The sequence below is a fragment of the Bradyrhizobium sp. 160 genome (assembly GCF_023073735.1).
Classification (GTDB): domain Bacteria; phylum Pseudomonadota; class Alphaproteobacteria; order Rhizobiales; family Xanthobacteraceae; genus Bradyrhizobium.
Genome location: NZ_JADPKD010000047.1, coordinates 54,669 through 110,658 on the forward strand (window position 1 = coordinate 54,669; position 55,990 = coordinate 110,658).

57 protein-coding genes and 2 pseudogenes (2 of these 59 only partly in view) are annotated in these 55,990 nt (G+C 64.0%); 27 read left to right on the plus strand and 32 right to left on the minus strand.

The window, feature by feature from the left end; genetic code table 11:
* Together IVA98_RS18395 and alr are read left to right on the plus strand one after the other, a co-directional pair.
* A protein-coding gene (locus IVA98_RS18395; protein ID WP_247281630.1) for a replicative DNA helicase crosses the window boundary here: on the plus strand, window positions 1-824 show its 3' portion. Its footprint begins 682 nt before the window's first position; the window shows 824 of its 1,506 coding nt (coding positions 683-1,506); its start codon lies beyond the left edge, outside the window; its stop codon occupies window positions 822-824.
* Window positions 825-880: 56 nt separating this feature from the next.
* Complete coding sequence (gene alr / locus IVA98_RS18400; protein WP_247304610.1) at window positions 881-2,158, plus strand: alanine racemase; 1,278 nt, start codon at window positions 881-883, stop codon at window positions 2,156-2,158.
* 12 nt (window positions 2,159-2,170) lie between these two features.
* Here alr and IVA98_RS18405 read toward each other — a convergent pair whose 3' ends face one another.
* Window positions 2,171-2,389 (minus strand): cysteine rich repeat-containing protein, encoded by a 219-nt coding sequence (locus tag IVA98_RS18405; protein WP_212304524.1) that lies wholly within the window; start codon window positions 2,387-2,389, stop codon window positions 2,171-2,173.
* Window positions 2,390-2,428: 39 nt separating this feature from the next.
* Here IVA98_RS18405 and IVA98_RS18410 point away from each other — a divergent pair, with 39 nt between their 5' ends.
* Window positions 2,429-3,199 (plus strand): exodeoxyribonuclease III, encoded by a 771-nt coding sequence (locus IVA98_RS18410; protein WP_247304308.1) that lies wholly within the window; start codon window positions 2,429-2,431, stop codon window positions 3,197-3,199.
* A 4-nt stretch (window positions 3,200-3,203) separates the two neighbouring features.
* Here IVA98_RS18410 and IVA98_RS18415 read toward each other — a convergent pair.
* Window positions 3,204-3,573 (minus strand): annotated as a pseudogene (locus tag IVA98_RS18415) (GFA family protein).
* Window positions 3,574-3,845: 272 nt separating this feature from the next.
* On the opposite strand from IVA98_RS18415, the gene IVA98_RS18420 reads away from it, so the two are divergent.
* The 14 genes from IVA98_RS18420 (at window position 3,846) to IVA98_RS18485 (ending at window position 17,334) form a co-directional block, all read left to right on the plus strand.
* Window positions 3,846-4,586: a FadR/GntR family transcriptional regulator gene (locus IVA98_RS18420; protein WP_247304310.1), complete on the plus strand. Its 741-nt coding sequence runs from the start codon at window positions 3,846-3,848 to the stop codon at window positions 4,584-4,586.
* Between the two features lie 9 nt (window positions 4,587-4,595).
* Window positions 4,596-5,552, plus strand: a complete 957-nt coding sequence (locus tag IVA98_RS18425; RefSeq protein ID WP_346657728.1) for an NAD(P)-dependent oxidoreductase — start codon at window positions 4,596-4,598, stop codon at window positions 5,550-5,552.
* Window positions 5,553-5,562: 10 nt separating this feature from the next.
* The gene (locus IVA98_RS18430) at window positions 5,563-6,246 is read left to right on the plus strand and encodes an amino acid ABC transporter permease (RefSeq protein ID WP_247281635.1); all 684 of its coding nucleotides are present in this window, start codon (window positions 5,563-5,565) and stop codon (window positions 6,244-6,246) included.
* Between the two features lie 7 nt (window positions 6,247-6,253).
* A complete protein-coding gene (locus IVA98_RS18435) occupies window positions 6,254-6,922 on the plus strand; it encodes an amino acid ABC transporter permease (protein WP_247304314.1) in 669 nt (222 codons plus the stop codon).
* A 1-nt stretch (window position 6,923) separates the two neighbouring features.
* Complete coding sequence (locus IVA98_RS18440) at window positions 6,924-7,682, plus strand: amino acid ABC transporter ATP-binding protein (RefSeq protein ID WP_247304316.1); 759 nt, start codon at window positions 6,924-6,926, stop codon at window positions 7,680-7,682.
* Window positions 7,683-7,702: 20 nt separating this feature from the next.
* Window positions 7,703-8,494: a transporter substrate-binding domain-containing protein gene (locus tag IVA98_RS18445; protein ID WP_247355298.1), complete on the plus strand. Its 792-nt coding sequence runs from the start codon at window positions 7,703-7,705 to the stop codon at window positions 8,492-8,494.
* 68 nt (window positions 8,495-8,562) lie between these two features.
* Window positions 8,563-9,009 carry a ribose 5-phosphate isomerase B gene (rpiB, locus tag IVA98_RS18450; protein WP_247304320.1) on the plus strand — a complete coding sequence of 149 codons (447 nt, stop codon included), beginning with the start codon at window positions 8,563-8,565 and terminating at the stop codon, window positions 9,007-9,009.
* 262 nt (window positions 9,010-9,271) lie between these two features.
* Window positions 9,272-10,000, plus strand: a complete 729-nt coding sequence (locus IVA98_RS18455) for a sulfite exporter TauE/SafE family protein (protein ID WP_247336373.1) — start codon at window positions 9,272-9,274, stop codon at window positions 9,998-10,000.
* Between the two features lie 18 nt (window positions 10,001-10,018).
* The gene (radA, locus tag IVA98_RS18460) at window positions 10,019-11,464 is read left to right on the plus strand and encodes a DNA repair protein RadA (protein ID WP_247304324.1); all 1,446 of its coding nucleotides are present in this window, start codon (window positions 10,019-10,021) and stop codon (window positions 11,462-11,464) included.
* Between the two features lie 168 nt (window positions 11,465-11,632).
* Window positions 11,633-12,262 carry a CvpA family protein gene (locus IVA98_RS18465; RefSeq protein ID WP_018317599.1) on the plus strand — a complete coding sequence of 210 codons (630 nt, stop codon included), beginning with the start codon at window positions 11,633-11,635 and terminating at the stop codon, window positions 12,260-12,262.
* A gap of 27 nt (window positions 12,263-12,289) precedes the next feature.
* Window positions 12,290-13,813 (plus strand): amidophosphoribosyltransferase, encoded by a 1,524-nt coding sequence (purF, locus tag IVA98_RS18470; protein ID WP_247281643.1) that lies wholly within the window; start codon window positions 12,290-12,292, stop codon window positions 13,811-13,813.
* A 157-nt stretch (window positions 13,814-13,970) separates the two neighbouring features.
* On the plus strand, window positions 13,971-14,711 hold the full coding sequence (locus IVA98_RS18475; protein WP_247304327.1) for an SDR family NAD(P)-dependent oxidoreductase: 741 nt from the start codon (window positions 13,971-13,973) through the stop codon (window positions 14,709-14,711).
* 79 nt (window positions 14,712-14,790) lie between these two features.
* Entirely contained in the window at window positions 14,791-15,939 is a 1,149-nt protein-coding gene (locus IVA98_RS18480; protein ID WP_247304329.1) for an NHL repeat-containing protein, read from the plus strand.
* A 168-nt stretch (window positions 15,940-16,107) separates the two neighbouring features.
* The gene (locus IVA98_RS18485) at window positions 16,108-17,334 is read left to right on the plus strand and encodes an ABC transporter substrate-binding protein (protein WP_247304330.1); all 1,227 of its coding nucleotides are present in this window, start codon (window positions 16,108-16,110) and stop codon (window positions 17,332-17,334) included.
* Between the two features lie 200 nt (window positions 17,335-17,534).
* Here IVA98_RS18485 and IVA98_RS18490 read toward each other — a convergent pair whose 3' ends face one another.
* From IVA98_RS18490 to IVA98_RS18525, 8 genes are all read right to left on the minus strand, one after another.
* A complete protein-coding gene (locus tag IVA98_RS18490; protein ID WP_247304331.1) occupies window positions 17,535-18,791 on the minus strand; it encodes a TCR/Tet family MFS transporter in 1,257 nt (418 codons plus the stop codon).
* Window positions 18,788-20,170: a ribosome biogenesis GTPase Der gene (gene der / locus IVA98_RS18495; RefSeq protein WP_247304332.1), complete on the minus strand. Its 1,383-nt coding sequence runs from the start codon at window positions 20,168-20,170 to the stop codon at window positions 18,788-18,790. The genes IVA98_RS18490 and der overlap by 4 nt, the downstream gene beginning before the upstream one ends.
* A 104-nt stretch (window positions 20,171-20,274) precedes the next feature.
* Complete coding sequence (locus IVA98_RS18500; RefSeq protein ID WP_247304333.1) at window positions 20,275-20,817, minus strand: hypothetical protein; 543 nt, start codon at window positions 20,815-20,817, stop codon at window positions 20,275-20,277.
* Window positions 20,818-20,848: 31 nt separating this feature from the next.
* On the minus strand, window positions 20,849-21,502 hold the full coding sequence (locus IVA98_RS18505) for a tetratricopeptide repeat protein (protein WP_247355299.1): 654 nt from the start codon (window positions 21,500-21,502) through the stop codon (window positions 20,849-20,851).
* 165 nt (window positions 21,503-21,667) lie between these two features.
* Window positions 21,668-23,260: a class I adenylate-forming enzyme family protein gene (locus tag IVA98_RS18510; protein ID WP_247304335.1), complete on the minus strand. Its 1,593-nt coding sequence runs from the start codon at window positions 23,258-23,260 to the stop codon at window positions 21,668-21,670.
* A gap of 73 nt (window positions 23,261-23,333) precedes the next feature.
* Window positions 23,334-23,918 (minus strand): NnrU family protein, encoded by a 585-nt coding sequence (locus tag IVA98_RS18515; RefSeq protein ID WP_247304336.1) that lies wholly within the window; start codon window positions 23,916-23,918, stop codon window positions 23,334-23,336.
* Window positions 23,919-24,113: 195 nt separating this feature from the next.
* A complete protein-coding gene (locus IVA98_RS18520) occupies window positions 24,114-24,692 on the minus strand; it encodes a UCP034077 family protein (RefSeq protein WP_247304337.1) in 579 nt (192 codons plus the stop codon).
* 227 nt (window positions 24,693-24,919) lie between these two features.
* Entirely contained in the window at window positions 24,920-26,542 is a 1,623-nt protein-coding gene (locus IVA98_RS18525) for a peptide chain release factor 3 (protein ID WP_247304338.1), read from the minus strand.
* A 158-nt stretch (window positions 26,543-26,700) separates the two neighbouring features.
* On the opposite strand from IVA98_RS18525, the gene sugE reads away from it, so the two are divergent.
* Window positions 26,701-27,015, plus strand: a complete 315-nt coding sequence (gene sugE / locus IVA98_RS18530; protein ID WP_247304340.1) for a quaternary ammonium compound efflux SMR transporter SugE — start codon at window positions 26,701-26,703, stop codon at window positions 27,013-27,015.
* On the opposite strand, the gene IVA98_RS18535 is transcribed toward sugE, so the two are convergent.
* From IVA98_RS18535 to IVA98_RS18565, 7 genes are all read right to left on the minus strand, one after another.
* Window positions 27,008-28,015 (minus strand): inorganic phosphate transporter, encoded by a 1,008-nt coding sequence (locus IVA98_RS18535; RefSeq protein WP_247281655.1) that lies wholly within the window; start codon window positions 28,013-28,015, stop codon window positions 27,008-27,010. The two genes, sugE and IVA98_RS18535, sit on opposite strands and share 8 nt — an antisense overlap.
* Before the next feature lie 96 nt (window positions 28,016-28,111).
* Window positions 28,112-28,756 carry a DUF47 domain-containing protein gene (locus tag IVA98_RS18540; protein WP_247281656.1) on the minus strand — a complete coding sequence of 215 codons (645 nt, stop codon included), beginning with the start codon at window positions 28,754-28,756 and terminating at the stop codon, window positions 28,112-28,114.
* Between the two features lie 158 nt (window positions 28,757-28,914).
* Window positions 28,915-29,883 (minus strand): branched-chain amino acid ABC transporter permease, encoded by a 969-nt coding sequence (locus IVA98_RS18545; protein WP_247304342.1) that lies wholly within the window; start codon window positions 29,881-29,883, stop codon window positions 28,915-28,917.
* A gap of 1 nt (window position 29,884) precedes the next feature.
* Window positions 29,885-30,748, minus strand: coding sequence for a branched-chain amino acid ABC transporter permease (locus IVA98_RS18550; protein WP_247281658.1), 864 nt, complete (start codon window positions 30,746-30,748; stop codon window positions 29,885-29,887).
* Window positions 30,749-30,821: 73 nt separating this feature from the next.
* Complete coding sequence (locus IVA98_RS18555; protein WP_247304344.1) at window positions 30,822-32,045, minus strand: ABC transporter substrate-binding protein; 1,224 nt, start codon at window positions 32,043-32,045, stop codon at window positions 30,822-30,824.
* Between the two features lie 35 nt (window positions 32,046-32,080).
* A complete protein-coding gene (locus IVA98_RS18560; protein ID WP_247281660.1) occupies window positions 32,081-32,827 on the minus strand; it encodes an ABC transporter ATP-binding protein in 747 nt (248 codons plus the stop codon).
* Entirely contained in the window at window positions 32,820-33,575 is a 756-nt protein-coding gene (locus IVA98_RS18565) for an ABC transporter ATP-binding protein (protein ID WP_008551999.1), read from the minus strand. Before IVA98_RS18565 ends, IVA98_RS18560 begins: the two co-directional genes overlap by 8 nt.
* Before the next feature lie 350 nt (window positions 33,576-33,925).
* On the opposite strand from IVA98_RS18565, the gene IVA98_RS18570 reads away from it, so the two are divergent.
* Window positions 33,926-34,573: a hypothetical protein gene (locus tag IVA98_RS18570; protein ID WP_247304347.1), complete on the plus strand. Its 648-nt coding sequence runs from the start codon at window positions 33,926-33,928 to the stop codon at window positions 34,571-34,573.
* Here IVA98_RS18570 and IVA98_RS18575 read toward each other — a convergent pair.
* On the minus strand, window positions 34,570-34,944 hold the full coding sequence (locus IVA98_RS18575) for an ArsC family reductase (RefSeq protein ID WP_247304612.1): 375 nt from the start codon (window positions 34,942-34,944) through the stop codon (window positions 34,570-34,572). The two genes, IVA98_RS18570 and IVA98_RS18575, sit on opposite strands and share 4 nt — an antisense overlap.
* 101 nt (window positions 34,945-35,045) lie before the next feature.
* Here IVA98_RS18575 and IVA98_RS18580 point away from each other — a divergent pair, with 101 nt between their 5' ends.
* The 3 genes from IVA98_RS18580 to IVA98_RS18590 all read left to right on the plus strand — a co-directional run bounded on the left by IVA98_RS18580 (window position 35,046) and on the right by IVA98_RS18590 (window position 37,041).
* Window positions 35,046-35,417, plus strand: a complete 372-nt coding sequence (locus IVA98_RS18580; protein ID WP_247355300.1) for a tRNA-binding protein — start codon at window positions 35,046-35,048, stop codon at window positions 35,415-35,417.
* A 205-nt stretch (window positions 35,418-35,622) separates the two neighbouring features.
* Window positions 35,623-36,255, plus strand: coding sequence for a TetR/AcrR family transcriptional regulator (locus IVA98_RS18585; protein WP_247304351.1), 633 nt, complete (start codon window positions 35,623-35,625; stop codon window positions 36,253-36,255).
* Between the two features lie 3 nt (window positions 36,256-36,258).
* Entirely contained in the window at window positions 36,259-37,041 is a 783-nt protein-coding gene (locus IVA98_RS18590; protein ID WP_247304353.1) for a sulfite exporter TauE/SafE family protein, read from the plus strand.
* A gap of 2 nt (window positions 37,042-37,043) precedes the next feature.
* Here IVA98_RS18590 and IVA98_RS18595 read toward each other — a convergent pair whose 3' ends face one another.
* The 3 genes from IVA98_RS18595 to IVA98_RS18605 form a co-directional block, all read right to left on the minus strand.
* Entirely contained in the window at window positions 37,044-37,748 is a 705-nt protein-coding gene (locus IVA98_RS18595; protein ID WP_247304355.1) for a glutathione S-transferase family protein, read from the minus strand.
* A 313-nt stretch (window positions 37,749-38,061) separates the two neighbouring features.
* Window positions 38,062-38,301, minus strand: a complete 240-nt coding sequence (locus IVA98_RS18600) for a hypothetical protein (protein WP_247304359.1) — start codon at window positions 38,299-38,301, stop codon at window positions 38,062-38,064.
* A gap of 67 nt (window positions 38,302-38,368) precedes the next feature.
* Window positions 38,369-39,034, minus strand: a complete 666-nt coding sequence (locus tag IVA98_RS18605) for a DUF429 domain-containing protein (RefSeq protein ID WP_247355301.1) — start codon at window positions 39,032-39,034, stop codon at window positions 38,369-38,371.
* Between the two features lie 567 nt (window positions 39,035-39,601).
* Here IVA98_RS18605 and IVA98_RS18610 point away from each other — a divergent pair.
* Window positions 39,602-40,498: pseudogene (locus IVA98_RS18610) on the plus strand (RtcB family protein); the annotation flags it as partial.
* A gap of 260 nt (window positions 40,499-40,758) precedes the next feature.
* Here IVA98_RS18610 and IVA98_RS18615 read toward each other — a convergent pair.
* From IVA98_RS18615 to IVA98_RS18640, 6 genes are all read right to left on the minus strand, one after another.
* Window positions 40,759-41,280: an RNA polymerase sigma factor gene (locus tag IVA98_RS18615; RefSeq protein ID WP_247304365.1), complete on the minus strand. Its 522-nt coding sequence runs from the start codon at window positions 41,278-41,280 to the stop codon at window positions 40,759-40,761.
* The gene (locus IVA98_RS18620) at window positions 41,277-41,486 is read right to left on the minus strand and encodes a YgaP family membrane protein (RefSeq protein WP_247304366.1); all 210 of its coding nucleotides are present in this window, start codon (window positions 41,484-41,486) and stop codon (window positions 41,277-41,279) included. Before IVA98_RS18620 ends, IVA98_RS18615 begins: the two co-directional genes overlap by 4 nt.
* 95 nt (window positions 41,487-41,581) lie before the next feature.
* The gene (locus IVA98_RS18625; protein ID WP_247304368.1) at window positions 41,582-42,766 is read right to left on the minus strand and encodes a serine hydrolase domain-containing protein; all 1,185 of its coding nucleotides are present in this window, start codon (window positions 42,764-42,766) and stop codon (window positions 41,582-41,584) included.
* A gap of 69 nt (window positions 42,767-42,835) precedes the next feature.
* Window positions 42,836-43,528, minus strand: coding sequence for a GNAT family N-acetyltransferase (locus tag IVA98_RS18630; RefSeq protein WP_247304370.1), 693 nt, complete (start codon window positions 43,526-43,528; stop codon window positions 42,836-42,838).
* 4 nt (window positions 43,529-43,532) lie between these two features.
* Window positions 43,533-43,880: a Lin0512 family protein gene (locus IVA98_RS18635; RefSeq protein WP_247304372.1), complete on the minus strand. Its 348-nt coding sequence runs from the start codon at window positions 43,878-43,880 to the stop codon at window positions 43,533-43,535.
* A 214-nt stretch (window positions 43,881-44,094) separates the two neighbouring features.
* Complete coding sequence (locus IVA98_RS18640) at window positions 44,095-45,759, minus strand: acetolactate synthase large subunit (protein ID WP_247304374.1); 1,665 nt, start codon at window positions 45,757-45,759, stop codon at window positions 44,095-44,097.
* A gap of 380 nt (window positions 45,760-46,139) precedes the next feature.
* Between IVA98_RS18640 and IVA98_RS18645 the strand changes: the two genes are divergently transcribed.
* Both IVA98_RS18645 and IVA98_RS18650 read left to right on the plus strand, forming a co-directional pair.
* Window positions 46,140-47,012 (plus strand): bifunctional helix-turn-helix transcriptional regulator/GNAT family N-acetyltransferase, encoded by an 873-nt coding sequence (locus IVA98_RS18645; RefSeq protein ID WP_247304376.1) that lies wholly within the window; start codon window positions 46,140-46,142, stop codon window positions 47,010-47,012.
* 57 nt (window positions 47,013-47,069) lie between these two features.
* Complete coding sequence (locus IVA98_RS18650; protein ID WP_247304378.1) at window positions 47,070-47,456, plus strand: ester cyclase; 387 nt, start codon at window positions 47,070-47,072, stop codon at window positions 47,454-47,456.
* Window positions 47,457-47,477: 21 nt separating this feature from the next.
* Here the strand turns inward: IVA98_RS18650 and IVA98_RS18655 are convergent, their stop codons facing one another.
* Both IVA98_RS18655 and IVA98_RS18660 read right to left on the minus strand, forming a co-directional pair.
* Window positions 47,478-48,695 (minus strand): MFS transporter, encoded by a 1,218-nt coding sequence (locus IVA98_RS18655; protein ID WP_247304380.1) that lies wholly within the window; start codon window positions 48,693-48,695, stop codon window positions 47,478-47,480.
* Window positions 48,696-48,965: 270 nt separating this feature from the next.
* The gene (locus tag IVA98_RS18660; protein WP_346657729.1) at window positions 48,966-52,124 is read right to left on the minus strand and encodes a DEAD/DEAH box helicase; all 3,159 of its coding nucleotides are present in this window, start codon (window positions 52,122-52,124) and stop codon (window positions 48,966-48,968) included.
* On the opposite strand from IVA98_RS18660, the gene IVA98_RS18665 reads away from it, so the two are divergent.
* Both IVA98_RS18665 and IVA98_RS18670 read left to right on the plus strand, forming a co-directional pair.
* Window positions 52,008-52,289, plus strand: coding sequence for a hypothetical protein (locus IVA98_RS18665; protein ID WP_247355321.1), 282 nt, complete (start codon window positions 52,008-52,010; stop codon window positions 52,287-52,289). The genes IVA98_RS18660 and IVA98_RS18665 overlap by 117 nt on opposite strands.
* 143 nt (window positions 52,290-52,432) lie before the next feature.
* Entirely contained in the window at window positions 52,433-52,933 is a 501-nt protein-coding gene (locus tag IVA98_RS18670; RefSeq protein ID WP_247304386.1) for a peptide deformylase, read from the plus strand.
* An 85-nt stretch (window positions 52,934-53,018) separates the two neighbouring features.
* Here the strand turns inward: IVA98_RS18670 and IVA98_RS18675 are convergent, their stop codons facing one another.
* The 3 genes from IVA98_RS18675 to IVA98_RS18685 form a co-directional block, all read right to left on the minus strand.
* On the minus strand, window positions 53,019-54,272 hold the full coding sequence (locus IVA98_RS18675) for a serine hydrolase domain-containing protein (RefSeq protein ID WP_247304388.1): 1,254 nt from the start codon (window positions 54,270-54,272) through the stop codon (window positions 53,019-53,021).
* 261 nt (window positions 54,273-54,533) lie between these two features.
* A complete protein-coding gene (locus IVA98_RS18680; protein WP_247355302.1) occupies window positions 54,534-55,574 on the minus strand; it encodes a hypothetical protein in 1,041 nt (346 codons plus the stop codon).
* A 7-nt stretch (window positions 55,575-55,581) separates the two neighbouring features.
* A protein-coding gene (locus IVA98_RS18685) for a UvrD-helicase domain-containing protein (RefSeq protein WP_247355303.1) crosses the window boundary here: on the minus strand, window positions 55,582-55,990 show its 3' portion. It continues 368 nt past the right edge of the window; 409 of the gene's 777 nt are visible here — the last part of the coding sequence; its start codon lies off the right edge, out of view; the stop codon is at window positions 55,582-55,584.

Genomic DNA, 55,990 nt, shown 5'->3' on the forward strand with positions numbered 1-55,990 from the left:
CCGGCATGGGCAAGACCTCGCTGGCGACCAACATCGCCTACAACGTCGCGCAAGCCTATGTTCCGGAACTCCAGGCCGATGGCACCATGAAGGCCGCCAATGGCGGCGTGATCGGCTTCTTCTCCTGCGAAATGTCGGCCGACCAGCTCGCCACGCGTATCGTGGCCGAGCGCACCGGCATCCCCTCCTCGCACATCCGCCGCGGCGGCATCACGGAAGCCGATTTCGAGAAGATCCGCCAGGTCTCGATCGAGCTGCAATCGCTGCCGTTCTATGTCGACGCCACCGGCGGCCTGTCGATCGCGCAGCTGATGGCGCGCGCCCGGCGGCTCAAGCGCCAGAAGGGCCTCGATCTCCTGGTGATCGACTACATCCAGCTGTTGTCCGGCTCGGGCAAGCGCGCCAGCGACAGCCGCGTGCAGGAAATCACGGAGATTACGACCAGCCTGAAGGCGCTGGCGAAGGAGCTCAACGTCCCCGTGATCGCGCTGTCTCAGCTCTCGCGTCAGGTGGAATCGCGTGACGACAAGCGGCCGCAGCTCTCGGACCTGCGCGAATCCGGCTCGATCGAGCAGGACGCCGACGTCGTGCTGTTCGTGTTCCGCGAGGAATATTACCTCGCCATGAAGGAGCCGCGTCCCGGCACTGAGGAGCACGCCAAATGGCAGGCCGACATGGAACGCACGGTCGGCCGGGCCGAAGTCATCATCGGCAAGCAGCGCCATGGCCCGACCGGCACGGTCGAGCTGCACTTCGACGCCTCGGTCACCCGCTTCGGCGACCTCGCCCATGACGGCCAATTGCCGGATCGCAGCGACTATTAGAAACTGTTCCCCGGGTTGAACCCCTCGGGTCTCTTGCGTAAAACGGCGCCATGACAATGGCGTCCGACCCGAAAACGATCCCCCAATCCGGTCTTCTCTCCGCGGAGGCCAGTCAGGCTGCCGCGCTCGCCGCCTATGGCGGCGTACTCACCGTCGATCTCGACGCCATCATCGCCAATTGGCGCAAGCTCGAGAAGACGGCGGTGCCGGCCGAGTGCTCGGCGGTTATCAAGGCCGACGCCTATGGCTGCGGCGCCGCCGAAGTCGCGCGTGCCCTGAGCAAGGCCGGCTGCAAGACCTTCTTCGTCGCCACCATAGAGGAAGCGCGCAAGGTGCGCGCGGCCGTGCCGGAGCCCACGATCTACGTGCTCAGCGGCTATTTCCAGAACACCGGCGAGCACTATGCGAAGATCAATTGCCGGCCGGTGATCGGCGACCTCAACGAGCTCGCCGAATGGGACGTGTTCTGCCGCCGCACCGGCTGGACCGGAGGCGCCGCTGTTCACATCGACACCGGCATGAACCGGCTCGGCCTGACGCTTGCGGAAGCGCAGGCCATCATCCCCCGAATCAATGCCGGCGATCACGGCATCACGCTGGTGATGAGCCATCTGGTCTCGGCCGAGCAGCTCAACAGCCCGGTGAATGCAAGACAACTCGCAGCCTTCCGCGGCATCGCCAGCGAGTTCTCAGGCGTGCCGGCGGCGCTCGCCAATTCCTCCGGTATCTTCCTCGGCGCGCCCTTCCAGTTCGACATGGTGCGGCCGGGGGCCGCACTCTACGGCGTCAATCCGACGCCGGAGGCCGACAATCCGATGCAGCAAGTCGTGGATCTCAAGGCGCGCATCGTGCAGATCCGCACGATCGAGCGCGGCGAGACCGTCGGCTATGGCGGCACCTGGACCGCACGGCGGCCGACCAAGCTCGCGATCATTGCGGTCGGCTATGCCGACGGCTATTTCCGCGCCGCCAGCTCCAATGACGGCACCCGCGGCGCCGAAGTCATCGTGGCCGGAAAACGTTGCCCGGTCGCGGGCCGCATCTCGATGGACCTGATCGCAATCGATATCACCGACCTGCCGCCGAACGCGGCGCGGCGCGGCCACATGGTGACGCTGCTCGGCGAGGGCATTACCGTCGACGAGCTCGCGCATCATTTCGGCACGATCGGCTATGAGGTGCTGACCAGCCTCGGCCGCCGCTATGCCCGCCTCTACAAGGGCGGCAATATCGTGGAGCCGCTGACAAAGCCAGCTGCCGCACAGGCGGGTGAGCAGCCGCCCTCCCCGCCGCCGGTGGAGCAGCCGGCAAGCCCGCCGCCGCTGCGGAGCTGAACAGCTCGTCGCTTACTTCTTTTTCCGGTTGTCCAGCGCCGCCTTGCAGGTCGCGCTGAGCTGATCGCGCTTGCCGTTGAGACAGGCGACGATGCCGCCGCCGGGCGCGATGCCGGCGCAGAATTTGTCATAGTCCGCCTTGCACGCACCGCGCGGATCGGACGATTGTGCCGATGCGCCTCCGGAGAACGCGATGACGAGTGCGATGGCAACAAAGCTCAACTTGGACATTGTGTCTCCGGAATCGGAAGGCAGAAGCGTCAGCCCTACATGAAGATTGCGACATTCAACATCAACAACGTCAATCGCCGCTTGCCCAATCTCTTGGCATGGCTGCGGATCGCGAAGCCCGATGTCGTCGCGCTTCAGGAGTTGAAGGCAAGTGATGGCGAATTTCCGGCGGCGACCATCGAAAAAGCCGGCTATGGCGCAGTCTGGCGTGGACAAAAGACCTGGAATGGCGTCGCCATCCTCGCCCGCAGCGCCGAGCCGGTGCTCACCCGCGATCGCTTGCCGGGGACGACCGACGATCACGAAGCCCGCTATATCGAAGCCGCCGTACGCGGCGTCATCGTCACCAGCATCTATCTGCCGAACGGCAACCCGCAGCCGGGGCCGAAATTCGATTACAAGCTGGACTGGTTCGCGCGGCTGAGGCGCCACGCCAAGAGCTTCATCAAGCAGGAGCTACCGGTGGTGCTCGCCGGCGACTACAACGTCGCGCCGACCGCGATCGACATCTATCCGACGCGCTCATGGGACAAGGATGCGCTGATCCAGCCGAAGAGCCGTGCGGCGTTTGCCTCACTGGTCGAACAAGGCTGGTGCGACGCGATCCGCGAACTGCATCCCCAAGAGCGCATCTACACGTTCTGGGACTACAAGCGAAACCGCTGGCCGCGCGATGCGGGCCTGCGGCTCGATCATCTGCTGCTCAGCCCTGCCCTCGCCCCGCGCCTGGTCAAAGCCGGCGTCGACAAGAAGATCCGCGGCGAGGATGGCGCGAGCGATCACGCGCCGGCGTGGATCGTGTTGCGGTGACTCCTCACCACAGATTCCTGCCGTCGATCACGTTCACGGGTAAGGCGTCCAGATCGAAATCGTCGAACAGGCGCGCATTCACGGCGACCTTGGGATTTTCGAAATCGGGCTTGCCCGTCGACCAGTCCGGCGATTCCGAATAGGTGCCGCAGCCGCAATTCGCGCAGAAGTGATGTTTGACAGAGCGGCTGCCCCAGAGATTAGGTCGCGACGTTGTCGGGGGGCGACAGCAGGCGGAACTGGGCCGGCGTGTAATAGGCCCATAGCGCGCCGCGCTTGGTGCAGAGCGTGCAGGTGCAGCGCGTCACGCTCGACGGCGCTTCCGTCACCTCGAACACCGTCTCACCGCAATGACAGCTTGCCTCGATCGGCATGACCTCTCTCCGTTTTGTCAGGACATGGTCGTAGCCGGCCGCTGCTGCCAACATGCTGTCAGCAGCCTCGCCAATGGATTTCAAACCCACACGGATGGCGGTCTTCCGGTCGCTCCAACACAAACATGGAAAACAACCCCATGCACAGTAGCCGACCCCTGTCCGCTCAATAGGTTACGCGCATTCCGAATTCGATTTGGTTCAAGAGCCTCTTGACCTCAGCGGTGCTGGTTATCATACTGGTCTGACCAAGATCAGACCAAGAGACCGGGATGGAGCTCAAGCGGGCGGCTGAAGGCGAAAAAGGGTTCGAGAAGGTGTTCGCCTTCTTGCGCGAGCGCCTGCTGGCGGGCTCGCTCAAGCCCGGCGACCGGCTGATTTCCGAACGCGAGCTGGCGACCCTGCTCGGGGTCAGCCGGCCGATTGTCCGCGAAGCGCTGCGGGCCCTGACCGTCCTCGGCATCGTCGAGATCCGCCACCGCATCGGCACCGTGGTGACGCGGCCGGACGTCTCCGTGTTGAATGATTTCTTCACCTTTGCGCTGGCCCAACAGGCGGACATGCTCGATGACGTCATGCAGGCCCGCGTAGCGATCGAATGCCAGGCGATCAGGCTGGCCTGCGAACGCGCCAACATAGCCGATTTCGAACGTCTCCAACGCGCGCTGGCAAAAATCGGAGAAACAATCGACGAGGCGGATGCCGGCGGCATGGCCGACTTCGACTTCCATCGCGCCATTGTCGTCGCCTCGCATTCGGAGACGTTGTCGGTTCTACACAGTTCGATGGGGGGCCTGCTGACGCATTCGCACCGCAGCCGCCGCGAGTTGGTCCAGGCCTTCCCGTCGATGAAGACGTATCTGATCGATGATCACCGGCGCATCTTCGAAGCGGTCATTGCACGTGATCCGGAGCGCGCAGATGCGACGCTGCGCAAGCATTTTGCCATCGGCGACGAATACCGGCGGCGCGCCGTTGCCGGCGACATCGACAAGGCCAGCGCCTCAGGCTGATCGCGGCCAATCGATCAAGAAGCCAATCAAGCAAGAAACCAATCAAGCAAGAAACGGACTGACACCATGGGACGGAACGACAAGGGCAATGTCGGCTTCATCGGCATCGGCACGATGGGACGCGAGATGGTGCGCAACCTGCTGGCGGCCGGCCACGCGGTTCGCGTCTTCGATCTGAACGAAGCCGCGCTGGCGGAAAGCCTCAAGGAAGGTGCGACCCGCACCGACAGCCCCGCCGAGGCCGCGCAAGGCGCCGACATCGTCATCACCATGCTGCCCGACACGCCCCATGTCGAGGCGACGATTTACGGCGACCACGGCCTCCTGGAGTCCCCTCCTCCCGGCAAGCTGATCGTCGACATGAGCACGATCTCGCCGGTCGCCGTCCGTCGTATCCATGCCGAGCTGCAAAAAGCCGGCGTCGGCTTCATCGACGCGCCGGTCTCGGGCGGGCCTGTGGGCGCCAAGAACGCTGCGCTCTCGATCATGGCCGGTGGCGATGCTGAAGCCTTTGCCAAAGCCGAGCCGTTCTTCCGTGCGATGGGCACGACCATCACGCATGTCGGAGCCTCCGGCGCTGGCCAGACCGTCAAACTCTGCAACCAGCTGATCTGCGGCATCAACATCCAGGCCATTTGCGAGGCGCTTGCGCTCGGGCGCGCCTCCGGGGTCGATCTCAACCTGCTGCGTCGGGTGCTGCTCGGCGGCTCGGCGGCCTCGTGGATGCTCGACAAGCTCGGCCCGTCCATGATCGAGGGCGACGTCGGCGCCGGCTTCCGCATCGACCTGATGCTGAAAGACCTGCGCCTGGTGCAGGAGCACGCGCAGGCGCTGAACGTGCCGCTGCCCGGCACTGCGCTCGTCACCAGTCAATATGTCGATGCGCGCGCGCATGGCGAAGGCAGCTACGGCAACCAGGCGCTGTTCCGTGTCTATGACCGCATGACCAACCAGGTGACGGGCTGAACTCGATACGATGACCCTCCAACTCGACTTTCCCGCAGTGCTGGAGCGCTGGCCAAGTTTTCTGGCCGGCGCCGCGCTCACGTTGGAGTTGGCATTCTTCGCGACCGTGCTCGGCGCCCTGCTCGGAACGCTTGCGGCGGTCGGGCGCGGCACGCACAACGCGCTGATCGCGGGCGCCTGCAAGGTCTATGTCGAGACCATCCGCAACACCCCACTGCTCGTGCAGATCTTCCTGGTTTATTTCGGCCTCGCCAGCCTTGGCCTAAAATACTCCGCCTTCACCGTGGCGGTGGCCGCGCTGACCATCAATGTCGGCGCCTATACCGCCGAGATCATGCGGGCCGGCTTTGAGGCGATCCCGCGCGGACAGATCGAGGCCGCCGAAGGGCTGGCACTGTCGCGCCTCCAGATCTACTGGCACATCATCCTGCTGCCCGCGATCGAGAAGGTCTATCCGGCGCTGACCAGCCAATTCGTGCTGCTGATGCTGGCCTCCTCGGTCTGCTCGCAGATCTCGGCCGAGGAGCTCACCGCAGTCGCGAACTACATCCAGTCGGACACCTATCGCGCCTTCGAGACCTACATCATCGTGGCCGTGCTCTACGTCATCCTGTCGTTGGTGATGCGCGCGGGCTTCTGGGGCCTCGGCCTCGTGCTGTTTCCGCGCCGGCGCCGGCTCGGCACGCCGTTGTGAGATGACCATGGGCGGACATCTCAACATCAATCATCTGATGTTCCTCGGCCAGGGCGCGCTGTGGACGATCGGATTGTCCATGATCGCGCTGATCGGCGGCGGCATCGTCGGCTTCGTGATTGCGCTGGCGCGGATCTCGCCGCTCAAATCGGTGCGGATCGCCAGTGCCGTCTATGTCCAGCTCGTCCAGGGCACGCCGCTGCTCGTCATTCTGTTCCTCGGCTATTTCGGCTTGGCCGCCATCGGCCTGAAGGTCTCGCCGCTCGCCGCGGCCGGCGCCTCGCTGACGCTCTATGTTGCCGCCTATCTCGGCGAGATCTGGCGCGGCTGCATCGAGTCCGTGCCGAAGCCGCAATGGGAAGCTGCCGAAGGCCTGGCGCTGAGCCGGACCCAGCGCATGATCAAGGTGATCCTGCCGCAGGCGATCCGCATCGCGACGCCTCCGACCGTCGGCTTCATGGTGCAGATCATCAAGAACACCTCGCTCGCCTCCGTCGTTGGCTTCGTCGAGCTGATGCGCTCGGGCCAGATCGTCAACAACTCGCTGTTCGAGCCGTTCGCCATCTACGCCATCATCGCCGCCACCTACTTCGCCATGTGCTATCCCCTGTCGCTGTTCAGCCAGAGGCTGGAACGGCGGATGGGGTATGGCAGGTCCAACCTCGCGCCGGCCTGACATGCAACAAAACGCCCTCTCCTCCGAGCCCATCGTGTCGCTCCGCGACGTCCAGAAAAGCTTTGGCCCGCTGCGGGTGCTCGACGGCGTCTCCTTTGCCGTCGAACGCGGCGAGGTGCTGGCGCTGATCGGGCGCTCCGGCTCTGGCAAGAGCACGGCGCTGCGCTGCATCGACCGCTTCGAGAAGGTGGACGGCGGCGAGATCGTCGTCTGCGGACACAGGGTCGACCGGCCGGACGTCGATCTGCGTGCGCTGCGCCAGGACGTCGGCATCGTGTTCCAGAGCTACAATCTGTTTCCGCACCTCACGATCGAGCAGAACATCACGCTCGCGCCGTGCGCCGTGAAGGGCCTGACCGCTTCGCAAGCCAAGGACCTCGCGCGAAAAGTGCTCGCACAGGTCGGGCTCGAGGAGAAACTGCATGCCTATCCCGAACAGCTCTCCGGCGGCCAGCAGCAGCGCGCCGCGATCGCCCGTTCGCTCGCGATGCAGCCGAAGGTGATGCTGTTCGACGAGGTCACCTCCGCGCTCGATCCGGAGCTCACCGGCGAAGTGCTGAAAGTGATCGAGCAGCTCGCGGCTGATGGCATGACCATGGTGATGGTCACCCACGAGATGGGCTTTGCCAAAGGCATCGCCGACCGGATCGTCTTCATGCATCGCGGCAAGGTCCACGAGACCGGGCCGGCCTCGATCCTGACGTCGCCGGCAACGCCCGAGCTCATGCAATTCGTGGGCACTGGAAACCTGAAATCATAACAGGAGAGGAGAACCAAAGGATGACAAACAGGACATTGCTGGGGGCGGCCGCGCTGTGCTGCCTCGTCATGATATCGGCCGCGCCGGCATCTGCCGATCTGCTCTACGACATCACGAAGGCGAAGAAAATCCGCATCTCGACGGACCTTGCCATCCCGCCGTCGGGCATGATGGATTCCACGATGAAGCCAACCGGCTCCGACGTCGAAGTCGCCCAGCTGCTCGCCAAGGATTGGGGGCTCGAGCTGGAATTCATCCAGACCACCGGCGCGACCCGCATCCCCAACGTCCTGACCGGCAAGGCCGACATCATCATCTCGACCCTGTCGGTGACGCCGGACCGCGCCAAGGTGATCGACTTCACCAAGCGCTATGCGACGCTGCAATCCGATATCGGCTGCCTGAAATCGTCGGCCGTCAAGGACTGGCCCGACCTGAAGGACAAGCCGATCGGCGTCTCGCGCGGCACCACGCAGGACACGACGCTGTCCAACATGAAGGACAAGGACCTCAAGATCGCCCGCTACGACGACGATGCCACGATGGTGACGGCGGCCGTCTCCGGCCAGGTCGACTGCGTCGCCTCGTCCGCGACGATCATCAACCAGATCGGGGTGAAGAACCCCTCGCGGGTGTTCGAGTCCAGGATTCCGCTGGCGACCTTCGACCTCGCCATCGGCCTGAAGAAGGGCGAGCAGCGCCTGATGGACAAGCTCAACGCCTGGATCACCGAGAACGTCAAGAACGGCAAGCTCAACGCGATCTACAAGAAATTCCACGGCGTCGAACTGCCGCCCGACATGCGCAGCTGAATCAAACGGACAATCGTGACAGCCGCATACGGCTGTCACGATCAATGCAAGATCAAGAAGGATATTACATGCGTCTCGTCATCGGATCCGACCACGCCGGCTGGCCGCTCAAGCGGACCGTCATCGATCACATCCGCAAGCTCGGCCACGACGTTATCGACGTCGGCTCCTATGACGACAAGCCGGTGGACTTCCCCGACATCGCGCGCGCCGTGGCGCAGAAGGTGACTTCGGGCGAAGCCGCGCGCGGCATCATGGTGTGCGGCACCGGCGTCGGCGCCTCGATCGCGGCCAACAAGATGAAGGGCATCCGCGCCGCGGTGTGCCATGACGTCCATTCCGCCCATCAGAGCGTCGAGCACGACGACGTCAACGTCATGTGCATCGGCGCGCAGATCGTCGGCGCCTGGCTCGCCGTGGATCTCGTGTCCTCCTACCTCTCGGCCGAATTCTCGACCGACGAGGATTTCCGCCGCCGCGTGGAGAAGCTGCGCGTCATGGACGAGCAAGGCTGACCGCCTCTCCATGACCCTGGTGTTCGGTCGCCGGCCGATACGAAGCGGTCGGCGATACCTTTGTCGGCGCATTCGCAGCCATGCTCAGGGAAAGCGTGTCGCTGCAGCGCGCTCGTGGTAAGCTGCGAAGCCGCGGCATTGAAATGTCTCAAAGCCGGCGGCCAGACCGGCATGTCGATGCGTAGCGCGATCGGTTCCCTCGCCTCACGGATCGCCCATATCGCTGGGCGCGGCTAAACTCTCCCGATTCGGGGAGCCCATTTTGGCCTTTCTCTTCGTCCTCAGCGTCGGCCTCATCGCCGGCACCATCTCCGGCATCGTCGGCACCGGCTCGTCGATCATGCTGATGCCGGTGCTGGTCTATGCCTATGGGCCGAAGGAAGCCGTGCCGATCATGGCGGTGGCCTCCGTGATGGCGAACTTTGCGCGGATTTTGGCGTGGTGGCGCGAGGTCGACTGGCGGGCTTGCGCGGCCTATTCGGTGACGGGCATTCCGGCGGCAGCGCTCGGCGCACGGACGCTGCTGGCGCTGCCCGCGCACGCGGTCGATCTCACCATCGGCATCTTCCTGATCGCGATGGTTCCGGTGCGGCACTGGTTGGCGCGGCACGACCTGAAGGCCAATCTGTGGCATCTCGCGATCGGCGGTGCCGTCATCGGCTATCTCACCGGCATCGTGGTCTCGACTGGCCCGCTCAGCGTGCCCTTGTTTCTGTTTTACGGGCTCAGCAAGGGCGCGTTCCTCGCGACTGAAGCCGCCTCGTCGCTTGGCCTCTATTTCGCGAAATCCGTGACGTTCGAGCGCTTCGGCGCCCTGACCGGCGAGGTCTTTGTCAAGGGCCTGATCGCGGGCGCCTCGCTGATGTCGGGCGCCTTCGTCGCGAAGCGTTTCGTGCTGCACCTGAAGCCGGAGATGTTTCGCCTGCTGATGGACGCGATCATGGTCGCGGCCGGGCTCTCCATGCTATGGAACGCGACTCAATCTCCTTGAGCACGAATCGCTATCTCCATGGCCAAGACCACCCTCTCTTTCGTCTGCCAGAACTGCGGCGCGGCCTATAATCGCTGGCAGGGCAAGTGCGAGTCCTGCGGCGAGTGGAACACGCTGGCCGAGGAGGACACCAGCGGCAGCGTGCCGGTGTCGATCCGCTCCAAACGCAAGGGACGGACGTTTGCGCTGGAGAGCCTTGCCGGAAGAAGCCCGGATGCGCCGCGTCTGTCGTCAGGGATGACCGAGCTCGACCGCGTCACCGGCGGCGGGTTCGTCCGCGGCTCGGTGCTGCTGGTCGGCGGCGATCCCGGCATCGGCAAATCCACCCTGCTGACGCAGGCGACCAGCCTGCTGGCGCGCGCCGGCCACCGCGTCGTCTACATCTCCGGCGAAGAGGCGGTCGCGCAGGTGCGCCTGCGCGCAGAGCGGCTTGGGCTGTCGGATGCGCCGGTGCAGCTCGCCGCCGAGACTTCGGTGGAGGACATCGTCTCGACGCTGTCGGAGGGCGCGGTGCCCCGGCTGATCGTGATCGACTCGATCCAGACGATGTGGACCGATACGGTGGAATCCGCGCCCGGCACCGTGACCCAGGTCCGTGCCTCGGCGCAGGCGCTGATCCGCTTTGCCAAGAAGACCGGTGCCGCCATCATCCTGGTCGGCCACGTCACCAAGGACGGCCAGATCGCCGGCCCCCGTGTGGTCGAGCACATGGTCGATGGCGTGATGTCGTTCGAGGGCGAAGGCTCGCAGCAGTTCCGCATCCTGCGGGCGGTGAAGAACCGGTTCGGGCCGACCGACGAGATCGGCGTATTCGAGATGACAGGCCTCGGCCTGCGCGAGGTCACCAACCCCTCCGAGCTGTTCCTGTCCGAGCGCGATCTCGGCACGCCCGGCACCGCCGTGTTCGCAGGAATCGAGGGCACAAGGCCCGTCCTGGTCGAATTGCAGGCACTCGTGGCCCCGACCTCGCTCGGCACCCCGCGCCGGGCCGTCGTCGGCTGGGACCCGAGCCGGCTCTCGATGGTGCTGGCGGTGCTGGAAGCCCATTGCGGGGTCAAGCTGTCCGGCCATGACGTCTATCTCAACGTCGCCGGCGGCTTGCGCATCAACGAGCCGGCGGCGGATCTGGCGGCTGCGGCAGCACTGGTGTCGTCGCTGGTTAATGCGCAGTTACCGACCGATGCCGTCTATTTCGGTGAGATCTCGCTGTCCGGCGTCGTCCGCCCCGTCGCGCAGACCCCAGCCCGGCTGAAGGAAGCGGCAAAACTCGGCTTCCAGCGCGCCGTGCTGCCCGAATCGGCCCGGGGTGAGACCAGCGGCGATGCCGGGTTGTCGCTGAACGCGGTCAACAGCCTGACGACATTGGTGGCCGAAATCGCCGCCCGCGGCTCGCGCCGGGGCGAATCGAACGGGCCGGCCGAGAAAAATGCCACACCGGCAAGATTCCGCCGTGGAGATGGTTAGCCGGAGGTGACGTCGGAGGCCCCCGCCGCTATACAGCCGTCACAAAAGCAGCATGGGATTGCGTGGTTGCGGCCTTGCCGGGAACGCCGTCTGCCCGTCTTTTAGGGCGGCGGCCAAACACCGATTCGCTAGAGCACCTTTGAGAGTACGAGCGGACCAGACCAGCCGATGCCAGTAACACTCCTCGACCTGATCCTGCTCGGTGTGATGCTGATTTCGGGCCTGCTCGCCATGGTCCGCGGCTTCATGCGCGAAATCCTGTCGATCGCAGCCTGGGGCGCTGCCGCGATCGTCACGCTGTACTCCTTCTCGAAGCTGCTGCCGACCGCCAAGACCTATTTCAACAACGATACTGTGGCGAGCGTGGTCGTGGTCGCCGGCGTATTCGTGGGCACCCTGGTCGTGGTCTCCGTGATCACGGTCCGAATCTCGGACATGATCCTGGATTCGCGCATCGGCGCGCTGGACCGCACGCTCGGCTTCCTGTTCGGCCTGGCTCGCGGGCTTTTGATCGTCGTGGTCGCCTTCCTGTTCTTCACCTGGCTGGTTCCAGACAAGCAGCGTCCGGACTGGGTTACAGGGGCGAAATCCCGCGTGGTGCTCCAGGGAACCGGGGATTGGCTGATGGCCCTCTTGCCCGACGACCCCGAGAACACCATCTTGAAGAGATTCAAGAAAAACAAACCAGATGATGATCAAGCTGAATCCGAGCAGCAGCCTTCGGGCAGTGGCGACGGATACAGTAAACCGGCTCGTGACAGCCTGAAAAAGCTGATCGAGAAACCTGCGGCGCGTTGATTGGCCCTAAAGAAAGGCGCGGACGAGATGCGACACCCTGACCAGGACGCCCAGCTTGATCTCGATCCAAGGGCCGGTTTGGGCCCGGCCGCTCTGGAGGTCCAGGACGATCTGGAGGGGGATACGCTGCGAGAGGAATGCGGCGTGTTCGGCATCTACGGCCACCCCGATGCCGCCGCCATCACCGCGCTCGGTCTCCACGCTCTTCAGCACCGCGGCCAGGAAGCCGCCGGCATCGTCTCCTACGACGGCAGCCGCTTTCACTCAGAACGCCGCCTCGGCCTGGTCGGCGACACCTTCTCCCGTCGCGAGGTGATCGACCGCCTGCCCGGCAATGTCGCGGTCGGCCATGTCCGCTATTCCACCACCGGCGCCACCATCCTGCGCAACGTGCAGCCGCTGTTCGCCGAGCTCAACGCCGGCGGCCTTGCGGTCGCGCATAACGGCAACCTCACCAACGGCCTGACACTGCGCCGCGAGCTCGTGAAGAACGGTGCGATGATGCAATCGACCACCGACACCGAGGTGATCCTGCATTTGGTTGCGCGCTCCAAGCGCAGCCGTTTCATCGAGCGCTATGTCGACGCGCTGCGCGAGATCGAAGGTGCCTATGCGCTGGTCTCGCTGACCAACAAGAAGCTGGTCGGCGCGCGCGATCCGCGCGGCATTCGTCCGCTCGTGCTCGGCGAGCTCGACGGCTGTCCGATCCTGACCTCGGAGACCTGCGCCCTCGACATCATCGGCGCGCGCTTCGTGCGCGACATCGAGCCCGGCGAAGTCATCGTGTTCGACGAGAACGGCCAGGACATCCACAAGCCGTTCCCGCCGATGGCACCGCGCCCCTGCATCTTCGAGTATATCTACTTCTCCCGTCCGGATTCCATCGTCCACGGCCGTTCGGTCTACGAGGTGCGCAAGAACTTCGGTGCGCAGCTCGCGCGCGAGAGCCACGTCCCGGTCGACGTCGTGGTGCCGGTGCCGGATTCCGGCGTGCCCGCGGCGGTCGGCTACAGCCAGTTCTCCGGCGTGCCGTTCGAGCTCGGCATCATCCGCAACCATTATGTCGGCCGTACCTTCATCCAGCCGACGCAGGCGATCCGCGAATCCGGCGTGCGCATGAAGCACTCGGCCAACCGCGCTGCGATCGAAGGCAAGCGCATCATCCTGATCGACGACTCGCTGGTGCGCGGCACCACCTCGAAGAAGATCGTGCGCATGATGCGCGATGCGGGTGCGACCGAAGTGCACTTCCGCCTCGCTTCGCCGCCGATCCTCTATCCCGATTATTACGGCATCGACCTGCCCGACCGCGGCGGCCTGCTCGCGGCGACGCATTCGCTGGAGGAAATGCGCGAGATCATCGGCGCCGACTCGCTCGCCTTCCTGTCGATCGACGGCATGTACCGCGCCATGGGCGAGCCGGGCCGCGACCCCGCCAATCCGAAATTCTCGGACCACTGCTTCACCGGGGCGTATCCGACCCATCTCACCGACCAGACCCAGACCGAGCCGCAGCCGCGGCAGCTCTCGCTGCTTGCCGAGGCGAGCTGACCTCCTGCTGTCATTCCGGGGCGCGCGCAGCGCGAACTATGGTGCGCAATTGCGCACCTGAGAATCTCGAGATTCCGGGTTCGATGCTTCGCATCGCCCCGGAATGACGACCATGCGGGGGGCTTGTCCCGGCCATCCACGCCTGTAAAACCCCGCCATGACCAAACCCCTCACCGACCGCATCGCTCTCGTCACCGGCGCCTCGCGCGGCATCGGCTATGCCACGGCACGCGCGCTGGCCAGGGCCGGCGCGCATATCGTGGCGGTGGCGCGCACGCAGGGCGGGCTGGAGGAGCTCGACGACGAGATCCGGAAAGACGGCGGCAGCGCCACCTTGGTGCCGCTCAACCTCACCGATTCCGACGGCATCGCGCGGCTGGGCGCCGGTCTGCACGAGCGCTACGGCAAGCTCGACATCCTGGTGGGCAATGCCGGCGTGCTCGGCCCGTCCTCGCCGGTCGGCCATATCGAGCTGAAGGCCTTCAACGACGTGATGGCGGTGAACGTCTCCGCGAACTTCCAGCTGATCCGCTGCATGGAGCCGCTGCTGAAGCAGTCCGATGCCGGCCGCGCCGTGTTCATCACCTCGGGTGCGGCCAACAAGGCTACCGCCTATGTGAGCCCCTACGCGGCGTCCAAGGCCGCACTGGAAACGCTGGCCCGCGCCTGGGCGCAGGAGACCGCGAACACGAAACTGCGCGTCAACCTGTTCAACCCCGGCCCGGTCCGCACCCGCATGCGCGCCACCCTGATGCCGGGTGAGGATCCGGCGACGCTCGACACGCCCGAGCAGGTGGCCGAATTGATCGTGCCGATGTGCACGCCCGACTGGACCGAGACCGGCAAGTTTTACGATTACAAGACGCGCAGACTGATGAGCTTCCGCGCGCCGGCCTGATTGACTCGGATGCCTCCCCGCGATTGACTGCCGCCGCTCAAACGGCAGCAAGCCGCAAAGCCAAAAAAGGGAGGTTGCCATGGCGCCATGGCATGATCGCGCAGGCTCTGCGCGTGCGCTCGCAAATGTCTCTCGAGCTTTCTTCGTTCTGATCGCAGCAAGCGCACTCGCGCTTCCCGTTGCCGCAACCGCCGGCGACGTCCCGACCTTCGCGGTCGATGCCTCCTGGCCAAAGCAGTTGCCGAACAATTGGATCCTCGGCCAGGTCGGCGGCATCACCGTCGACTGGCAGGGCCACATCTGGGTAATCCATCGCCCGCGCTCGCTGACCGACGACGAGAAAGGCGCGAGCCTCAATCCGCCGCGCTCGAAATGCTGCGTGTCGGCACCGCCCGTGCTCGAATTCGACAGCGATGGCAATCTGCTGCGGTCCTGGGGCGGTCCGGGCCAGGATTATGAATGGGTCGGCCGCGAGCACGGGATCGAGGTCGACGAGCGCGGCTTCGTCTGGGTCGGCGGCAATGCCGACAACGACAACGCGATCCTGAAGTTCACGCTCGATGGCAAGTTCGTCGCCCAGATCGGCAAATTCGCGCCGAGCCTCGGCAGCAACGACACCACGCAGCTTGGCAAACCCGCCGAGACTGCGATCGACAAGGAGGCAAACGAGATCTACGTCGCCGACGGCTACGGCAACCGCCGCGTCATCGTGTTCGACGCGACGACGCTCGCCTATAAGCGGCACTGGGGCGCCTATGGCAACAAGCCTGATGACGCCAAGCAGGCGCCCTACGATCCCAAGGCGCCGGTGGCCCAGCAATTCGGCAACCCGGTCCATTGCGTGAAGCTCGCCAATGACGGACTGGTTTACGTCTGCGACCGCATCAACAACCGTATCCAGGTGTTCCGGAAGGACGGCAGCTTCGTGAAGGAGTTCTTCTACGAGAAGAACACGCTCGGCAACGGCGCCGTCTGGGACATCGCGATCTGGCCTGATCCGAAGCAGAGCTATTTGCTCACTGCCGATGGCGAGAACAACGAGATCAGGGTGATCAAGCGCGAGGACGGCAGCGTGGTCGGCAGCTTCGGCCATAACGGCCGCAATGCCGGCCAATTCCACTGGGTGCACGCCATGGCGATCGACGCCAAGGGTAACGTGTATACCGCCGAGGTTGATACCGGAAAGCGCATTCAGAAATTCAGGCTGACATCGGACGCGCTCAAATAGCGTCTTGACGCATTTTTCCCAAAAGTTAACCGATGGATGACGCTACGACGCAGCGTCATCCGGCTTTAGGCGCATTGCCGCCGGCCATCGGACAGGCTAGAGCCAACAGCCGGAAACAAGGCTCCGCAAGAGGGCCGTCCGCATATTTGACAATGGAGGGAACCTTTCATGACCACGACATTCGCACGCCACTCGGCGGCGCTTCTGGCCTGTGCCGCTTTCGGTTTTGCCACATCCGCCTACGCCCAGGACAAGACCGTCAAGATCGGCGTGCTCAACGACATGTCGAGCCTCTATGCCGACATCGGCGGCCCGAACTCCGTGGTCGCAATCAAGATGGCGGTTGAGGATTCCGGCCTGCTCAAGAAGGGCTGGAAGATCGACGTCGTCAGCGGCGATCATCAGAACAAGCCTGACGTCGGGGTCAACATCGCCCGGCAATGGATCGATACCGAGAAGGTCGACGCCATCGCCGACACCCCGAATTCCGGTGTGGCGCTCGCGGTCAGCAATGTCGTCAAGGAGAAGAACGCGGTGCTGCTCAATTCGGGCGCGGCCACTGCTGACCTGACGGGCAAGGCTTGCACGCCGAACACGATCTCGTTCACTTACGACACCTACATGCTCGCCAACGGCACCGGCAAGGCGCTCACGAAAGCGGGCGGCGACACCTGGTTCTTCCTGACCGCCGATTATGCATTTGGTCATGCGCTCGAGCGCGACACCAGCGCGGTCGTGACCGCCAACGGGGGCAAGGTGCTCGGTGGGGTCAAGCATCCGCTGAACACGGCCGACTTTTCGTCCTTCCTGTTGCAGGCGCAATCCTCCAAGGCCAAGGTGATTGGGCTCGCCAATGCCGGCGGCGACACCACCAACGCGATCAAGCAGGCCGCCGAGTTCGGTATCGTTCAGGGTGGCCAGAAGCTCGCCGCGCTGCTGCTCTTCATCAACGACGTGCACTCGCTCGGTCTGAAGACGGCGCAGGGACTGACTTTCACCGAGTCCTTCTACTGGGACCTGAACGATCAGACCCGCGCCTGGTCGAAGCGCTTCTCGGCGCAGGCCAACAAGAACGCGATGCCTTCGATGACCCAGGCCGGCAATTACGCCATGGTGCTGCACTATCTCAAGGCGATGGAAGCGCTCGGCGGCAATCCGCATGACGGCGCCAAGGTCGTCGCCAAGATGAAGGAGCTGCCGACCGACGACCCGCTGTTCGGCAAGGGCCCGCTGCGCGAGGACGGACGCCGCCTGATCCCCGCCTACCTGTTCGAGGTGAAGAAGCCCGAGGAATCGAAGGGTCCGTGGGACTATTACAAGCAGATCGCCACGATCGCGGCGGAAGACGCGGCCAAGCCGCTCAAGGACAGCGATTGCCCGCTGGTGAAGAAGTGACCGCATAGCGGTCATCCCGGGGCGATGCGCTCGCATCGAACCCGGGATCTCGCGCGGCCACCCGGGCTGGGCCATTCCTCACGGAACGGCTCAACATAACCGATCAGGCTAATACAAGGGTGGGCAAAGCGAAGCGTGCCTACGAGTTCTTGCTTATAATGAACAGACGGTGGGCACGGCGCTTGCGCGCCTTTGCCATCCTACGAGACTGTCTTGGTCGCACCCAGCGACTGCACGGCGATCGCCACGCAGACCACCATCAGCACCGCCGCAAGCAGGAATGGCGCGCCGGGCAGATGCAGCGGCGCGCTGGCCCCGATGAAATAGGAAAATGTCAGCGTGAACAGGAACGGGCCGACGAGTTGCGACACGCTCTGCACGCTCGCGGTCGCGCCCTGCAACTGGCCCTGCTGATCGGGTGCAACCAGCCGCGTCATCAGCGATTGCGAGGCGGCGCCGGAGATCCCCCACAGCGCCAAAACGGGTATGCCGAGCCAGGATAGCGGTCCGGTCGGCGCAGCGCCCAAGACCACAAAGCCGATCGCGCCACAGCACAGGCCCAGCAGCAGCGCGTTCCGCTCGCCGAGCGCGCGCACAATCGGGCCGATGGCGAGTCCCTGCACCACCATGGCACAGATGCCGACCATGGCGAGCGTCAACCCCACGGTCTTGGAATCCCAGCCGTAGCGATATGTCGCATAGAGCACGAAGGTCGAGGGCAACACGACATGCGCGACCTGCGCAATGAAATTGACGACCGACAAGGCGGCCAGCACCGCGTTGGACCGCAGAAGGTGCAGCGCGCCGATCGGATTGGCACTCCTCCAGCGGAACGGCGCGCGCCTATCGGGCGAAAGCGATTCCGGCAGGACGAAGAGCCCGTAGAGCGCATTGGCGAAGCTCAAGGCCGCCGAGGCCCAGAACGGCAGGCGTGGATCGATGTCGCCAAGCAGGCCGCCGAGCGCCGGGCCCAGGATGAAGCCGGCACCGAAGGCCGCGCCGATCCTGCCGAAGACCGCCGCGCGCCGCTCCGGCGGCGTGATGTCCGAGATGTAGGCGAAGGCAGTCGAGATGCTTGCCGAGGTGATGCCAGAGATCACGCGGCCGATGAACAGCCAGACCAGCGAGGGCGCCAGCGCCATCAGCACGTAGTCGGCCGCGAGCCCGAAATTCGACAGCAGCACCACCGGCCGCCGCCCGAAGCGATCCGACAGCGCGCCCAGCAGTGGCGAGAACACGAACTGCATCAGCGCCCAGGCGGTACCGAACACGCCGAAGATGCGGGCCGCGTGCGCAGTGTCGTTGGCGACGAAGCTCTCGATCAGCTTCGGCAGGATCGGCATGATCACGCCGAGTGCTAGCATGTCGAGCAGGATGGTGACGAAGATGAAGGCGACGGCACCACGCCGGACCGGCGCGGCGCTCTGCGCCATCGCCTCGCCCCTCTCCCCGCTCACGACGGCCGCTTGCGCTTATGCGCGAAGGGATTCGCCTTCTCGCGCAAGGTGATGCGCACCGGAGTACCCGGCAACTCGAAAGTCTCGCGCATGGAATTGGTGAGGTAGCGCAAGTAGGACTGCGGCACCGCATCGGCACGCGAGCAGAACAGCACGAAGCTTGGCGGGCGCGCTTTCGTCTGGGTGATGTAGTTCAGCTTCAGCCTGCGGCCGGACACCGCCGGCGGCGGATTGGCCTGGATCGCCTGCTCGAACCAGCGATTGAGCGCGGCCGTCGATACGCGACGATTCCAGATCGCGTAGGCGTCCTGGATCGCCTGCATCAGGCGGTCGATGCCCTCGCCCATCAGGCCTGATACGGCGACGATTGGCACGCCCTTGAGCTGTGGCAGCCAATGGTCGGCATCACGGCGCAGGCCCGAGATCGCGCCGCCGCCCTTGGTCTCCATCAGATCCCATTTGTTGACGGCGAGCACGACCGCCCTTCCCTCGCGTTCGATCAGATCGGCGATGCGCAGATCCTGCTCCTCGAAGCGGTTCTGCGTGTCCATCATCAGCACGACGACTTCGGCAAAGCGCACCGCACGCAGCGCGTCGGCCACCGAGAGCTTTTCCAGCTTCTCCTCGATGCGCGAGCGACGGCGCAGCCCCGCGGTGTCGAACACGCGGAAATCGCGGCCCTTCCAGTTGATCTCCACTGCAATAGAATCGCGTGTGGTGCCGGCTTCCGGGCTGGTCAGCAGGCGCTCCTCGCCGAGCAGATGGTTGATCAGCGTCGACTTGCCGGCATTGGGCCGGCCGACGATAGCGACCCGGATCGGGCGCGTCGCCGCCTCTTCTTCGGAAAGCTGTTCGTCGTCCTCGTCTTCATCGTCGTTAACGGGCTCGGGCATCAGCTTAGCTAAGGCATCGTAAAGCTCGCCCATGCCCTCGCCATGCTCTGCCGAGATCTGGATGGGGTCGCCGAGGCCAAGGGCAAAGGCCTCCATTGCCCCTGCATCGCCATGCTTGCCTTCGCTCTTGTTGGCGACCAGCAGCACCGGCTTATTGGCCTTGCGGGCGAAATCGGCGAAAGCGCGATCGGTGGGCGTGAGGCCGATGCGGGCATCGATCACGAAGAACAGCGCGTCGGCCTGCGCGATCGCGGTCTCGGTCTGCTCCTGCATGCGCGCCGTCAGCGAGCCCTTGGCGCCCTCGTCGAGACCGGCGGTATCGATGATGGTGAATTCGAGATCGCCGAGCCTCGCCTCGCCCTCGCGGCGGTCGCGGGTGACGCCCGGGAGGTCATCGACGAGCGCCAGCTTCTGTCCGACCAGGCGGTTGAACAGCGTCGATTTGCCGACATTGGGCCGGCCGATGATGGCGATCGTGAAGGGCATCAGTCATTCGTGCGCTGCCGGAGCCGCGTCTGTCAATGCAGTGAAAGTAATTGTTTGAGCATGATCTTTTCGGAAAACCGCTTCACACTTTTCCGGATCATGCTCTAGCGCGAGAAGCTGCCACTCGGCAGCGGCGCCGGGAAAGCACCCTGCGATTGCTGCTGCGTGGTCTGGGTCGGTTGCGCCTGCTGGGCAGGCTGATCCGGCGGCGGCGCGGTGGTGCGCTTGCGGACGATCTTATGCTTGGGCGACGGAGCGGCGGTAGTCGGCGCAGCCTCTGGCTGGGCCTCGCCATCGACCTCGGCGCCAGCGGGCGCGGCGGCCGTTGCGGCTGGCTGCCTGGACTTCGTCGCCTTGGCCCCCTTCGCAGGCTTGGCCGGCTCGGGCGGCGGCTCCGCCGGCAGAGCCGCGACGGCAGGCGCGTTTGGATCGGGTTGCTGCTGCGCACCCTTGTACATCTCCTTCGGCACGCCCTGCTCGAGGCCCGGCACCCCCTCCGGGAAGACCGGCTTGCGGTCGCCTGGCAGCTTCTTCTTGGTGTCGAGGAAGTCGAGCATGTCGCTTGGATCGAAACTGGAGCAGCCGCCCAGGACGCCCGTGAAGGCGATCAGGACGGCGGCTGCGATCAAACGTAGCGTGCGGCGCATCTTGTGTCTCGTTTGCGTCAGAGGGCCGTCGTCAGCTCTTGGCGGCGGGCGGCAGCACAGCCTGGAGCGCCTCGGCGCGCGAGCGCAGGCCGGGCGGTGTTTCGCCGTCCTCGGCAATCGCGTCGAGCCATTTGCGGGCCGCGGTCATGTCGTTGTTGCGCCAGGCCGACAAGGCCAGCATCTCGCGGGCGCTGTGGCGGAAGGTCGATTTGGGCGCGGCGGAGGCTTCCAGCCGTTGCTGCATGTCCGCGTAGCTGGCGCTGTCGAGGAGCAAGCCGGCACCGCGGATCTTGGCCAGATCCTGCCACTCGCCGCCGACGCCGCGGTCGGCGGCAATGTCGTCATACATCTTCGCGGCGGCCTTGGGATCGCGGGCAGCGGCCTCTGCCGCAGCGCGCAGCCGCGCCAGGGTGCGATAGCCGGACGGGGCCTTGGCGGCGAGCTCGGTGAAGGCCTTCTCGGCGTCGGCATGCTTGTCCTGCTCGGACAGCTCGACGGCCTTCTCGAAGGCGGCGCCAGCCTCGGCGGCCTTCTTGGCCTCCAGATATTGGTAGCCACGCCAGCCAGCGACGGCGGCCACGATCAGCACCATCAGGGCGATGAAGTAGATCGAATACTTGTCCCACAGCTTCTTGAGCTGTTCGCGACGTACTTCCTCATCGACTTCGTCAAATAATTCAGACACTTATGCTAATCCCATGCCCGTCCGGGTGCGCGCGCCAAAGCATTCGCGTCAGGAATCCCGTCCCCGTGTGGCGGCGAGGTACCCTAACGATATGGCGGTGGCAAGGCAAAGCCAGCCCGATCAAGGCGTTAACCACTCCGGGACAGCCCGGAGCGGCCTGTCTGCTCAGCTTCCGAGCAGCTCCCGCAACCGACGCTTCAGCACCTTGCCATTGGCATTCCGCGGCAATGGCTCGGCGCTGATCGCCACGGTCTCGGGGACCTTGTAGTCGGACAGCCGCTCCGCGCACCAGGCCCGCAGGGCCTCGCTGGCAACCGGGCTGCGCGTCACCACCACTGCATGGACGCGTTCGCCCAGCACCGGGCAGGCCCTGGCGATGATCGCGCTCTCGACCACCGCGGGATGGCCGGCGAGCACGGATTCGACCTCGGCCGAATAGATCTTCATGCCGCCGCGATTGATCATGTCCTTCTGCCGGTCGAACACGCGGACAAACCCTTCCGCGTCGACCGAGCCGAGATCGCCGGAGTGCCAGAAGCCGCCTGTGAAGCTTTCGGCCGTGGCCTTCGGGTTGTTCCAATAGCCCTTGATGACGGAGGCACTCTGGATCCAGAGCTCGCCGATCTCCCCGGGCGGCAGTTCGCGCCCGCCGGTGTCCATCGCGACGATGCGCGCGCCCGGGCACGGCAGGCCGACGCTGTCGATATGGCTCTGCGTCAGCTCGCCCGGCATGATCGTCGAGGGCGAGGTCGTCTCGGTCGCGCCGTAGCAATTCATCAGCTTCAGCCCGGGGATCTTCGCCTTGAGCTTCTCGATGGTCGCGACCGGCATCGGTGCGCCGCCAAAGCCGCCGATGCGCCAGCTCAACAGGTCGTAGTTGTCGAAATCTGGTTGCAGCAGGCAAAGATTGTACATCGCCGGCACCATCACGGTGTAGGTGACGCGCTCGCACGCAGCGAGCTTGAGATAGTCGGCCGCCTTGAACTCCGGCATGATGATCAGCGCGCCTGCGCAGCGGATCATCGTCGTGACGTTGGCAACAACGCCGGTGACGTGGCCGAGCGGCACCGCGGCGATCGAGCGATCCGCCGCCGTCAATTGCAGGCAGGACACGAACACCATCGAGGAATGGGTGATGTTGCAATGGGCCAGCATCGCGCCCTTCGGCTTGCCCGTCGTACCCGAGGTGTAGAGGATCATCGCGGTGTCCTCCTCATTCACCTCGACCGGCGCAGGCGCCGGTGCATTGTCAGCGAGAGCGGAGAAGCGCGACCGGGCCGGATCGTCGTCAATGGCGATGCGGTGGATCACATCGGGCACATCCTGCGCATCGGGCAGCCGCTCGGCGAGGGCCGCCTCGTGGATCAGGACCTTCGCGCCGCAATCCGTGAGCACATAGGCGATCTCCGGCTTCTGCTGGCGCGTGCTGAGCAGCACCGTGACCAGCCCCTCATGCGCGGCGGCGAACAGCAGCAGCGGAAATTCGATGCGGTTGCCAAGCAGGATGGCAACGCGGTCGCCGCGTTGCAGGCCGAGCTCGCGAAAGCCGGCCGCGATCCGCGCGGACTGCTCGACGGCTTGTCGCCAGCTCAGGCGGACGTCGCCGCAAATCAGCGCCTCGCCATCACCATTGCGCGCGCGGGCTTCCGCGATCATGGCCCACAGGCTCGACGGCCGATCGCAAAATGCCGGCACCACCCGATCGCCAAAGCGCGACTCGAACCGCATCGGCGGAATCTGAGATTGCGACCAATCCATCGAAGGGCCCTCGGCTTATTGCTCTTGCCAGCTATCGCCCATGGACGTCCAGGCTTCGTCTTGTGCTAACCGGCTAGACGCCGATGACGGGAACACCGATCACGACTGGATGGAACGCGAAGGCCAGCGCGAGATACGCGACAATTCCGACCGCGACCGCGATCAAATCGTTGGTGACACCGCCCACCGGGATCGGCGGACCGCCGGCATCGGTGCGGTGCTTGAGCGTGATACGATCATACACAGCCCAGCCCAGGAACGAGCCGAACAGGATGATGGAGCCGAGATCGCCATTGGCGAGCAGATGCGCGGCCGCCCACAGCTTGATGCCGGTCAGCATCGGATGCTTCAGTGTCGCATAGATGCGGCCGCGCAGGTACGAGGCCACCACCAGGATAACGGCCGGCAGCATCAAGGCGAGCGTGATGTGCTTCAGCACCTTCGGCGGGTACCAGACGTCGATCCAGCCGGAGCTGCGATAATGGGCAAAGCCCCAGATGATCAGCGCGAGCCCCGCGAGCGAGACGAGCGAATAGAGAATCTTGTAGGTCCCCTCGCCCAGCCTCGCGATCGCCTCTGCGCGCGCCTTTCGTTTCGTCGTGAAAACATGGGCCGCGAAAAACAGCACCAGCCCCAGGATCATGACCAGCAGACCCACGACATCCTCCCCCTCAAGCAGCCCCCACATCTGAGGTATCATCGATTGGCCGCCGCTCGCAACTCCCTCCCCTCATGGTGAGGAGGCGCGAAAGCGCCGTCTCGAACAACAGAGGCCCCCTCTGTCACAGCCTGGCCTTCATCCTTCGAGACGCGCGTGAAGAACGTGCTCCTCAGGATGAGGAGATAGCCTGCGCTATTTGGCAAGCTCGCGATTGTCGACATAGCGGATCGCGATCGGCCTGCCCGCCAGCGCGCCGCCAAGGCCGCTGGTGAATTTCAGCGGCAGGCATGCATTCAGCGATGCGTTGATGGCATTGAGATAGGTGGTGCGGGTGCCGGCCGGCACGCCCGCGGTCGCATATGTGAGGCGCGGCGGGCCGATCAGGCCACCCGCCCTGTTGAAGCTGAAGCGCACCGACATCTGCATGCCGGCGCGCGAATTGTCCGACGGCGGCGACCAGCAGCTGCGCAGCGCGGCGAAGAGGTCGCCGATCGTGTCGAGATCGTGATCCGGCCTCTGATATTTGGCACGATCGGCCTCGGACGGCACGCTCTCGATCGTAAGCTGGAGGTTCTGCCCGTAAGGATAGTCGATCTCGGGAATGCAGGGGCCCTCATCGAGCACGCTGCAATAGGACGGCGTGCAGGGCCCGCCGTCCAGCACGCTGCACGGCTCGTGCGAGAACGGGATCGGATTGATCTGCCGGGGCCGCGCTGCGGCGGCACTTACCGCCAAGAAGGTCAGCAGCAGAACCAGGAATGCGCGCAGCATTGAGAAGCACCGCGATGAGCGACCATCCACCATCATGTTGGGGAGATCTTGCCGCGGCTTCAAGCCCACCTCGTGTTCACATGCGCGCGTTCAAACGCGGTTTCGTCGCCGGGCCGAACCCGCTCACTATTCCAGGGGGATCATTGTTGAGCCGAGAGGCGTGCTGGATGCTCCGCCTTCGCGGGCACGACAGCGGAGGGGTGGCTGCACAGCGGGGGATAGCCGCCCTACCCCTTCTTCTTGACGTCTTTGACGTTGGTGAACTCGATGCCCTCGGCGCGCTCGCGGGTGTAGCCGAGATAGAACTCGTTCCGCGCCAGATACACGGGATCGCCATCGACATCGTCGGCGATGCTCGAGGTGTTGGCGGCAATGAAGGTGTCGAGCTTCTTGCGGTCCTCCGAGGAGACCCAGCGTGCCAGCTGGAACTCGCTGACCTCGAACTCGACCGGCAGTGAATATTCCGCCTCCAGCCGCGCTTTGAGCACATCGAGCTGGAGCGCGCCGACGACGCCGACCAGCGCGGGCGCGCCGTCGCGAGGGCGGAACACCTGCACCACGCCCTCCTCCGACATCTGCTGTAGAGCTTCCTTCAGCTTCTTCGCCTTCATCGCATCGGTGAGACGGACGCGGCGGACGATTTCCGGCGCAAAGCTCGGCACGCCGACGAAGTTGAAATCCTCGCCCTCCGTCAGCGTATCGCCGATGCGCAGCGTGCCGTGGTTGGGAATGCCGACGACATCGCCGGCAAAGGCCTCATCCGCAACCGAACGATCCTGCGCGAAGAAGAATTGCGGGCTCGACAGCGGCATGCTCTTGCCGGTGCGCACCAGCTTGGCCTTCATGCCGCGGCTGAGCTTGCCCGAGCAGAGCCGCGCAAACGCGATGCGGTCACGATGGTTCGGATCCATGTTGGCCTGGATCTTGAACACAAAGGCGCTCATGCGCGGATCGGTGGCCTCGACCTTGCGCTGGTCGCTGTCCTGCGCGCGCGGCTCGGGCGCGAACTTGCCGAGACCTTCCAGGAGGTCGCCGACGCCGAAATTGCGCAGCGCGCTGCCGAAATAAACCGGCGTCAGATGTCCCTCGCGGAACGCTTCGAGCTCGAACGGTTTTGACGCTTCGGTGACGAGATCGAGCTCGTCCTTCACCGCGGACACGTCCAGATTGGCATTGAGCTTGGCGAGCTCTTCGATCTCGATCTGCTGCGCCGCACCGGTCTTGGCACCGCCGCCTTCGAGCAGGCGCACGCCGCCATTGACGACGTCATAAGTGCCGAGGAAGTCACGGCCGCGGCCGACCGGCCAGGTCATCGGCGTGGTGTCGAGCGCCAGCGTCTTCTCGATCTCGTCCAGCAGCTCGAAGACGTCGCGGCTCTCGCGGTCCATCTTGTTGATGAAGGTGATGATCGGGATATCCCGGAGACGACATACCTCGAACAGCTTTCGGGTGCGCGCTTCGATGCCTTTGGCGGCGTCGATCACCATCACGGCGGAATCGACCGCCGTGAGCGTCCGGTAGGTGTCTTCCGAAAAGTCCTCGTGGCCCGGAGTATCCAGCAGGTTGAAGACGAGGCCTTCGAACTCGAAGGTCATCACCGAGGTCACGACCGAAATGCCGCGCTCGCGCTCGATCTTCATCCAGTCGGAACGCGTGTTGCGCCGCTCGCCCTTGGCCTTGACCTGACCGGCGAGGTTGATGGCGCCACCGAACAGCAGCAGCTTCTCGGTCAGCGTGGTCTTGCCGGCGTCGGGGTGGGAGATGATCGCAAAGGTCCGCCGCCGTGCCACTTCAGCGGCAAGCGGAGAACGGGCCGGCGATTCGGCTGCGGTGGTGACGATGTCGGACATGGCGGGAGCGTTTGGCAGGGAAACTGGGCCTGATCAAGCCTCATTTGGTGATTGCGTGGCCCTCCGGCCAGCCCCATATCGGCATTTCGGGAAGGACGGCCTTCCCGTTCTCAGCACCTCAGCCGCGGGGACGACCCTGCCTAGAATGGAGGGTCGTCATGGCCTGGAGCATCCTGTTGATCGCTGGGCTTCTCGAGATCACCTGGGCGATCGGCCTGAAATACACCGAGGGCTTTACCAGGCCTGTTCCGTCCGTCGTCACGCTCGCGGCCATGGCCGGCAGCGTCATCTTGCTCGGACTTGCTCTCAAATCACTGCCCGTCGGAACCGCCTACGCTGTCTGGACCGGAATCGGCGCGGTCGGCACCGCGACGCTCGGCATCATCCTGTTCGGCGAGCCGGCCACGGCGTTCCGCCTCGCCAGCATCGGGCTCATCGTCGCCGGAATTGCCGGCCTAAAGTTCGTTACTTGACGAAGATCTTGACCACCCACCAGGTCAGCGCGGCGACGATGGCCGAGGCCGGGATCGTGATCACCCAGGCATAAACGATCGAGCTAGCGACGTTCCAGCGCACCGCCGAGACGCGGCGGGCGGCGCCGACGCCGACGATGGCGCCGGTGATGGTGTGGGTGGTCGAGACGGGAACGCCGAGGAAGGTCGCCATGAACAGGGTCGCAGCGCCCCCGGTCTCCGCGCAAAAGCCCTGCATGGGCGTCAATTTGGTGATGCGCAGGCCCATAGTGCGGACGATGCGCCAGCCGCCCATCAGCGTGCCCAGCGCCATCGCAGCCTGGCAGGACAGCACGACCCAGAACGGCACCGAGAATTCGCTGCCGAGATGACCCTGCGAATACAGCAGCACCGCGATGATGCCCATGGTCTTCTGGGCGTCGTTGCCGCCATGGCCGAGCGAATAGAGCGAGGCGGAGGCGAATTGCAGGATGCGGAAGGCGCGATCGACCGCAAAGGGCGTCGAGCGCACCGAGGCCCAGGACACGATCGCCACCAGCATCATTGCGAGCAGGAAGCCGACCAGGGGCGACAGCACGATCGCCAGCACCGTCTTCGACAATCCGCTCCACACTGCCGCCGAAATGCCCGCTTTGGCCATGCCGCCGCCGACGAGTCCGCCGATCAGCGCATGCGAGGACGATGACGGGATGCCGAGCGCCCAGGTCACGAGGTTCCAGACGATGGCCCCGACCAAGGCCGCAAAGATCACTTGGGCGTCGACGATGGAGGGATCGATGATGCCGGTACCGATGGTCTGGGCGACGTGCAACCCGAACACCATGAAGGCGACGAAATTGAAGAACGCGGCCCAGAATACCGCAAATTGCGGCCGCAGCACGCGGGTCGAGACGATGGTCGCGATCGAATTGGCGGCGTCATGGAGTCCGTTCAAGAAATCGAACAGCAGCGCGACGGCGATCAAGCCGACCAGGACGGGAAGAGCCAACGCAGCATCCACAGCGGCCCTGCCTCAATTTTTTCGCATGATCTCCGCGCAAACGCGTTCAGCGTTTGTCGCGAAGGAAAACCGCGGCACATTTTTCCGGATCATGCGTTACACTTGCTCGATGACGATGCTGTTGATCTCGTTGGCGACGTCGTCGAAACGGTCGGCCACCTTCTCGAGATGGTCGTAGATCTCTGCGCCGACGATGAAATCCATCGCGTTGCCCGCGCGATGCTTGAGGAACAGCTCCTTCAGCCCGATGTCATGGAGGTCGTCGACGCGGCCTTCCAGCTTGCCCAGCTCTTCGGTGATCGCGGTCAGCATGGCGACGTTCGGGCCGATCGACTGCATCAGCGGCAGCGCGCGCCCGACCAGATTGGCGCATTCGATCAGAAGCCCGCCGATCTCGCGCATCGGCGGCTCGAAGGCGCGGACTTCGAACAGCATCACGGCCTTCGCCGTCTGCTGCATCTGGTCGATGGCGTCGTCCATCGAGGTAATCAGGTTCTTGATGTCGCCGCGGTCGAACGGAGTGATAAAGGTGCGGCGCACCGCCGTCAGCACTTCGCGGGTGATGTTGTCGGCGTCGTTCTCGAACTGGTTGACGCGCTGGCAATAGACCGGCGTTTCCTCGCCGCCGTTGAGCATGCTCTGGAGCGCGATCGAGCCCTGGATCACGGTCTGGGCATGACGGTCGAACAGGTCGAAGAACCGTTCCTCCTTGGGCAGGAAAGCACGAAACCATCGCATCATGGGGATAGGCTACCGGTTGGAAAAATGGCCTGGCCCGAAGGGGCCGTCATGAAACTGTCATAGACCATTTTCGATCCACGCGCGTGTCATCTCACGCCCGCGGTGCAGGGTCATCCACCGCTTTCGAGCGACCGGTAAACCGATTTTATATCAGCTACTTAGAGCGATCGCCGGAAGTAATGCGCGATTTCGCCGATGACCCCGCGGCGGAAGGTGAGCACGCAGATCACGAAGATCGCGCCTTGGATCACCGTCACCCATTGGCCGAAGCCCGCCAGATATTGCTGCATGGCGATGATCACGAAGGCGCCGATCACGGGACCGAAGATGGTTCCGAGACCGCCGACCAGCGTCATCAGGACGACCTCGCCCGACATCGACCAGTGCACGTCGGTGAGCGAGGCGTTCTGCGCCACGAAGACTTTCAGCGCACCGGCAAAGCCGGCCAGCGTGCCCGACAGGATGAAGGCCAGGAACTTGTACTGGTCTGTACGGTAGCCGAGCGAGATCGCCCGCGGCTCATTCTCGCGGATCGCCTTCAGGACCTCGCCGAACGGCGAGTTGATGATGCGGAAGATCAAGAGGAAGCCGGCGAGGAAGCCGATCAGCACGACATAGTAGAGCACGGTCGGCTTGGACAGATCGAGCACGCCGAACATGTACCCTTGTGGAATGCCCTGGATGCCATCCTCGCCATGGGTGAACGGCGCCTGCAGGTAGATGAAATAAAGAAGCTGCGACAGCGCCAGCGTGATCATCGAGAAATAGATGCCCTGGCGACGGATCGAGATGTAGCCGGTCACGATCGACAGCACGAACGCGGCGGCGACGCCGACGAGGATGCCGAGCTCGGGCGGAAGCGCCCACACCTTCAGCGCATGTGCGCTGCAATAGCCGGCAGTCCCCAGGAACATTGCGTGCCCGAACGACAGCAGGCCGCCATAGCCGACCAGCAGATTGAAGGCGCAGGCGAGCAGCGCAAAGCACAGCGCCTGCATCACGAAGAACGGATAGACTCCCGTGAATGGCACCGACGCCAAGAGCAGCGCCATCACCACGAACACGATCATCTCGTCGCGCACCGTGCGCGGGGTCACCGGCAGCGTGTCGTCCGTCAAGGCTGTCATATCAGGCCGCCCTTCCCGTCAATCCCGTTGGCTTCACCAAGAGCACCAGCACCATCAGCACGAACACGACGGTGTTGGAGGCCTCGGGGTAGAAATATTTGGTCAGGCCCTCGATCACACCGAGCGCAAAGCCGGTGATGATCGAGCCCATGATCGATCCCATGCCGCCGATCACGACCACCGCGAACACGACGATGATGAGGTCGGCGCCCATCAGCGGCCGCACCTGATTGATCGGCGCGGAGAGCACGCCGGCGAGCGCGGCAAGGCCGACGCCGAGACCATAGGTCAGCGTGATCATGCGCGGCACGTTGACGCCGAAGGCGCGCACCAGCGTCGGGTTCTCGGTGGCGGCACGCAGGTAAGCACCGAGCCGCGTCTTCTCGATCAGGAACCAGGTCGCAAGGCACACCACCAGCGAGAACACGACTACCCAGCCGCGATAGACGGGCAGGAACATGAAGCCGAGGTTCATGCCGCCCTTGAGCTGGTCCGGAATGGCGTAAGGCAGACCGGAGGAGCCGAAATAATTCTGGAACACGCCCTGCACGATCAGCGCGATGCCGAAGGTCAGGAGCAGGCCGTAGAGGTGATCGAGCCCGGTCAGCCATTGCAGCATGGTCCGCTCGAGGATCATGCCGAAAATGCCGACGATGATGGGCGCCAGCAGCAACGCCCACCAATAATTGATGCCGCCGAGGTTGAGCAGGAAATAGGCGACGAAGGCGCCCATCATGTAGAGCGCGCCGTGGGCGAAATTGATGATGTTGAGCATGCCGAAGATCACGGCAAGCCCGAGACTGAGCAGCGCGTAGAACGAGCCGTTGATCAGTCCCACCAGTAGCTGAGCGTAAAGAGCCTGCATCGATCCCGCACCCGGTCCCTTCGGCGTTCCCTTAAAAGTCGCCCGCAAGCCTGATGGCCTGCCGGCCGTCATCTTACTTCTTCAAGAGCGCGCACTTGCTCTCGGACAGCGGCGTGAAGGCCTGATCGCCCGGCACCGTGCCGACCAGCTTGTAGAAGTCCCACGGTCCCTTGGATTCCGAGGGCTTCTTCACCTCGAAGAGATAGGCGTTGTGAATGGTGCGGCCGTTGGGCTGGATCTCGCCCTTGCCGAACAGATCGTCCTCGGTCGGCATCGACTTCATCTTCTCGACGATCTTGATGCCGTCATGCGGATTGCCGCCGAGCGCTTCGAGGGCCTTGAGATAGTGCCGTACGCCCGCATAGACGCCGGCCTGCACCATGGTCGGCGGCGCATTGTTCTTCATCTTCTCGGCGAAGCGCTTGGAGAACGCCCGGGTCTGGTCGTTCATGTCCCAGTAGAACGTCTCGGTGAAGTTGAGGCCCTGCGCCGTCTCGAGGCCGATCGCCTTGACGTCGGTGAGGAAGAGCAGCAGCGCCGCCAGCTTCTGACCGCCCTTGACGATGCCGAACTCGGCCGCCTGCTTGATGGTGTTGGTGGTATCGCCGCCGGCATTGGCAAGGCCGATGATCTTGGCCTTGGAGGCCTGCGCCTGAAGCAGGAACGAGGAGAAGTCCGGCGTGTTCAGCGGATGCTTGACGCCGCCGACCACCTTGCCGCCGTTGGCGGTGATGACCGCCGTGGTGTCGCGCTCGAGCGCCGCGCCGAAGGCGTAATCCGCGGTCAGGAAGAACCAGGTGTCGCCGCCGGCCTTGACTAGCGCCTGGCCGGTGGTGTGGGCCAGCATGTAAGTGTCGTAGGTCCAGTGCACGGTATTGGGCGAGCACTGCGCATTGGAGAGGTCCGAGGTCGCCGCACCGGAATTGATGTAGACGCCGTTCTTTTCCTTGATGACGTTGTTGACGGCGAGCGCGACGCCCGAGTTCGGCACGTCGACAATGACGTCGACCTTGTCCACGTCGAACCATTGCCGCGCGATGGCGGTGCCGATGTCGGGCTTGTTCTGGTGATCGCCCGAGATGATGTCGATCTTCCAGCCCTTCGCCGCAAGGCCAGAATCCTCAACGGCCATCTGCGCGGCAAGCGTCGAACCCGGCCCGCCGAGGTCGGCGTAGAGGCCGGACTGATCGGACAGCGCGCCGATCTTGACGATCTTGTCCTGCGCGGACGCGACGCCTGCTGCGGCGAAGGTGAGCGCGGTGGTCAGCAGCAATGACGCAATCGACCTGGTCTTCATGCAACTTTCCTTTTTGAATTTTTTCGTTGGCAGTTCTAGACACCCAAATAGGTGTGGAGCTTGTCCATGTTGGCGGCAAGCTCCGCATTGGAAAATCCGTCGATGATCTTGCCGTGCTCGACCACGTAGTAGCGGTCCGCGACAGTGGATGCGAAACGGAAGTTCTGCTCGACGAGAAGGATGGTGAAGCCTTCCTTCTTGAGCCGCGCAATGGTGTGGCCGATCTGCTGGATGATGACGGGCGCAAGGCCCTCGGTCGGCTCGTCCAGCATGAGGAAGCTCGCGCCCGTGCGCAGGATGCGCGCGATCGCCAGCATCTGCTGCTCACCGCCCGAAAGCTTGGTGCCCTGGCTGTTGAGCCGCTCCTTCAGGTTCGGGAACAGGTCGAAGATCTGATCGAGCGGCAGCCCGCCTTCACGGACCACCGGGGGCAGCAGCAAATTCTCCCGCACGTCGAGACTGGAGAATATCCCCCGCTCCTCGGGGCAGAAGGCGATACCCATGCGCGCGATCTTGTCGGAGGTCGCGCGGATGATGTCCTGATTGTTGAACTTCACCGAGCCGGTTCGTTTGCCGATGATGCCCATGATGGATTTCAACGTGGTCGTTTTGCCGGCGCCGTTGCGCCCGAGCAGGGTGACGACCTCGCCCGCATTCACGTCGAAGTTGATCCCGTGCAGGATGTGGGACTCGCCGTACCAGGCTTCCAGGTTGCGGACTTGAAGGATGTTTCCGCCGGTCGCGGCCTTTGCCGGAGCCTCGGCGATCGCAGTGTCAGGCATGACCGGCTCCCAGATAGGCTTCCTTGACGCGCTCGTCCTTGGTGAGCTCGGAGTAATGGCCCTGCGCGAGCACCTGCCCGCGCGTCAGCACGGTGATGATGTCGGAGAGATTGGCCACGACGCTCAAATTATGCTCGACCATCAGGATGGTATATTTCGCGGAGATGCGCTTGATCAGCGCCGCGATCTTGTCGATGTCCTCGTGACCCATGCCGGCCATGGGCTCGTCCAGCAGCATCATCTCAGGGTCGAGCGCGAGCGTGGTTGCGATCTCCAGTGCGCGCTTGCGTCCGTAGGGCATCTCGACCGCCGGCGTATTGGCAAACTCGCTGAGGCCAACATCGTTCAACAGCTCGCGCGCGCGATCGTTGAAGCGGTTGAGCACGGATTTGGAGCGCCAAAAGTCGAACGAAGAGCCGTGCTGGCGCTGAAGCGCGACACGGACGTTCTCCAGCGCGGTGAGATGCGGAAAAACCGCCGAAATCTGGAACGAGCGAACCAGGCCCATGCGCGCCACGTCGGCCGGCGCCATCGCAGTGATGTCCTGTCCCTTGTACAGGATCTTTCCGGCAGACGGTTTGAGGAACTTGGTCAAAAGATTGAAGCACGTCGTCTTGCCGGCCCCGTTCGGACCGATCAACGCATGAATGCTCCCACGGCGAACCTTGAGCGCAACGTCGCGGACGGCGAAGAAGCCCGCGAACTCCTTGGTCAAGCCTTCCGTTTCGAGAATGAACTCATCGGCCAAACAGATTTCCCCCTGCCCGCGCGACGCGCTGGCCGCGCGTGGCTGTCCTTGTTGCTTCGGCTTTCCGGAGGCCTTGGAGCCCTCCGGAACGCCGCCTCCGGGCGCGGAATATGCCGGAGGTGACGGGGGTTAGGCAAGGCGGAAAGCTGAGCAGATCAGGCCTCCGGCCGGGATACAAATGCTCCCTTAGTCGGAGATGTTTTGATCTCGTGCCTGCCCGGCCTCCCGGTTCGCAAGGCACCGGTCGTCAAGCCGTCGTTAACGGTCTTTCGTCTCCCGCGCCAGCCTTCATAGAAAATTTTCCCGCGGCATGGATCATGTGCGGGTTTTGACATGCCGGGAATATTGTTTTGGATTTCGCAAGCGCCGCGCCCTCCATCGTCAAGTCGATCAGGCAGCGTGATCTCCTGAACACGTGGCTGCGACTTTATGCGCGCCAGCAGGTCGCACCGGCGATCTGGGAATACCAGCCCGCGCGACTCGAGGAAGAGCTGTCCGATCTCATCTATTACACGGTGGACAATTCGACGCCGACGCCGCACCTGATCATCCAAAGCGAAGGCACGCGCATCTCGCGCGCCTATGGCCACAGCGGCAAGGGCATCCTGCTGCACGACTATGTCGGACCGCGGCTCGCGCCCTTCGTGATGCCCATCTATCACGAATGCGTTGCGCGCGGGCTTCCGATCTACAGCGTTGCCGACATTGACGACATCTACGGTCGCATCGTCGCCTATGAACGGCTGTTGCTGCCGTTCTTGACCGAGGACAAGGTCAGCCACATCATCGCGTCGGTGAAGACCTTCTGCGAGGACGGCAGCTTCGAGATCAAGAATCTGATGCGCGGAAATCACGCGTCGCCGCGTCCGAGACTGCGCGTCGTGATCGACCGCGACCTCTTTCATCGCGCGCCTGGTCGCATCGCAGCAGCCGACGTGGTCGAGATCGCCGACCAGTCCGGCCCAAGCGTCACCGCCGAGACCATCGAACTGAACTAGCGCGCCTTGGCTTCAGCGTTCTTGGCGCCGACTTCCTTGGCATAGACATCGGGCTTGAATCCGACCAGCAGCTTGCCGCCGATTTCCAGCACCGGCCGCTTGATCATCGATGGTTGCGCTAGCATCAACGCCAGCGCCTTCTTCTCGCCGAGGCCTTCCTTGTCGGAATCGGGGAGCTTTTTGAAAGTCGTGCCGGCGCGATTGAGTAACGCCTCCCAGCCGACCTTGTCGCTCCATTGCTTGAGCTTGTCCTTCTCGACTCCCGCCGTCTTGTAGTCGTGAAACTCGTAAGGCACGCCATGGCTGTCGAGCCAGGTGCGCGCCTTTTTCATGGTGTCGCAGTTCTTGATGCCGTAGATGATGTTGGGCAAGTCGTCCTCGCGCATGCGTCGCATGGTACGCGCAGCGTTGTACGAAACTCCGGTTCGCGCGACAATATTGCGAACGACGCCACTTTCCGAACGGATGGACCATGCACGTCACTCACGACCCCGTGGCCGCCGCCGCGCCGGCCATCGACTTCAACAGCTTCCTCGCGGTCGATATCCGCGTCGGCACCATCGTCGACGCCAAGCCGTTTCCGGAGGCGCGCAAGCCGGCTTTTCGGCTATGGATCGACTTCGGCCCTGCGATCGGCGTCCGCAGGAGCTCGGCGCAGATCACCGAAAATCATCCGCTCGAGACGCTGGTGGGGCTGCAGGTCGCGGCCGTCGTCAATTTCCCGCCGCGCCAGATCGGCCCGGTCGTATCCGAGGTGTTGACCCTCGGTTTCCCCGATGCTGCCGGCAAGGTCGTGCTGGTGCAGCCGAGCAAGCCCGTGCCCAACGGCGGACGGCTGTTCTAGCGGCACACGAGCCAAGAGCCGCCCCGCCGCTGGCAGGGCGCGTCAGCCACTTGTCTCCGGTCCGGCGCCGGCAGGTCTTGACCTCGCTGCCGCTCCCCCTTAAAAATGACTGATCGATCGTTTTTTATGTACATCGCCGGGAATTTGTCCGCGGCTGACAAACTTCCAAAGCGATCAATCTGTCAGTTATTTATGGACTGAGCCGATGCCCAAGATCAGCGACAAGAAGCGCGAAGGCCGGCGGCAGCAGATCCTCGAAGCGGCCCTCGCCTGCTTTGCCGAGAACGGTTTTCACCAGACCGGCATGGCCGATATCGTCAAGCGATCGGGCTTGAGCCACGGCGCGGTCTATCTCTATTTCCAGAGCAAGGACGATCTGATCGAAGCGCTCGCGGAGGACCGGCATCGCCGTGAGGCCGTGCTCAACTCGGTCGCTCAAGGATCGGGCGATCCGATCGAAAGGTTGCACGCGCTGGTCCGCGTCTACGCGCAATGGCTTACCGATCCCGCCGGCGAGCCCCGCCGCCGTGTCGGCATCCATGGCTGGGCCGAAGCGCTGCGCAACCGCCGCGTCCGCAGCAGCGTCGTCGAAGGCATCGACGTGCCGCGCGCGCTGATCGTGGCGCTGGTCGAGCGCGGCCAGCATGACGGACTCATCAAGCGCGACCTCGGCGCCGAAGCGATCGCGCGCGTGCTGATCGCGATTTTCCAGGGTTTTGTACTGCAACAATGCTGGGGCGAGGATTTTGACCTCGACGCCTGCATGATGGCCGTTGACAGCGTGGTCGACGGCCTGCGCACGACCAAGGCGGACGTCAAGCGACGAACCAGGACATGAACGATGACCTGGATATATGAACTCCTCGCCGGCGCCGGCGTCGGTCTGGTCGCGGGATTGGCATCGGGCTTCTCGGGTACGAGCCCCGGCGGAGGCCTCGTCATCTTCTCCGTGCTGTTGCTCGGCGCCGAGCAGCACGTCGCCCAGGGCACATCTTTGATCGCACAAGTGCCGCCGACGGGCCTTGCGGGCGTACGCCGCTACTGGCAGAGCGGCAACCGCAGCCCGCTGCAATGGATCGTCTGGATCGGCATCGGATTTCTCATCGGCGGCGCCAGCGGTAGTTGTGTTGCGGCCGCCACGCCCGACACAGTGCTGCAATGGACCTACGTCATCTATCTTGTCGCGCTGATCGCGGCGCTGGCGCTACGCCGCGACCGCAAGGACGGCGAGAGCAAGGCCGGCGATCCTGCCGAATTGCCGTGGCTCCCTCTGCTGCTTATCGGCGTGCTCGCGGGCTTTTCGTCCGGCTTCATGGGCATCGGCGGCGGCCTCGCGATCACCGTCGGCCTCGCCGCGGGCCTGCGCGTACCGCAGCATCAGGCACAACTCGTCAGCCTCATCTTCTCGGTGATCCCGACCAACAGTCTGGCGGCCTGGATTTACTGGAGCAAGGGACTGATGGTCAGCTGGCCGGCCATTATCGGCATTCTGGCCGGCCTCTGGATCGGCACCGATCTCGGCGCACGCATGGCCAATGGCGTCAGCAAATCGGTGCTGCGCCGGACCATGATCGCCCTCGTCGCGCTGATGGCGCTCTACATGACGTACAAGGCGCTGGGCTAGCCTCACGGCCGTTTCGGAATGTTCAGCCCGCGCTGCACCGCCGGACGCGCGAGGCCTCGTTCAAGCCAAGCGCCGACCGATTTCAACTGGCTGAACTCGACGAGATCGCCTGCGCCGTAAAAGCCGATGAGATTGCGCACCCAGCCGAGCATCGAGATGTCGGCGATGGTGTAATCGTCATTCATGAACCAGTGCCGGCCGGCGAGATGAGTCTCCATCACGCCGAGCAAGCGCTTGGACTCGCTCACGTAGCGCTCGAGTGGCCGCTTGTCCTCGAAGTCCTTGCCGGCGAATTTGTGGAAGAAGCCGACCTGGCCGAACATCGGCCCGATGCCGCCCATCTGGAAATGCACCCATTGGATGGTCTGATAGCGGCGTGCGGCGTCCTCCGGCAGAAGCTTGCCGGTCTTCTCGGCGAGGTATTGCAGGATCGCCGCGGATTCGAACAGCGGCAGCGGCCTGCCGCCGGGGCCGTTCGGATCGAGGATCGCCGGGATCTTGCCATTCGGATTGAGCGAGAGGAATTCGGTCGTCTTCTGGTCGTCCTTGCCGAAATCGACGAGGTGAACTTCGTAAGGCAATCCAATCTCCTCCAGCATGATCGAGACCTTGACGCCGTTCGGCGTCGGCAAGGAATAGAGCTGAAGCAGTTCGGGATGTTTCGCCGGCCAACGCTTGGTGATGGGAAAGGCGGATAGATCGGACATCGAGACCTGCGGTGCATGGACTGAGGCGTGCACAATCTAAGCAGGACGCTGTCCGGCGCAAGTCACGATTCGTCCCGGCGAACCCGCGCTTATCGCGGCAGCGTTGCGATCGCCACGATCGGAATCATTGCTTCATGTTGCAATCGGTACTCGATGAACCGTTGGCCCGTGATCAACAGCAGGGCCGTAAAGGCAACCGCGAGCATCGCGGTCGCCAATTGGCAGGCATCATACATGGTTACCTTGTCCCTCAGCAGCCTTTGGCCTCAACGTCGGCTCCGGAACCATGTTCCTAGCCCGCTTGAAAATATTGCTACTTTTTCCCGATCATCGAGGCAGCTCTTGCGCTGTTCCAACCGCCTGCGCAGGGACCATTGAGCCTTCCAAGCGTTATCGCCAGATGAGCATCGAGAAGCGCGCCTTGCTCGACCATGCTGAGCGGTGCCGCCGCGTCGCCGGCGATCTCGCGCATAGCGAAGCCGCGCAGCGGCTGCAGTCCATGGCCGAGGAGTACGAACAGAGAGCAGCAAGGCTGGACGACGATGGCTTTCATCTGAAGCAGAGTTATCCTCGCCGCAGCTACACGGGAGACGGAAGCGATCGCGAGGGCTAAGGAGGGCTCAATAGTTGATCTCCATTCTCAGGCCTCGCGGATCGATCTCGTCGTCGCCGACACGTTGCGTGCTGTCGCGCGCCGCGACCGCGCAGGCGCAGGCATCGATGAGATCGTCACGGCCGATGGCGGTGCGATAGCGAAGCGTCAGCCATGTCTCGATCTTGGTGAAGCCCCGGTCTATCAGCAGAGCAATACGCTGCGCTTGACCACGCGACGACGTCTTCGGCTCAAGCCGAACTCGTCCGGCCAGATTCCAGAAGATCAATTCAGGATGGGCCTCGCCGATCGTCGGTTGCCGCGCCGGCGCCATGGCATCGTCGACCTCCTTGAGCTTGCCTCTGATGTTCCAGAGCTGCGCCGATACGCCCCTGCCCTTGCCCTCCTGCTCCCAGTAATAGCGATTGGCCGCAGCCATATCCGGGAACGTCCAAAGGTCGCGGCGCGCGCCGAGGAACACGGCAGGGCCGATCAATTCGCGCGCCCGCAGATCGCAAGCGCGATAGCCGCTTGGATTCAAGCCGATCGGCATGTCGATCATCGCACGGGCATGCGGCATCGCGAGCAGGCGCGTCAGGCCCGGTGAGTAATCGAAGCCATGATCGCCGCGCTCATTGATCCAGGCAGCGACCCAGCCGAAGCGAAATCCATCGAGACCGAGATAGGTTGGCACTCACTCGTCCATGTCTTGCGTCCATATCTTGCAATTTCACACGCGCGTTTGCTTGACAACCGCAGGCAGTCCGCTTCTCACGGACCCTCCCGAGCCTGCCGCTCCGGAGGGTTTTTTGTTGCCCGCGGCGCTTCTCCGAAGCCTTGGTAGCGTGGATCGCTACCTCGAAGACGGCGTTGAATTGATGCGCAACGACAACGAATCCGGACGCGGGACTGCGCCGGGAACCAGCGAAATCTCCGACGGGAGCCGCGCGTCCACTCTGTGGTGCGCGCAGGAAGTGAAGCAGGAATCAAGGCCATGCGACGATCCGATCCTACATGGAACGCGCCCGCGAGCTCCCTCGCCGCCGGTATCGATCCCGACTCGCGCGTCGGCGAAGGACGCGGCCAGCCGGCCTGGTGCTCGTACCGCGACGCTGCGCGCAAGGAGCATCTCGCCCGCGAGGCCAATACCGCCGCGAGCGAGATCGCAAAGCTGCGTCCGCAGGATGCCCGCTTCCAGAATGCGCCGCTGAAGATCTTCGGTCCGCATGAGGAGGCGACCGTGGCGCAGATGCGCAACTGCATGGCGGTCGGCAATGTCGTATCCGGCGTGATCTGCGCCGACGGCCATCTCGGGTATGCCCAGCCGGTCGGCGGCGTCATCGCCTATGAGAAGCAGATCAGCATCTCCGGCGTCGGCTTCGACATCGGCTGCGGCAACATGGCCGCAAAGCTCGACACCCGGTTCGACGACATAGCCGACATCGTGCCCACGATCATCCGCGACGTCGCCAAGACGATCTCGTTCGGTGTCGGCCGCGCCAATGCCGAGCGGGCCGAGCACGCGCTGTTCGACGACGGCGATGCCTGGCGCGAGAGCGACATGGAAGCCTACCGTCAGAAGGCGGTGAGCCAGCTCGGCACGGTCGGATCGGGCAACCACTATGTCGACCTCATGCGCGACGAGGAAGGCTTTGTTTGGGTCGGTGTCCACTTCGGAAGCCGCGGCCTCGGGCACACCTCCGCGACGCGATATCTCAAGGCCGCCGGCGGCAAGGATGGCATGAACGTGCCGCCTGCCGTGGTCGACGAGGAGTCCGAGCTCGGCCGCCGCTACATCGCGGCGATGCAGCTCGCCGGACGTTACGCCTATGCCGGCCGCGAGTGGGTCGTCGAGCGCGTCCGCCGGATCATCGGCGGCAGCGTGACCGAGAGCGTGCACAACCACCACAACTACGCCTGGCGCGAGACCCACGACGGCCGTGATTTGTGGGTGGTTCGCAAGGGCGCGACGCCGGCGTTTCCGGGCCAGAAGGGATTCGTCGGCGGTTCGATGGGTGATGACGCCGTCATCCTCGAGGGCGTCGACAGCCCCGAAGCCAAGGCCTCGCTGTACTCGACCGTGCACGGCGCCGGCCGCCTGTTCGGACGAAGGGAGGCGAAGCGGCGCTTCTCGCGCGCGGAGATGGACCGATGGCTGAGCGAGCGCGGAGTCACCCTTGTTGGTGCCGACCTCGATGAGAGCCCGATGGCCTATCGCCGCCTGCCGGGACGTGCTGGCGCAGCACGCCGGCACCGTGCGGGTGCTGCACACGCTGCGGCCGTTCGCCGTCGCCATGGCCGGCGAAGGCGAGTTCGATCCGTGGAAGGACTGACGCAAACCGCGAGTGGGGGTAGGCCCCCACTCGCAACCCTTTTGCACCCTGTCCGGTGCGGTGCGAACAGGCTTTGCGCCGTGTCTCATCTCGTCAAATATTCGCGCATCAGGGCGCGGGCGCGATGCAGGCGGGCCTTCACGGTCTGCCTGGAGGCCCTGAGCGCGGCGGCGATCTCGTCGATGGTCATCTCCTTGATGTCGCGCATCAGCGCGACGTCGCGATAATGCGGCGGCAGCGCCTCGAAGGCGGCGGCCACATCAAGCCTCAGATCGGCTTCCGGGCGGGCCAGAAGTGCCGCCTCCATCTCGCTGTCGTCCACCGCTGGGGCAAGGCCTGTCTTGCGTGCAAGTCGCAGGCATTCGCGGCGGACCACGCTGAACAGCCAAGCCGAAAACGCCAGCAGCGAGCGGATCGTCCCGACGTGCCGGAACAGGATCCACATCGCTTCCTGCGCTGCATCCTCAGCATCCGCCGAGCTGCGGCAGGTCGCCCGCGCATAGCGGCGGATGTCGGGCTGTGCCCTCTCCAGCAAAGAGGCGATCGCCTGGGGATCGCCGAGCCGTGCGGCCTCGAACAAATTTGGCGAGATCGTAGCCGCGCTCACGACACCCCTCCCTTGCCGATACCAGCCATCGCGCACATCGGGCAGTAGCCGACGAGGCCGGTCACTGCAAAGCCCGCTCCGCCGAGCGCGACCAGCCACGCCGCGGTGCCAGCGAGATAGACCAGCGCTGCGACCGCGATCGCGAGGCCCAAGACGACCCGCACCGCCTGATGCGGACCGCCGATGTTCTTCCTATAAAATCCCATCACATCCTCCGATATGGACCGAGACTGATCGTCTCGACCATCAAGAGGGCGCGATCCCCAAAAAGGATTCGCAGGGTCGGAAGATTTTTTCGGGATCAGCCTCCGGCCGCCTGATACGCCAGGCGCTTGAACTCGAAGAAGAAGGGATTCCAGAACCCCATGTAACGCTGGGCCATCAGCACGCCGGCGGTGTTGGCGTCAGGGCAGATCCACCAATGGGTGCCTGCAAGGCCGCCCCACTGGAATTCACCGGTCGAGTTCGGGGGATCGAACGGCGTCGGCGCGAAGGTGACGGCGCCACCGAGGCCGAACCCCTTGCCGGGGATGGGCCCGAGATTGGCGAAGCGGATGGTCTGGCCAGCGGGCAACTGGTTCGTCGTCATCTGCCGCAGCGTCTCCGGCTTCAGCAGCGCATCAGAACCGGGCAGCAACGCGCGCACCAGCGCCAGCATGTCGGGCAAGGTCGAGACCAGACCGCCGCCGCCGGACAGCCGCGGCAACGGCCGCCGATAGGCCTGCGGATAAGGCAGATGGTCGGCCCGCGTGAGGCCGGGCTTCATGGGATCGAGCACATCAGCGCCGTTATAGAGTGCAACCAGCCTGCCCTGCTGCGCTTCCGGCACATAGAAGCCGGTATCGGTCATGCCGAGCGGATCGAAGATGCGCGCTTTGAGGAAAGCGTCGAGCTGCTGGCGGGAGACCACCTCGACGACGCGGCCGAGCACGTCGGTCGCCACCGAATATTCCCAGCCGGTGCCGGGATGATAGGACAAGGGCAGATCGGCAAGCCGGTCGATCATGTCGGCGAGCGGCGTCAGCGGATTGAGCACGCGCGCCTCGTTGTAGCCTTTGAACAGCACCGTGCCCGGATCGAAGATGCCGTAGCTGAGCCCGGACGTGTGGGTCAGCAGCTGTCGGATCGTGATCGGGCCCCTCGCCGGCTCGACATCGGCAAGGCTCGCAGCCCCCGGCTTCAACACCGTGCGATGGCCGAGCTGCGGCAGAAATTTCTCGACGGGATCATCGAGCCCGACGCGGCCTTCCTCGACCAGCAGCATGATGGCGCAGGTGACGAAGATCTTTGTGTTGGAGAATGCACGAAAAATGTGGTCGGGCCGAAGCGCGGTGTTGGCCTCGCGGTCGGCAAAGCCGACGCATTGCTGGTCGACGACATCGCGCCCCCGCAGCACCGCCCAGGATGCACCGGGGATGATCTCCTGATCGACGTAGCGCTGCATCGCCGTCCGCGCGGCGGAAAAATCAGGTGTCCTGGCGTCCATGTGTTTCCCCAAATTATGGTTGGGAACGATATAGCGCGAATTCGCCGGATATGAAGCCCGCGGCGCAGCTCATTCCTGCTTCATCAGCGCCGTCACGTGCAGGCGACGGCGAATCCGCATGCCCTGCCGCCGATAGAGCGCGATGGCGGACGCGTTGTTCGAAAATACATGCAGGAAAGGAATTTCGCCGCGCGCCTCGATCTGCCGCGCGACCGCCGCGAGCAGCGCCTGCGCATAGCGTCGGCCGCGATGATCAGGATGCACGCACACGGCCGTGATTTCCGTGAAATTGCCTGGCTTCATCCGCTCGCCGGCCATGGCAACCAGCTCGCCGCCGGCACGGATGCCGAAGAACGTTCCGAGTTCGAGCGTGCGCAGCGCGAATGGGCCCGGCTTGGTCAGCTCTGTCAGCGCCATCATGGCGGGCACGTCGGTGGGTCCCAGCGTGACGATCTCGGCATCGCGGAGCGGGCTGTCGGCGGGCGATCCGATCATCTGCTCGCCGGTCTCGGCGAGCACGACCTTGAAGCCGGCGGGCACGTCGACCGGCTCCGGCGTAAACAGCGCAGCGACTTGCGATCCCGTCATGAGATCACCGAGCGCAGCAAAGCTTGCCGCGGACAGGTCGATCATGTCGGCAAATGGCGTCATGTCCACGGGATAGCGCAGCGCCCGCGGGCCGCCTTCGGCCAGATGCTTCTGACGCGTCGTCAGAGCGCTCCAGATCGGACGATCGAGTAGCGCCATATCGCTGTCGGACACCGGCCTAGTCCTTGTCGAAGCTGACGATCACGGCCGCATTGGCGATGAGGATGGGGTCGTTGGCCACTTCCGTGGCCGAGGGAATCTCCATCCCGCCATTGACTGCATTGACGGTCACCGTGCCGTAAGGCAGCTCCTTGGCGACGGCTTCCTTGTCGACGGCTTCCGGATTGGGCACAGCGATCGTGACGTCGACAAACATGTCGTTCGCGGTCTTCCCGATCATCCGGAAAAAGCCGAGGCTCGAATGCCTGATCGCGTCCGACACCGCACGTTTCGCCGCCTTGGTGGCGTCCCTGCCGTGGACATCGACGCCCATGCCCATCTCGGTGACACAACGAACGCGGGTCATTTCATATTCCTGTGGTTGGTTGGATGATGTTGCCGCAAGTTGTTATCGCATTCGGGCTGGTCGGCATACCCCGTCATTGCGAGGAGAAGCGACGAAGCAATCAGACTGCCTCTGCGGAACGGCTCTGGATTGCTTCGCGGAGCCTGTCATCGGGCCGCGCTTCGCGCGGACCCGTTGGCTCGCAATGACGGGTGTGGCGAAGTGTCGAACACACTTACGCCTTCGATTTTTCATGCGCCCGCAGCTCGTCGACCAGCACCCGCACGTTCTCCGAATAATCGATCGGAATCGAGACGAGGTGCACGCCGCCCTCCTTGAAGGCCGCCTCCAGCGTCGGGCCGAAGCTGTCGATGCTCGCGATGCGATGTCCCTTAGCGCCGTAGGCGTTGGCATAGACGACAAAGTCCGGGTTTCCAAAGGTCATGCCGTAATCGGCGAAATGATCGACCGCCTGCTTCCAGCGGATCATGCCGTAGGCGTTGTCCTCGAGCACCAGCACGACGATATTGAGCTTGAGACGGACGGCAGTCTCCAGCTCCTGGCTGTTCATCATGAAGCCGCCATCGCCGGCGACCGCGAGCACACGGCGGTCCGGATGGAGCATCGCGGCCATCATCGCCGACGGCAGGCCCGCACCCATCGTCGCCAGCGCATTGTCGAGCAGCAGCGTGTTGGCAACGCGGGTGCGGTAGTTGCGCGCGAACCAGATCTTGTACATGCCGTTATCGAGCGCGACGATGCCGTTCTCCGGGATCACCTGGCGGATGTCGTGCACGATCCGCTGCGGTGTCGGCGGCCAGCGCGGCTCGGTGGCGCGATCGGCGATGTGCCTGAGAATCTCTTCGCGCAGCGGCAAAAGCGCCGCCGCCTGCGGCAGCTTGCCTTCGAGCCGATCGGCGAGCAGCTCCAGGCTCGGGCCGACGTCGCCGACGACCTCGGCGTCGGGAAAATAGACCAGCTCCACGCTCGCCGGTGTATAGCTCACGTGAATCACCTTCGGCCCCGCCGGCCCCATGATGAAGGGTGGCTTCTCGATGGGGTCGTGGCCGATCGCGACGATCAGGTCGGCGGCATCGATCGCGTCATGAACGTAGTCGCGTTCGGACAGCGCGGCGGTCCCCATATAGAGGTTGGTGCCGCCGGGCACGGTGCCCTTGCCCATCTGCGTGGTGAAGAAGGGAATGCCGGTCCGCCGCACGAAGCTTGCGATGCCATGCGTCGACCGCGGCCGGCTGGTCGCAGCGCCCATCATCACCAGCGGACGCTTTGCAGCCAGGATCATCTTGGCGGCACGGTCGAGCGCGGCACGATGCGCGACCGGAATTTCGATCGGATGGACAGGGATCACCGGGACGGCGGATACTTCGTCGCCCGCGATATCTTCTGGCAATTCGAGATGAACCGGCCCGGGCCGTTCTTCCATCGCGACGCGAAAGGCGTCGCGCACCACGGTCGGGATGCTGGAGGCGCTGACGATCTGTCGCGACAGCTTCGTCAGCGGCTTCATGGTCGCGACCACGTCGACGATCTGGAAGCGCGCCTGCCGGCTGCTCATGATCGGCTTCTGACCGGTGATCAGGATCATCGGCATCGCACCGAGATGCGCATAGGCCGCGCCGGTGGATAGATTGAGTGCGCCGGGTCCAAGCGTCGACAGACACACGCCGGGCCTGCCGGTCAGCCGCCCATGCGTGGCAGCCATGAAGGCGGCGGCCTGCTCGTGGCGCGTCAGGATCAGCTCGATCCTTGAGGTGCGGAGCGATTCGACGAGATCGAGATTCTCCTCACCGGGGACACCGAAGATGCGGTCGACGCCCTCGTTTTCCAGCGCGGCGACAAACAAGTCCGATCCTTTGACTTTGTGGTCCTGGCCGCTCATGTGGTCTCCGCTTCCTGTACGTCCCACGCTCCGGGAGCGGCCGCATGGTAGCGGCTCACGGCACGGGCACAACTCACAAAGAGGCGCGCGAGAGCTCCAGTCTCGTCATTGCGCGCAGCGAAGCAAGCCGGAGTCTTTCCCGGATCCATTTCTGCACTGCTTCGCTGCGCTCGCACTGAGAGCGTGTGGAGCGACAGCCTCAACCTCTCGCGTGTCCCGGCCGCGGTGTGGCACGCGTGACCGGCGGCTCGCGCGGCATCGCCGCGGCGATCTCCCGTCGGCTGGCGCAACGGAAGCGGTTGCGATCTGCGCCATGCGAGGACCTCTTGACCTGCCCAAAGCGATTGACAGCAGGAGATACCTGACTAAAGTCAGACATCATGCTCGACCCCGTCTCCCGCGTCCGCCGCTTCAACCGCGCCGTCACATCCGCTGTCGGTGCGCTGGATACCTCGTTCCTGGGCCGCGGCCGGCCGCTTGGCGCGGCGCGGGTGCTCAACGCGATCGGCCACGGCCGCTCGGACGTGGCGGAGATCCGCGACTATCTCGGTCTTGATTCCGGGCTGATGAGCCGGCTGCTTCGCAGCCTCGAGGACGAAGGGCTGATCGAGACCAACGCACGCGAGGACGATGCGCGCCGGCGCATGGCAAAGCTCACGCGCGCGGGCCGGCGCGAGTTCGCAGCCTATGAGGCGCTGTCGAACGCGCAGGCGGGCGGCATCCTCGCGCAACACTCGCAAGCCGAGGCGCTGCTGGCAGCGATGGACCTGATCGCCTCCGCGCTGACGCGCGAGCGTGTCAGGCTGGACGAGATGGACCCGCAAAGCGCGGAGGCCCGCTATTGCCTCGGCGAGTATTATGCCGAGCTCGGCCGGCGCTTCAAGCAGGGCTTCGACGTGTCGCGCTCGCGTGATCCCGATGCCAAGGACATGCGCCGGCCGCGCGGCACATTCATCGTTGCGATCTCGGACACGCTGCCGATTGGCTGCGTCGGGCTGAAGGGCACCGATCACGGCTATGCCGAGATCAAGCGGCTGTGGGTTGCGCCCGCCGCGCGTGGATTGCGGCTCGGCCGCCGCCTGATGGATGCGACCGAGGATGCTGCGCGCGAGCTCGGCATCACGCTGCTGCGGCTGGACACCAACAGCGCGCTGCCCGAGGCCGGCCAGCTCTACCGCAGCACCGGCTGGCGCGAGATTCCTCGCTTCAACGACGATCCCTATCCCGATCTGTTCTTTGAAAAGCGGCTGTGACGCCGCGAGGCGAATTCGCCTCCTGCTGCGTTATCGTTGCAGCATGGGAGCTTCACGATGAACAGCGCCGACCTCGCCGACCGCTATCGCAACTACATCGCCTGCCTGAACCGGCAGGACTGGCCGGGCCTCGGCCAGTTCGTGCATGACGATGTCGTCCACAATGGCCGCCCGCTCGGCCTATCTGGCTATCGTGCGATGTTGGAGCAGGACTTTCGCGATATCCCGGATCTGCGTTTCAACATCGCGCTGCTCACCTCAGATCCACCCACCATCGCCTGCCGGCTGGCATTCGACTGCACGCCGGTCGGACAATTCCTGGGGCTCGAGGTGAACGGCAGGCGCGTGTCCTTTTGCGAGCACGTCTTCTACACGTTTCACAATGGAAAGATCCGGCAGGTCTGGTCGGTGATCGACAAGGCGGCGATCGAGGCGCAGCTCTGATGCTGCGCCTCGATCACGAACTTATGCCGGCGCCGCTGCCACCTCGCCTTGCGGCTTTGCGAACGGGCGGAACGTCATTGCCATCAGGAACGCCCCGAGACCCATCGCCCAGGAGGCGATATAGAGCCAGGCATAGCTCGAGAACGCGTCGTAGATCAGGCCGCCGGCGAGCGGACCGGTTGCCATGCCGAGGCTGCCGGCCATCGCCGTGCCGCCGATCACCGTGCCCATCATCTTGAGCGGAAAGTTCTCGCGGATGAGGACGGCGTAGAGCGGCATGGTGCCGGCATAGATGAAGCCGAAGACGGCGCCGACCGCGTAGAACGTCGTGAGCTGATGCGCGAAGACGTAGGCGAGCGCACCGAACGCCTGGAGCAGGAGGCCCGAGACCAGCACGCGCTTGGCGCCAAAGCGGTCGCCGAGCACGCCGAAGGCGATGCGGCCGCCCAGGCCGGCAAAACCTTCGATGCTGTAGATCGTCACTGCCGCGACCAGCGGAATGCCGCAGCTCACGGCATAGCTGACGGTGTGGATGATCGGACCGGAGTGGGTGGCGCAGCAGAAGAAGTTGGTGGCGAGCAGGATCAAAAATTGCGGCGAGCGCAATGCCTCGCCCATCGACATCTCGCCCTGCCCGGCCGCGCCCGTTGGTGCGGCGGCCGCGTGCGCGAGCGCCGGCGGACGGCGCACCAGGAACGAGACCGGGATCATGATGGCGCCGACCACCAGGGCGACAATCTGCATCGAGGTCCGCCAATCATGGCCGGAAACGAGCCAGGCCGCGAACGGCGCCATCGTCATCGGCGCCATGCCCATGCCGGCGGACACCAGCGACACGGCGAGGCTGCGATGGGTCTCGAACCAGCCGGTCACGGTCGCCATCATCGGCGCGAAGATCGCCGCGCAGGCCGCCCCGACCAGAAGGCCGAACACGAACTGGAAAACGATCAGGGAGGTCGCATGGCTCGCGGCGAACAGGCTCAGCGCCAGCACGGTCGATCCCGTCAGCACCACCGGCCGCGGCCCGAATCGATCCGTCAGCGTGCCCCAGGCCATGCTGGTGAAGGCCATGGCCAGAAAGCCGATCGTCATCGCGCTGGAGATGCCGGTCACCGACCAGCCGGTGTCCTTGGCGATCGGCTGCAGGAACACCGGCAGCGAAAACATGCCGCCGATCGCAACGCAGCCGAGCAGGCCGCCGGCGGCGACGATCACCCAGCGATAGGGGGATTGGGTCATTTTGGTCTCCTGTTCAGGTCTGTCTCGCGTGGAAGACGATTGGGAACAGCGCCGACCGACAGTGCCACGTCATTTTTGCCGCACGTTTTTGCAACCTGCCAATAAATTGCGAAAACAACCCCATGCACAGTAGCCGGGTGCTGCAAGATCAATGACTTACGGCAATTGCGACGGCGGTTTGACTCAGTCAGGCAAAACACCGGCACAATGGCCCCCTGCGCCGGTTCGCCAGAGGCCATGCCAACCTGCCTGCCGGAGCGCCGTGCGCGGTCAAGCCTCGAACAGGGCCTTCACGTCGTCCTCGGTGAGCGCCGAAGCAATCTGTCCATCGCGCTCGAATAGACTGCCGGCCAGCGCCCGTTTTCTGGCCTTGAGCTCGTCCATCTTCTCCTCGATGGTGCCGGCGGCCACGAGTCTGTAAACAAACACTGCCTTGTGTTGTCCGATCCGATGGGCACGATCGATCGCCTGTTCCTCGACCGCAGGATTCCACCAGGGATCGAAGATGATCACCGTGTCCGCCGTGGTCAGATTGAGGCCCACCCCACCCGCCTTCAGGCTGATCAGGAAAAGCTCCGCCGAACCGTTCTGGAAGGTTTCGATCGCCGCCTTGCGGTCCTTGGTGTCACCAGTAAGAAGGCTGTATCGCAGGCCATTGGCATCGAGGCGCCGCCGGATCAGATCGAGCATGGAGGTGAACTGAGAGAAGACGATGATCTTCCGGCCCTCGCTCAACAGCTCCGATACCATCTCCATCAGACGTTCGAGTTTGGCCGACGGCCGCTCCACGCCATCCCGCAACTTCAGCAGCGCCGGATCGCAACATGCCTGCCGCATTCTCAGCAAGGCTTCCAGAACGACGATGTGGCTCTTCGCGAAACCACGGGCCGCGATGGCCTCGCGGACCTTGCGCGACATCGACAACCTTATGGAATCATAGAGATCGCGCTGCGGACCTTCGAGCACGATCGTTTCCAATATCTCGCTCTTGGCCGGCAGTTCCGTGGCGACTTCGGCCTTGGTCCGACGCAGCAGGAAGGGCTTAACCCGCTGCGCTAACGCTTCAGTGCGGACCTTGTCACCCCGTTTCTCGATCGGCGAGCGCCATTGGCGCGAGAACGCCGCCTTGTCCCCGAGATAGCCTGGATTTGCGAAACTCATGATCGACCAGAGTTCGCCGAGATGATTTTCCATCGGCGTGCCCGTCAAACAGAAGCGGTGCGCTGCCTTGACATCCCGCAACCAGCGAGTGGTGGCGGCGTCTGGATTCTTGACGGTCTGGGCTTCATCCAGCACGGCGATGTGCCATTCCCGCGCCAGAAGCACCTCCCGGTCTCGCGCGATCAAGGGATACGTGGTCAGCACGAGATCATGCTCGCCAATCGCCGGGAACTTCTCCTTGCGCTCTGGCCCCTGAAGGACGAGGACCTTCACGTCCGGGGCGAACTTCTGCGCTTCGGCTGACCAATTGGTCATCAGGCTCGTCGGCGCGACAACCAGCACAGGATTGGTGAGCCGTCCCCGCTGCTTTTCCAGCGCGATCAACGCCAGGATCTGAATTGTCTTGCCAAGCCCCATGTCATCGGCGAGGACGCCGCCCAAGCCGCTCTCGCGAAGCAGGTCGAGCCAGGCCACACCCTGGGCTTGATAGGGTCGAAGCGTCGCCCGAAAGGTCGGCGGAAGGTCGGGCGCAGTCAGCCCTCGCGTCTGAAGCAGGCCAGCGAGACGACGGAGATTGTCGGCCCCGCGAAAAACAAAATTCTCGTTCTCCAGGCCCAGCAGCGGAACGACGTCGGCCTGCGACAGCCTGATCTTCTTCGACCCATCGGCGAGAGTGCCGTTCATGTGCAGGCTGTGCAGCGCCAGCACCAAAGGCAAAAAGCGATCGGCGGCCAGCGCCAGTTGGCGGCCGTCGGCGAGCGGGAGATAAAACCGGTCGCCCTTTTCTGCGAGTTGCCGCAACCGTTCTGGCCTGAAGTCGGGCGCCGATACCAGCGCGGCGACGTGCGGGGCAAGATCGTGGCGCTCGCCGTCGATGTCGATGCCGAGCGCCAGTTCGAACCAGTCGATACCGCTCGATTCCAGCGCGGCATCGAAGTCGCCGGAGGAGTCCGCGAGCCGAAACGGAAAGTCCTCGTCGACCAGAATCTCGAAGCCTTCGGAGCGCAATCGCTCGGCATGCTGGGCGAGAAAATCGAACCAGCCGCCCTGGTTGCTCAGCGTGAGATCGTTGGCATGACGGAAGTCGAGCGCCGGCAGTGCCGTCCTCGCGTCACGAAGACCAATATCCGCCAGACGCTTGCGCGCTTGCTTCTCCTTACTTTGTCGCCGCGTGATCGAAAACAGCTTGCCGGCCTGAAACAGCTCCACCCGGCTCGCTCGCTGGGTTGGATCAATATCGAAGCCGCCATAGCGGAATCCGAGGGTAGCGACCGCCGCCGGCCCGTGCTCCTGGTTCCCGCCGCGGGAGTAGGAATAGTAGCTCGCGACGTGACCCAGCCGCAGCCGCAGCACCGGATGAGGATCCTCTTCGATTGACACAGCGACGGTCGGCGGCGCAGGCAAGAGGCCGTGGTGAGATTCAGGCAGCTTCTGACTGAGGCGGCGCGAGACCTCCTCCACCTGCGCGCGCGGAATGGCGGGAGCCGAGAGGATTTTGAAGGCCAACCGTGGGGGCAGGCCCGATTGTACCGGCCCGATCAGGCCGGCGGCCTCGTCAACGTACACCGGCGGCTCGGCGTTGAGCGCGACCGCCCCGGGGACAAGGAGATGAGGCGTGAGACCGCTCTTTCCCGTCGATCGCCACTCGATCCGGCCCGAGCGCGCGTCTGCCCACGTCAGCGGGCTCCGCTTGTGGTCAAGCCAAAAGGCCCTGCCAGTCGCGACAATCCGCTTCAGCAGTTCCTCCGAATAGGGTCCCTGCTCGTAATAGCTGCGGGTGCCGGTCGCCACTTGCGTCATGATGTCGATGTCGACATCGCGGAAGTATTTCGGCGCCCGCTCAGCCTTGAACTCGTAGAGGCTGGGGCTGGTATAATTGTCAGCGAAGCCGCCGCCCTTCAGCACACGGACGGACCGCAGGGACAATTCAAGCCGCGGCATCGCGTGGTCCGATGGCTCCAGGCAGTACAGCAGGCACTGATTCTGATCCGCGCCAGCCCCGTCACCCCGCACCGTCCGGCCAACGCTGTCGATCCAGCTGGTGAGCTCGGACGAAAGAACCGGAGGCGCCATGGGTGCGTTGCTGGCAGCCTGCGTGCCCGCTGCCGGGACCTCCCTCCCACTCAGCACCTCCAGCAGCGTTGCAGCGACATGCTTGCAATTGTACTCCATCGGACAACTGCAATCGCCATCGAGGTCGACAAGTTCGTCACCGCTGAACACCAAGACGATATCGACCTCATACCTGTTTGCTCCGCTGCCGCGCACCTGCGCGCTGACATGTTTCAGGTCATCGCTGACCTTGAGGTTCGAGACACGGCCCTGCGCCTGATAGGAAACCGCCTTCTCCATCGCCGATCGGCTGAAGTAACTGTAGATCGACTTGCGCTTGAGAACGTCCGAGAGCACTTGCAGAAATTCCGTGGTCTTTGAGCTTTCAGGATAGCCCCTCCGCCCCGATCGTTGTAGCCGACTCCTCCCGCTTGCGAACAGGAACCTGACGCCTCGGGCCCTGACCGATCGAGGCGGCGCAACAACGGAGTGCTTCAACCATGCATGAATGGTAAGAACCCGGCATGACCATCCGTTCCATCGTCCGCTACCCCGACCGCCGGCTCGCGATGCCTGCACGAGCCGTCAGCGCATTCGACGACGGCTTGCGCAAACTGGCGGCGGACCTGTTGGAGACGATGCGGGCGGCACCCGGGATCGGCATCACCGCGCCGCATGTCGGTGTGCCCTTGCGGCTCGTCGTGCTCGAGCTCGACGCCAGGGACGGTCCCCTCACCTACGTCAATCCGGTCGTTGAATGGGCCTCACCCGAGATGATCCTGCACCGCGAGGGCAGCGTCTCGATGCCTGGGGTCAACGACGAGGTGCAACGCCACGCGCGGGTGCGGATCAGCTATCAGGATCTCGACGGCAACATGCATAGCGAAGAATCGGACGGCCTGCGGGCCGTCTGCCACCAGCATGAGATCGACCAGCTCGACGGCGTGTTCTGGATCCAGCGGCTGTCGCGGCTGAAGCGGGAGCGGCTGGTGAAAAAGTACGAGAAGACGTTGCGGGGTCCGTGATGCATTCACTCCCGCTTGTGTAGGGCCACTGCGGTCAAGCCGCGGCATGACAGCGCGTGCGGGGCGCGAGCGTGCGACGCGCGGCCTACCCGACCGCCATCAGCTCCTTCGCCAGCGCCATGTAGGCCGGCAGTGTCACGGGATCGTTGGCGGCGTTGCCCGCCATGGGATGCGAGGCATAGCGGGCGATCACCATCTCGGCTTTGGGATCGATGTAGATGCCCTGGCCGTGGACGCCGCGCGCCATATAGGCGCCGTGGGCATTGTGGCTGACCCACCATTGATTGCGGTAGGACGCGCCCGGCAGCGTGGTGTAGCCGGCCGGCTTGAATTTGTGGGGATCGCCGCCGCGCGCGATGTCCTCGACCACAGACGAAGGCACGATCTGGCGGCCGTTGAAGCGGCCGTGATTGCGCATGGTCTCACCGAAGCGGGCGAGATCGCGCAGTGTCGTGGAGAGACCGCCACCGCCGCTCTCGGTGCCGATGCGGTCAACGTGATAATGCGCGTCCTCCTCTGCACCCATCGGCTGCCAGATGCGCTCGGAGAGAAGATCGGACAGGGTCATGCCGCTGACGCGGCGGCAAATCCAGGCCAGCACGTCGGTGTTGACGGTCTTGTAGGCAAAGGCCTTGCCGTGCTCGCCCTGCTTCTTCTGCGCGATGAGGAAATCGAAGATCGTGGTCGCGCCGTCATAGCCCGGCGGGATCGGGGCCATGCCGTTCGCACGTCGCAATCCCCACACATCCGAATTCTTGTCGGTGTAGACTTCGGTGTATGCGAGCCCCGTGGTCATATCCATGACCTCGTGCACGCGCGCGTCCCCAAACGCGCTCGCCTTCAGCTCCGGCACATAATCCGTGACGGGCGCCTGCGGATCGATCCTGCCCTCGGCGACCAGCATGCCTGCGAGCACCCCGGTGAACGACTTCGTCACCGACATCGCGAGATGCGGCTTGTGCGGCTTCAAGGCGCCGAAATAGCGCTCATAGATCAGCTTGCCCCGATGCAGCACCGCGATGCCGTCGGTGTAGGTCTCCTCCAGCATTTTTGCGAACGTCATCGGGCGACCGTCCATCGTGGTCGAGGCGACCGCGCCGATGTCATGCTCCTCCCGCGGCAGCACCGACGCCGGCCCCGCCCCGCGCCAGACGTTCACCGTCGGCACCAACTGGCGGATGTTGCTCCAGGCCCAGCGCAGTTCGGGGAAGCTGCGGAACGAGCCGTCCTGGAAGGTGATGATGCGGTCGGCTGACGGCGGGAAGCCGCGCATCCAGCCTAACTGTTCGGGATCGGTCTCCGTGGCGGCGGCGAGAGATTGAGGGGCGACGATAGACATGAACGTAAGCTCCGGGGCTGGCAACGCCGGAATCGTATCATGAGCACGCTAGACGTACACCCAACGCCAGCGCTGGGGTGGTCGGCGGCGGAAGCTGGGCGCCCATTCGTAGAATAAATAGAGCGATCGATATCCGACTCCCGAACCAAAACACACTCCAGGTCACAACGACGGGGCAACGCCGATCATGCGATCGAGCATTTATGGGCCGATGCCTATTTGCGGAAAATTCAATGCCGTGCGAACGGAGCGATCAACTCGCTACGGAGTTGGCTTCAACAAGACGCAAACATCGTCACTTGGCGTCATGATTGTCGTCCGCACTTTCGCTCGGGTGATGCTGACACGGAAGTTTTGACGCGCTTGCGTCATCGATCCATCGTGAAAATTGCCGGACACAATTCGATCAGGATTAGCTACGATCTCGCGTTTCACCCGCTTTGGCCAGCCTTCGAAAATGATGACCTCGTCGAACTGTTTCCCCTTCGCCTTGTGCATGTTCATCACGACGACACCCGCTTCCGGCTTGTGTGCTGTCGCGAAATGCTCATGAACGAAGGCTTGGCGGGTGATCTCAAGGGCATTCCGATATCCGCCCCCATCGCGCCAGTCCTGCGCTAATCCCTGGCGAAGCAGGGTCCCTCGCTCAAGAAGTCGGACATTGCGCACCTCCCTCGCGACATGGTTCAATCGCGGGCAAGCTCCGGCGCCCAGCACAGCCCGCATTGCCACCCAATCTGCGTCGGGGTCCCCCGTGAGCGCCAGAGCCGCTGAAGCTTGGTGAGCGGCAAACGTGCCTTTTAATACACTGTTGCCCGGCATCGGGCGGCCTTTTGCAACGCACTCATTCCATTTCGCCAACGCCGCTCGAAATCGCTTAGCCTCATCCATGTCGCCCTTAGTGGGCGTCGCACCGCCGCGGCCGTGAAAATAGCTGCAAAGTAGCTCGACAAGTTTGTCAAAGCATCCGGCATGGCCGCGCTGCTGCAACAAGAAGGCGACAATCTCAGCGGCGAGGATCGGCCCCTCCATATCGACAGCTGCCGTGTGCGCAATAGGCGGGACGTTTCCGAACGGTTCGCGCAGCACGTCAGATACGAGGCGAGTCATCCTTTTGGTCGGCACGAGTACCGCAAGCGACCAGTCCCGTCGACCCGCTTCAATCAAACGCTTGCGGGCTTGCAGGACCTGTCCAACGAGTGACGTGTAGGCTTGATTGGGGTTGGATTCGAAGGGCGCGTAGGCGATTCCTTTGTATTCGTTCTGACGGAATTTTCCGGTCAGAATGTCGTTGCCAAACAATGTGATATCAGTGCCTTTGCTTTCTATGATTGTCCGCGGCGAGATCGTGGACTGATGGTGCGAAAGCGGCTGTGAAGTGGTTAAGCCTCTCCGGATCAGCCCCGATGAAATCGAAGATTCGCTGCTCTGGGTCGGCTAGAGCTATCAGCGTGCTACTCACGCCTAAGGCCTGTACCGCTCGCCATTGGTCGGCGCTCGTGTCCTGAAATTCATCGAGAATGATGTAGGGGTACATCGTCGAGATAAGCGACCGGATCTTGTTAGAGCCGTGAAGCAAGATTGCCACGCGGTCTGCGAACAGCTCGAAGCAAACCTTTCCCTCTTCGGTTGCGAGTCGAGCCCGCTCTGCGTCCTCACGTGCGCGCTTCTGCGCTTTCTCCTCATTCGACAGTTTCGAAGCCGCTTTATAGCCACTC

What these genes read in the sequence shown, in the direction of transcription:
- alr (WP_247304610.1), top strand. Translation starts at nt 881, where the DNA reads ATGGCGTCCGACCCGAAAACGATCCCCCAATCCGGTCTTCTCTCCGCG.
- IVA98_RS18405 (WP_212304524.1), bottom strand. Translation starts at nt 2,389, where the DNA reads ATGTCCAAGTTGAGCTTTGTTGCCATCGCACTCGTCATCGCGTTCTCC.
- IVA98_RS18410 (WP_247304308.1), top strand. Translation starts at nt 2,429, where the DNA reads ATGAAGATTGCGACATTCAACATCAACAACGTCAATCGCCGCTTGCCC.
- IVA98_RS18420 (WP_247304310.1), top strand. Translation starts at nt 3,846, where the DNA reads ATGGAGCTCAAGCGGGCGGCTGAAGGCGAAAAAGGGTTCGAGAAGGTG.
- IVA98_RS18430 (WP_247281635.1), top strand. Translation starts at nt 5,563, where the DNA reads ATGACCCTCCAACTCGACTTTCCCGCAGTGCTGGAGCGCTGGCCAAGT.
- IVA98_RS18435 (WP_247304314.1), top strand. Translation starts at nt 6,254, where the DNA reads ATGGGCGGACATCTCAACATCAATCATCTGATGTTCCTCGGCCAGGGC.
- IVA98_RS18440 (WP_247304316.1), top strand. Translation starts at nt 6,924, where the DNA reads ATGCAACAAAACGCCCTCTCCTCCGAGCCCATCGTGTCGCTCCGCGAC.
- IVA98_RS18445 (WP_247355298.1), top strand. Translation starts at nt 7,703, where the DNA reads ATGACAAACAGGACATTGCTGGGGGCGGCCGCGCTGTGCTGCCTCGTC.
- rpiB (WP_247304320.1), top strand. Translation starts at nt 8,563, where the DNA reads ATGCGTCTCGTCATCGGATCCGACCACGCCGGCTGGCCGCTCAAGCGG.
- radA (WP_247304324.1), top strand. Translation starts at nt 10,019, where the DNA reads ATGGCCAAGACCACCCTCTCTTTCGTCTGCCAGAACTGCGGCGCGGCC.
- IVA98_RS18465 (WP_018317599.1), top strand. Translation starts at nt 11,633, where the DNA reads ATGCCAGTAACACTCCTCGACCTGATCCTGCTCGGTGTGATGCTGATT.
- purF (WP_247281643.1), top strand. Translation starts at nt 12,290, where the DNA reads ATGCGACACCCTGACCAGGACGCCCAGCTTGATCTCGATCCAAGGGCC.
- IVA98_RS18475 (WP_247304327.1), top strand. Translation starts at nt 13,971, where the DNA reads ATGACCAAACCCCTCACCGACCGCATCGCTCTCGTCACCGGCGCCTCG.
- IVA98_RS18480 (WP_247304329.1), top strand. Translation starts at nt 14,791, where the DNA reads ATGGCGCCATGGCATGATCGCGCAGGCTCTGCGCGTGCGCTCGCAAAT.
- IVA98_RS18485 (WP_247304330.1), top strand. Translation starts at nt 16,108, where the DNA reads ATGACCACGACATTCGCACGCCACTCGGCGGCGCTTCTGGCCTGTGCC.
- der (WP_247304332.1), bottom strand. Translation starts at nt 20,170, where the DNA reads ATGCCCTTCACGATCGCCATCATCGGCCGGCCCAATGTCGGCAAATCG.
- IVA98_RS18500 (WP_247304333.1), bottom strand. Translation starts at nt 20,817, where the DNA reads ATGCGCCGCACGCTACGTTTGATCGCAGCCGCCGTCCTGATCGCCTTC.
- IVA98_RS18510 (WP_247304335.1), bottom strand. Translation starts at nt 23,260, where the DNA reads ATGGATTGGTCGCAATCTCAGATTCCGCCGATGCGGTTCGAGTCGCGC.
- IVA98_RS18520 (WP_247304337.1), bottom strand. Translation starts at nt 24,692, where the DNA reads ATGCTGCGCGCATTCCTGGTTCTGCTGCTGACCTTCTTGGCGGTAAGT.
- IVA98_RS18525 (WP_247304338.1), bottom strand. Translation starts at nt 26,542, where the DNA reads ATGTCCGACATCGTCACCACCGCAGCCGAATCGCCGGCCCGTTCTCCG.
- sugE (WP_247304340.1), top strand. Translation starts at nt 26,701, where the DNA reads ATGGCCTGGAGCATCCTGTTGATCGCTGGGCTTCTCGAGATCACCTGG.
- IVA98_RS18540 (WP_247281656.1), bottom strand. Translation starts at nt 28,756, where the DNA reads ATGATGCGATGGTTTCGTGCTTTCCTGCCCAAGGAGGAACGGTTCTTC.
- IVA98_RS18545 (WP_247304342.1), bottom strand. Translation starts at nt 29,883, where the DNA reads ATGACAGCCTTGACGGACGACACGCTGCCGGTGACCCCGCGCACGGTG.
- IVA98_RS18550 (WP_247281658.1), bottom strand. Translation starts at nt 30,748, where the DNA reads ATGCAGGCTCTTTACGCTCAGCTACTGGTGGGACTGATCAACGGCTCG.
- IVA98_RS18555 (WP_247304344.1), bottom strand. Translation starts at nt 32,045, where the DNA reads ATGAAGACCAGGTCGATTGCGTCATTGCTGCTGACCACCGCGCTCACC.
- IVA98_RS18560 (WP_247281660.1), bottom strand. Translation starts at nt 32,827, where the DNA reads ATGCCTGACACTGCGATCGCCGAGGCTCCGGCAAAGGCCGCGACCGGC.
- IVA98_RS18580 (WP_247355300.1), top strand. Translation starts at nt 35,046, where the DNA reads ATGCACGTCACTCACGACCCCGTGGCCGCCGCCGCGCCGGCCATCGAC.
- IVA98_RS18585 (WP_247304351.1), top strand. Translation starts at nt 35,623, where the DNA reads ATGCCCAAGATCAGCGACAAGAAGCGCGAAGGCCGGCGGCAGCAGATC.
- IVA98_RS18590 (WP_247304353.1), top strand. Translation starts at nt 36,259, where the DNA reads ATGACCTGGATATATGAACTCCTCGCCGGCGCCGGCGTCGGTCTGGTC.
- IVA98_RS18595 (WP_247304355.1), bottom strand. Translation starts at nt 37,748, where the DNA reads ATGTCCGATCTATCCGCCTTTCCCATCACCAAGCGTTGGCCGGCGAAA.
- IVA98_RS18600 (WP_247304359.1), bottom strand. Translation starts at nt 38,301, where the DNA reads ATGAAAGCCATCGTCGTCCAGCCTTGCTGCTCTCTGTTCGTACTCCTC.
- IVA98_RS18620 (WP_247304366.1), bottom strand. Translation starts at nt 41,486, where the DNA reads ATGGGATTTTATAGGAAGAACATCGGCGGTCCGCATCAGGCGGTGCGG.
- IVA98_RS18625 (WP_247304368.1), bottom strand. Translation starts at nt 42,766, where the DNA reads ATGGACGCCAGGACACCTGATTTTTCCGCCGCGCGGACGGCGATGCAG.
- IVA98_RS18635 (WP_247304372.1), bottom strand. Translation starts at nt 43,880, where the DNA reads ATGACCCGCGTTCGTTGTGTCACCGAGATGGGCATGGGCGTCGATGTC.
- IVA98_RS18640 (WP_247304374.1), bottom strand. Translation starts at nt 45,759, where the DNA reads ATGAGCGGCCAGGACCACAAAGTCAAAGGATCGGACTTGTTTGTCGCC.
- IVA98_RS18645 (WP_247304376.1), top strand. Translation starts at nt 46,140, where the DNA reads ATGCTCGACCCCGTCTCCCGCGTCCGCCGCTTCAACCGCGCCGTCACA.
- IVA98_RS18650 (WP_247304378.1), top strand. Translation starts at nt 47,070, where the DNA reads ATGAACAGCGCCGACCTCGCCGACCGCTATCGCAACTACATCGCCTGC.
- IVA98_RS18655 (WP_247304380.1), bottom strand. Translation starts at nt 48,695, where the DNA reads ATGACCCAATCCCCCTATCGCTGGGTGATCGTCGCCGCCGGCGGCCTG.
- IVA98_RS18665 (WP_247355321.1), top strand. Translation starts at nt 52,008, where the DNA reads ATGCTTGCAATTGTACTCCATCGGACAACTGCAATCGCCATCGAGGTC.
- IVA98_RS18670 (WP_247304386.1), top strand. Translation starts at nt 52,433, where the DNA reads ATGACCATCCGTTCCATCGTCCGCTACCCCGACCGCCGGCTCGCGATG.
- IVA98_RS18675 (WP_247304388.1), bottom strand. Translation starts at nt 54,272, where the DNA reads ATGTCTATCGTCGCCCCTCAATCTCTCGCCGCCGCCACGGAGACCGAT.